The organism is Arthrobacter sp. N1 (assembly GCF_048288285.1).
In the GTDB taxonomy this organism is placed as follows: Bacteria; Actinomycetota; Actinomycetes; order Actinomycetales; family Micrococcaceae; genus Arthrobacter_D.
Window position 1 is genome coordinate 393,449 of sequence record NZ_CP102608.1, and the last position, 57,671, is coordinate 451,119.

The following is a 57,671-nucleotide window of genomic DNA, read 5'->3' on the forward strand; positions in this document are numbered from 1 at the left end:
CCAGCCCGTGCCGAGCACGGAGCCGTCGGGTCCGACGACGACGGCGCCGATCGGGACGTCCCCGCCGGCCCGCGTCTTCCCGGCCGCTTCGAGGGCCGTTCCCATCCAGGACCGATGCCGGGCGTCGGCGGGCGCAAGGGAGCAGGGCATGGCTCCAATGGTACTTTTGACCCATGCGCGTACTGGTAGTCGACCACCCCCTGGTAGCCCACAAACTCACGGTCCTCCGGGATAAGGAGACGTCGTCGCCGGTGTTCCGCCTCCTCACCGAGGAGCTCGTCACCCTCCTGGCCTACGAGGCCACGCGTGACGTCCGTGTCGAGACGGTGCACATCGAGACCCCCGTCACGAAGACCGAGGGAACCGGCCTGGTGAAGCCCACGCCGCTGGTGGTCCCCATCCTCCGCGCCGGACTCGGCATGCTCGAAGGCATGACGCGCCTCGTTCCGACCGCCGAGGTCGGGTTCCTGGGTATGGCTCGCAACGAGGAGACCCTCGAGGCCATCACCTACGCCGAACGCCTTCCCGACGATCTGACGGGCCGCCAGGTCTTCGTCCTCGATCCGATGCTGGCCACGGGCGGCACCCTGCGCGAGGCGATCAAGTTCCTGTTCGCACGCGGCGCCGCGGACATCACGTGCATCTGCCTGCTCGCTGCCCCCGAGGGGCTCGCGACGCTGCAGGAGGAGCTCGACGGCCGCAACGTCACCATCGTTCTGGCGTCCATCGACGAGAAGCTCAACGAGAAGTCCTACATCGTCCCCGGCCTCGGCGATGCCGGCGACCGCCTGTACGGCGTTGTCGGCTAGGTTCGGGCGCGTCGTTCCCCAGCGCCGCGATCGGCTGTCCGCATGGCGGACCTCCAGGCGCGGCCCTTTGCCTCCCACGTGTCTGCCGTGCGCAGCTGGACGGCGCAGGCCAGCATCGTTCGGGGGCTTCCTCCGGACAAATGAGAGTTCTGCGCCCGTCCTGATGGACGGAGCGGATCCTCAGGGCATGTTCCCCCTGACGCCCAGCCCTCCCGTCCATCAGGGACCGGTGACCGCATGCTGGACTTTCGGCCATTGTTACTTGCGCGTAGGCGATTGTTACGTGCAATAATTCGTCACGTGACCACCACCTCACACGCATCTGCAGCCGCTGTTCCCTCCCTGGACACCCTGTCCCGGACGGCTCTCCGCTGCTATCGAATGCACGCGTAACGATCACACCCGATCCACGCACGTCAAGCCCAACGGCGGGCATCATTCTTCATCCCGACCGGGCACATCCCGCATTCGAGCCGTGATGACGGCACACTTCACGAGGTTGCTTCCATGTCAGTGAATCCAGGCTACGTCCACATCTCCCTCCGCTCGCCGCAGGGCCGGCAGATCCGGCAGCAGTTCGCGCCGGCCTTCCAGCCGCACGCCCAGGGACCGCACCGGCTCCAGGCGGTGCCCGGCACGGACACGCAGCCGATGAGCGCTCCCGTCCCCGTCGTCGCACCCAACGGTGTCCCCGGCCCCCAGGCGGTGACGGGCGACACGACCGCTCGCGGCTTCGTGCTGTACGTCGCGCTCGACGAGGCCACTGCGGCGGAGGCCGGGACCACGTTCTCGAAGCTCGCGCAGGACGTCCGGGCCTACGTCCGCTCCCTGGTCCCGACGGCGGAGAGCCACGCGGCCGTGGCGCTGGCGCCCGCCGATGCTCCGGGCTCGGACATCGACGTCGTGCGTGCGGCGCTCGGCGATCCCACGGTCGCCCGGCGACCGCGGGCCGAGGTGACGGCGCCCCAGTCCCAGCCGCAGCCCGCCCGGCCCACCGGCGTGCTCATCGACCTCTCGCGCCGTGAGGTCCACCTCGACGGCGAGACGCTGAACCTCACCTTCAAGGAGTTCGAGCTCCTCAACTACCTCGTCGAGAACGCCACCCGGACCGTGGGGCGCGAGGAGCTCCTCAGCGGCCTGTGGCGGAATGCGGACGAGGTGCCCAACGAACGCACCATCGACGTGCACATCCGCCGCCTCCGCTCGAAGCTCGGCCGGCTCGCCAACACGGTCCGCACCGTCCGGGGCCAGGGCTACCGCTTCTACGACCACCCCGAGGTGGTCGTCTGGGCCGCTCCGGAGTACTCGATCTAGCCTGCTGCAGGGCCACGGGAAGCCATAGACTGCGGGAATGGCCTCCCACCACCTGAAGAAGCTCATGCTCCTGCGCCATGCGAAGGCAGAGTTCCAGGAGGGCGTGTCCGACCACGAGCGTTCCCTGAGCTCTCGCGGCCACGCTGATGCGCCACTGATCGGCCGGTGGATGGTCGAGCACGATTCCGTCCCGGACTCCATCCTCGTCTCCTCCGCGCTGCGGACACGGCAGACCTGCACCTGGATCTGCAAGGAGCTGAGGGACAAGGCTCCGACACCGAAGCTCGAGGACGAGCTGTACGCGGCCCGCCCGTCCGAGATGCTCGCGCTCATCAACCACGTGCCGCCGACCGTCACCAGTCTGCTCGTGATCGCCCACAACCCGGGCGTCCAGGAACTCGCCATGCGCCTGGCCTCCGTGAACTCGGACGAGCGTGCCGTGATGGACCTGGCCACGGACTACCCGACGGCGGGCCTCACCGTGCTGACGTACGACGGCGAGTGGGCCGAGCTCGACGGGCGCGACGCCGACGTGACGGACTTCGTGGTCCGGCGGGCCTCCAGCCTCCGGTAGCCCCGGCCGCTACATCCCGTACTTCTCGAGCAGCCGGAGCCAGACCTCGCTCACGGTCGGGTAGGCGGGGACGGCGTGCCACAGGCGGTGCAGGGGCACTTCACCCACGACGGCGATCGTCGCCGAGTGCAACAGCTCCGAGACCTCCGGGCCGGCGAAGGTCACCCCGACCAGGACCTTGCGGTCCTCGTCGACCACGATCTGCGCCCAGCCGGTGTAGTCGTCGCCGTGCAGCGAGGAGCCGGCGACGGCGATCGGCAGCGAGGTCTCCGACGCGTTGACCCCGTCCTTGCGGGCCTGCTCGAGCGTGCGGCCGACCATCGCGATCTCGGGATCGGTGAAGACCACCTGGGGGACGGCGACGTCGTCCGCAGTCGCGGCGTAGGGGCTCCAGTCCTCGGCGGTCGCGCCGAGCGTGCCCGCGGCCCGGGCCGCGATCGCATCCCCGGTCATCCGGGCCTCGTACTTGCCCTGGTGCGTCAGCTGCACCCTCCCGCCGGCGTCGCCGACGGCGTAGAGCCAGCCCCCGGCGTCGGGCACCAGGCCCGTGGCGTCGCCACGGATCTTCTTCGGGTCGAGTCCGAGTTCCTCGAGCCCCAGCCCGGTGGTGTGGGGGTGGCGTCCGGTGGAGACGAGAAGGCGCTCGGCGGTGACGGTGTCGCCGTCGCCGACGTCCAGCACGAACATCCCGTCCACCGTCCGCACGGCATTCGTCGCAGTGTCGGTATGAACGGTGATGCCCTCGCCGCGGAGGGCTGCGAGCACGAGCCCGGACGCCTCTGCGGGATAGGCGCCGAGGATGCCGCTCCGGGCGATCACGGTCACCTCGGCCCCGAGACGGGCATAGGCCTGGGCCAGTTCGACCCCCGCGACACCGCCGCCGAGGACCGCGAGGCTCGCCGGGACCGTCTCGGCCGACGTCGCCTCACGCGTGGTCCAGTAGTCGAGATCCGCGAGCCCGTCGATGGGAGGGATGGTCGGCGTCGATCCCGTGGCCAGCACGACGGCGTGCGCGGCGCGGTACCGGCTCTCCGACCCGTCCTTGTGGCTGATGCTCACCTCGCGTTCGCCGGTGACGGTGGCCCAGCCGCGCTCGAGCGTGATCCCGGCGGAGGCGACCCACTCCTCCTGCGACGCGTCGTCCCAGTGGGAGGTGAAGGACGTGCGGCGGGCGAGGACCTGCTGCGGGTCGATGGTGCCGGTGACGGCCTCGCGCGCACCGGCGACGGCGCGCGCCGCGCTCAGGACCGTACCGGGGCGGAGGAGGGCCTTGGAGGGCATGCAGGCCCAGTAGGAGCATTCGCCGCCCACGAGATCGGACTCGACCAGCACGGCGGTCAGGCCCTTCTGCACCACCCGCCCCGCGACGTTCTCGCCCACTGCGCCGGCGCCGATGATGATGACATCCGTGGTCTTCGATTCGCTCATAGGCAGAGCCTTCCACCGACCCGGCAGGTGGGCAACCACATGAAGAAGGCCCCGACCTGAGTCGGGGCCTTCCTATGGTCCGTCAGAACCGTGGTGCGCGCGAAGGGATTCGAACCCCCAACCTTCTGATCCGTAGTCAGATGCTCTATCCGTTGAGCTACGCACGCATCCGTAAGTCGTCGATCCGCACTGCGAATCCGTCCTACAAGCGGGCCGTTTGGCCGTAGACAACTTTAGCGTGGATCGTGCGTGACGCCTAATCAGCCCGCTCGTTGGTCTTCGACTATACCGGTCTACGTGACCTTCGTCACAGAAGCCTGGAACGTAAGCGCTCGACATCACTGCTGCTGCGCGGATCGAGCCCAGCGTACTCCCGATGTTTCGCGCATCCGCCCCGGAACGGAAACACGGCGCCCCTAGCATCGGTACACATCGAGCACCCGACGAAGGGAAGATCCATGGGCGATCCCGTACGGCAGTCCGCACCCGGCACCACGACCACCGAGGACGGCGCCCGGCGCGCGTCCGCGCCAGGAGCAGCACCGACCACGCACCCGGGCCTCCTTGCCTGGGTCGAGGAGGTCCGCGAGCTCACGCAGCCCGCCGACGTGGTCTGGGTCGACGGCTCCGAGGCGGAGAACACGCGGCTGACCGACGAGCTCGTCGACGCAGGGACCTTCGTCCGGCTGAACCCCGAGACCTTTCCCAACTCCTTCGCCGCGTTCTCGGACCCGAAGGATGTTGCGCGCGTGGAGGAGCAGACCTTCATCTGCTCCACGGACGAGCGGGAAGCCGGGTTCACGAACAACTGGATGGATCCCGGTGAGATGAAGGCCAAGCTCACCGGCCTGTTCACCGGGTCGATGCGCGGGCGCACCATGTACGTCATCCCGTTCGTCATGGGACACCTCGACGCCGAGGACCCGAAGTTCGGGGTCGAGATCACCGACAGCGCCTATGTGGTCACCTCGATGCGCATCATGGCCACCATCGGGAGCGCCGTCCTGGATCGCATGACGGAGCTGGACGCGCCCTTCGTGCCCGCGCTGCACTCGCTCGGGGCCCCGCTCGAACCCGGCCAGGCCGACGTGCCCTGGCCGTGCAACGAGGAGAAGTGGATCGTGCACTTCCCCGAGGAACGCTCCATCTGGTCCTACGGCTCCGGATACGGCGGCAACGCCCTGCTCGGCAAGAAGTGCTACGCCCTGCGGATAGCATCCGTCATGGCGCGGGACGAGGGCTGGCTCGCCGAGCACATGCTGATCCTCAAGCTCACCTCGCCGCAGGACAAGACCTACTACCTCTCGGCTGCCTTCCCGTCGGCCTGCGGCAAGACCAACCTCGCCCTGCTCGATCCCACGATCGACGGCTGGAAGGTCGAGACCCTCGGCGACGACATCACCTGGATGCGCTTCGGCAAGGAGGGCGAGCTGCGGGCGGTCAATCCCGAGGCCGGTCTCTTCGGCGTCGCACCCGGCACGGGCTGGCACACGAACCCGAACGCGATGCGTGCCATCGCCAAGGGCAACTCGGTGTTCACCAACGTGGCCCTCACCGACGACGGCGGTGTCTGGTGGGAGGGAATGACGGAGGAGGTGCCCGCGCACCTCACCGACTGGCAGGGCCGTGACTGGACCGCCGGGATGGACCATCCCGCCGCGCACCCGAACGCCCGGTTCTGCACGCCTATCGACCAGATCGACATGCTCGCCGAGGAGTTCAACAGGCCCGACGGCGTCGAGCTCTCCGCGATCCTCTTCGGCGGACGCCGGAAGACGACCGTCCCCCTCGTCACCCAGTCCCGCAGCTGGGCCAACGGGATCTTCATGGGCTCCACGCTCTCGTCCGAGACGACGGCCGCGGCCGCCGGCGAGATCGGGCGCGTGCGGCGTGACCCGATGGCGATGCTTCCCTTCATCGGGTACGACGCCGGCGACTACCTGCGCCACTGGCTCACCCTCAGCGCCGGCGCGGACCAGGCCCGCCTGCCGAAGATCTTCCTCGTGAACTGGTTCCGCCGGACGGCGTCCGGCGGTTTCGCCTGGCCGGGCTTCGGCGACAACTCCCGCGTCCTCAAGTGGGTCGTCGAGCGGCTCGAGGGCACGGCGGACGCCGTCGAGACGCCCATCGGGTACGTCCCCACGGGTGAGGCCCTGGACGTGAGCGGGCTCGACATGACGCCTGCCGAGGTCGAGGCGGCCGTGCACGTGGACGCCGTCGAATGGGCCGAGGAACTCGAGGGGATCGGGCAGTGGTTCGACCGCTTCGGGGAGTCCCTGCCCGCCGAGCTCAGGGGTCAGCTCGACGAGCTCAAGCAGCGTTTCAGCAACGCCTGACGGTTGCTCGCACGAAAGGCCCCTTCCGATGGAGGGGGCCTTTCGTCGTCGGTGGTGCCGGTGGTGCCGGTGGTGCCGGTGGTGCCGGTGGTGCCGGTAGTGCCGGTAGTGCCGGTTGTACGTCCGGTGGCGGCTCCGCTAGTCGCGGATCACGGCGAGGACGCGCTGCACCAGGTCCTCGAGGGTCTGCGGGTCGACGGCCTCGGCGTTCAGGCGGAGATACGGTTCGGTGTTCGAGGGCCGGAGGTTGAACCACCAGTCCCCGTGGTCGGGCGTAAAGGTGAGGCCGTCGAGGTCGTCCACCACCACGCCGTCCTGGTCGAACTCGGTGCGGGCGCGCCCGATGGACGCCTGGAGGTCGGCGACCTTCGAGTTGACCTCGCCGGAGGAGAAGTAGGGCTCGTACTCGCGGCCGAGCTCCGACAGCGGGCCGTCCTGCTCGCCGAGCGCGGCCAGGACGTGCATGGCCGCCAGCATGCCCGTGTCCGCGTTCCAGAAGTCGCGGAAGTAGTAGTGCGCCGAGTGCTCGCCTCCGAACACCGCGCCCTCCTTCGCCATGACCGCCTTGATGAACGAGTGGCCCACACGGGTGCGGACGGGGCGGCCGCCGTCGTTCCTGATCAGTTCCGGGACCGCGCGGGAGGTGATGAGGTTGTGGATGATCACCGGCTCGGCCTCGCCGGCCGCCTGCGCGCGGGCGATCTCGCGGCGGGCGACCATCGCGGTGATGGCGCTCGGCGAGACCGGTTGGCCCTGCTCGTCGATGATGAAGCAGCGGTCGGCGTCGCCGTCGAACGCGATCCCGATGTCCGCGCCGTGCTCCACGACGGCGGCCTGAAGGTCACGCAGGTTCTCCGGCTCCAGCGGGTTGGCGGGGTGGTTGGGGAACGAGCCGTCGAGCTCGAAGTACAGGGGCACGATCTCGAAGGGCAGGGCCGGCAGCAGGCGGTCGCCGAGCACCGCGGGAGTGGTCAGGCCGGCCATGCCGTTGCCGGCGTCGACCACGATCTTGAGCGGGCGCGACGACGAGAGGTCCACCTGGCCGCGCAGGAAGCGCGAGTACTCCTCGAGGACGTCACGGACGCTGGTTCCGCCCTGGACCTCCACCGTCGGGATGCTGCCATCGGCGAGGTAGCGCTCCGCGCGCTCCTGCACGTCGGCGAGGCCGGTCTCGGAAGACACCGGGACCGCGCCGGGGCGCGTCATCTTCATGCCGTTGTACTCGGCCGGGTTGTGGCTGGCCGTGAAGGTCACGCCGGCGGCGTCGAGCGTTCCGCTCGCGTAGTAGAGCTCGTCGGTGGAGATGAGGTCGAGGAAGAGGACGTTCGCGCCGCGGCGGGTGGCTCCCTCGGAGAAGGCCTTCGAGAATTCGGGCGACGACGGGCGCATGTCCCCTCCGACCAGGATGGTCTCGCCCGCGAGGTCCAGGGAATCCACGAAGGCTGCTCCGACGGCCCGGACGGAGTCGACGGTGATGGTCTCGCCGACGATCCCGCGCACGTCATAGGCCTTGAAGGATGCAGAGAGGTCGAGGAGTTTGATCACGCTTGGAAGTGTATCGGGTGGTGTCATGACGTCCGTTGCCCACAGGGCGGAGGAGCCCGGGGCGAGTGGGGGAGGTGGCTGGGATACTGGGGGCATGTCGCCCACCACCACCCTGAACGAGCAAGCCACCGCCATCCTGCACACCCTCGTGGGCTCACCCGAGGCACGGTTCCACGACGGACAGTTCGAGGCCATCGAGGCGCTCGTCGAGAGTGGCAGGCGCGCGCTCGTGGTGCAACGGACCGGATGGGGCAAGTCCGCGGTGTACTTCGTGGCGAGCCTGCTGCTGCGCTCGCGGGGGGCCGGCCCGACGCTCATCGTCTCGCCCCTGCTCGCACTGATGCGGGACCAGGTGGCCGCTGCAGCACGCGCCGGTGTGCGTGCCGTCGCCATCAACTCGGCGAACCAGACCGAGTGGCAGGACATCACGGCGAAGCTTCAGGCGGACGAGGTGGATGTCCTGCTGGTCTCGCCCGAGCGCCTGAACAACCCGTCGTTCCGGGAGCTGTACCTCCCCGAACTGATGCGGCGGACGGGTCTGCTCGTGATCGACGAGGCCCACTGCATCTCCGACTGGGGGCATGACTTCCGCCCCGACTACCGCAGGCTCCGCGACCTCATCATGGGACTACCGCAGGGCGTCCCCGTCCTCGCGACCACCGCCACGGCCAACTCCCGGGTCGTGGAGGACGTCGAGGAGCAGCTCGGTGCCGGCGGTACCGACGTCTTCACCCTGCGCGGCGAGCTCGCACGGAAGTCCCTCCGGCTCGGCGTACTCCGATTGCCGAGCCCGCGCTCGCGCCTCGCGTGGCTCCTCACCCACCTGTCCGACCTGCCGGGCAGCGGCATCATCTACGCGCTCACCGTGTCCGCCGCCGAGGACACCGCCCGGCTCCTGCGGGAGAACGGCCACGCGGTCCGGGCCTATACCGGACGCACCGACCCCGCCGACCGGGAGGCGGCCGAGGCTGCACTGAAGAACAACGAGGTCAAGGCTCTCGTCGCCACGAGCGCGCTCGGCATGGGATTCGACAAGCCGGATCTCGGCTTCGTGGTGCACCTCGGCGCGCCATCGTCGCCTGTCGCCTACTACCAGCAGGTGGGCCGCGCCGGCCGCGGGACACCCAACGCCGACGTCCTCCTGCTGCCGGGTGCCGAGGACCGCGACATCTGGGAGTACTTCGCCACCGCTTCCATGCCGTCCGAGGACGCGGCCGTCCGGGTGCTCGACGCGCTGGAGCCCGGCGTCGTCCTGTCCACGCCGGCGCTCGAGACCCGCGTGAACCTGAAGCGCTCGCCCCTCGAACTCCTGCTCAAGGTGCTCGACGTCGACGGCGCCGTCCGCAAGGTCACGGGCGGATGGGAGAGCACCGGCACGCCGTGGACGTACGATGCCGACCGGTACCGGCGCATCAGCGAGGCGCGCATCGTGGAGCAGCGGGCCATGTTCGACTACGAGAACACCAGCGGGTGCCGCATGGAGTTCCTGTCGAGGTCGCTGGACGATCCGGCGGCCACGGCCTGCGGTCGCTGTGACAACTGCGCCGGGCCCTGGTACTCGGACGAGGTGGCCCATGAGGCGTCGGACTCCGCGAACCAGGCCCTCAGCCGCGTGGGCGTCGAGCTGGAGCCCAGAGGGCAGTGGCCGAGCGGCATGGACAAGCTCGGTGTGACGCTCAAGGGGAAGCTCAAGCCCGGGGAGACGAGCCTCCCCGGGCGGGCCCTGGCGCGACTGACGGATCTCGGCTGGGGCAACAGGCTGCGGGAACTCATGGCGGACTCCACGCCGGACGCACCGCTGGATCCCGCCGTCGTCGAGGCCGTCGTGCGGGTGCTGGCGCAGTGGGGCTGGGCCGAGCGGCCCGTCGCCGTCGTGAGCGTCCCGTCGCGTCGGCGTCCCCAGCTCATCGGCTCCCTGGCGACGGCACTCGCCGGGGTGGGCCGCATCCCCTACCTCGGGCAGCTGAGCACGCCCCACGGTTTCCCGCAGGGACAGCCGGGTGGCAACAGCGCCTTCCGCCTCGCCCAGGTATGGGACCACTTCGCCGTTCCCGAGGAGGGTGCGGCGTGGTTCGCGGCGAATCCCGGCCCGGTGCTGCTCGTCGATGACTTCGCCGACAGCCGCTGGACCATCACCGAGGCCGGCCGGGCACTTCGCGCGGCCGGCGCCGACGGCGTGCTGCCGTTCGCCCTCGCCCTGAAGGCGTAGACAGCCGGACAGCGAAAAAGCCCCCGTTCACACGGGGGCTTTTCAGCGGAGACGGGGGGATTTGAACCCCCGGTAGGCTTTAGGCCCACACTTCATTAGCAGTGAAGCCCATTCGGCCGCTCTGGCACGTCTCCATCGGCTATCTCTAGCCTCCCAAGATTACCCAGAAGGGGTCGGCAAGAGCAAAACCGCCGGTCGGGCGTCGGCTGCGGCCCTCGAGGGCCGCTCGAAGCGATCCCGTCCTGGCGATCCCCTCAGAGGGAGCCCGTCAGCGCTCGCCACAGGAACTCGAAGCTCAGGGCGTGCATCCGGGCCGCCTGGCGGTTGTCGGCGGCGCCGGCGTGACCGCCCTCGAGGGCTTCGTGGAACCAGACGTCCCCGATTCCCATCTCCTTCATCCTCGCGGCCATCTTGCGCGCCTGCACCGGGCCGACGCGGTCATCGCTCGTCGCCGTCCAGATGAGCGTCTTCGGGTACTCGACGTCGTCACGCAGGAGGTGGTACGGCGAGAAGGTCCGCACGTACTCCCACTCCTCGGGCTTGTCCGGATCGCCGTACTCGGCGATCCACGAGTAGCCCGCGGAGAGCTTCGAGTAGCGCCGCATGTCCAGCAGCGGGACGCCGCAGGAGATGGCACCGAACAGCTCGGGATACGTGGTGAGCATGTTGCCGACCAGCAGCCCCCCGTTGCTCCGGCCGGTGCAGCCCAGGAGGGAGGGCCGGGTCACCCCGCGCTCCACGAGGTCGGCCGCGATGGCCGCGAAGTCCTCATAGGCCCGATGACGGTCGGCGTGGAGGGCGGCGTGGTGCCACTGCGGCCCGTATTCACCACCGCCGCGGATGTTCGCCAGCACGTAGACACCGTGTCGTCCCTCGGGCGTCGTCCGCTCGAGCCAGCCCCGCCCGATGACGCCGCTGTAGGCGGGGGTCAGGGAGTGCTCGAATCCCCCGTACCCGGACAGCAGCGTGGGATTGCCGCCGTCGAGCTGGAGTCCATGTGCGGCGATCTGGAAGTAGGGCACGCGCGTGCCGTCGCTCGAGATCGCGAAATGCTGCTCGACCGTGAAGAGGTCCTCGTCGAAGGAGGACGGCGACGCCTTCACCACCGAGTGCCCTCCTCCGATCGTGCCCCGGTACAGGGTCGACGGCGTCAGGAACCCGGTCGCGATGAGCCAGTAGTCGTCACCCGCGAGATCGTCCTCGTCGTCGACGGCATAGGCGTCCACGGAGTGGAGCGGCGGACAGGCATCGAGCAGCTCCGCCTTCCAGCCGTCCGACGGGTCGAGGATGCGGATCTCCGACGAGACGTCGTGCAGGAGGTTGAGCAGCAGGTGGTTGCGGGTCCAGCTCCAGGACTGGAGGGAGGTGGCGGAATCCGGTTCGAAGACCACCTCGAAGGAGCGGTCGCCGTCGAGGAAGGTTCGCAACCCGATGACGAGCAGGGCGCCCGCCCCGAACGTGGTGCCCTCGACCGCCCAGTCGGAGCGCGGGCGGACCACCAGCCACTCGCGGTGCAGCGAGATGGAGGCGTCCTCCGGCACCTCGATCAGCCGCCAGGCCCCGTCCTCCCGGAGGTAGCTGCGCCGGGTGTAGAAGTCGAGGGTGTCCACGGCGAGGTCCCGCTCGAAGCCCGGGGTCGGATCGTGCAGCACCATGGCCACCATGTGGTCCTCGTCCACCTCGAAGTACGGCTCGGCCCTCGCGAGGTCCTCCCCGCGGGTGAGGATCCGCACCGTGCGCGGGTAGGAACTGGAGGTCATGGAGCCGGGGCCGAAGTCCGTGCCGACGTAGAGGGCATCCGGTCCGGCCCAGCTGATGCGGCTCTTCGCCGTCGGGACGTCGAAGCCGCCGTCGACGAAGGAGCGGGTGCCGAGGTCGAATTCACGGTAGCGGGCCGCGTCCCCACCGTCGGGTGAGACGACCACGAGGACCCTCCGGTGTGGCCTGCCCTCCTCGGGACGGAGGAACAGGGCGCCCGACCACACCCATTCCGTCCCTTCAGCCGCGCTCAGGGCGTCGACGTCGAGGAGGACGTCCCAGTCCGGGTCCGCCGCGGTGTAGCTCTCCCAGGTGGTGCGGCGCCAGACGCCCTGGCGGTGTTCGGCGTCCCGCCAGAAGTTGTAGTAGAAGTCGCCGTGCTTCCCGGCCATCGGGATCCGGTCGGTGGAGTCGAGGACCTCGAGGATGCGCTGCTCGCTGTCCTCGAAGCCCGGCGTCACGAGGGCCTGCTCGGTCACTGCGTTCTCGCCGCGCACCCAGGCCAGCGGCCTCTCCCCGTAGATGTCCTCGAGCCAGAGGAACGGGTCATCGGTGGTCTCTGTGGTCGCGGACGACTCCGTGGGCTGCGTCATGCGCCCATCCTATGCAGGCCTCCGGAGGGGGTGCCGTCGCGGGCGGCGGGTACGGCGGGGTCGGCCGGACGCGTTGGATACTCTTGACGCGTGGACAACAGGGAGGCGCGGCAGGTAGCCGTCATCGGCGGCGGGCCCCGCGGCACGTCGGTGGTGGAGCGGCTCGTCGCGGGTCACCGGCATCGCGGTGATGCTGCTCCGGACCTCGTCATCCATGTCGTCGAGCCCCATGATCCGGGGCCCGGCCACATCTGGCGCACGGACCAGTCCCGGCTGTTCCTCATGAACACCCCCTGCCTGTACCCGACCGTGGTGCCCGTCGGCGACGCCGCGGACCGGATGGCGGCGCCACCCGTCGCACTGTCCTTCGATGCGTGGCGCAGGCGTGCCGTGGATGGACTGATCAGTGGCCTGACCGTCGACGATCGCACGGAGTGCACGACGCTCACCTCCAGTGGCTTCCCCAGCCGGGCCCTCTACGGCCGGTACCTCGCCTGGGTGTTCGGCGAGGTGGTGCGCCTCGCCCCTTCCGGGGTCTCGATCGTCCATCACCGCAAGGAGGCGGTCAGTCTCGACCGTGCAGACCGTGCAGCCGGGCAGGGGTGGGACATCGGGCTCGACGACGGCCAGGTCCTCCGGGTCGACGACGTAGTGCTCGCCGTCGGGCATCTCCCGGCGACCCTGACACCCGAGCAGGAGAAGCTCCAGGACGCGGCAGCCAGGCACGGTCTCCAGTACTGGCCGCCCGCCGTACCGGCCGACGTGGCGTGGAACCGGCTGCCCGCCGGCAAGACCGTCCTGATCCGGGGCCTGGGGCTCAACTTCTTCGACGCCATGATCCAGATGACGGAGGGGAGGGGCGGCCGCTTCTCGAGCGCCGGGGACGGCCGGCTCGAGTACACGCCGTCCGGGAAGGAGCCACGCCTCGTGGCCGCGTCCCGCCGGGGTGTGCCCTACCGGGCCAAGGCGTCCCTCGAGTCCTACATCCCTCGGAGCGTCAGGCTGAGGTTCTGCACCGTGGAACGCGTCCTGGCCTTCCGCCGATCCGGGATCCAGCCTGGCTTCGACCACGACCTCTGGCCCCTGCTGCATCGCGACACCCTCTGGGCGTACTACTCCACGCTCTGCCGGGTGGAACCGCACTGCCTGACGGGTACGCCCGAGGTGCTGCTCGGCGAGCTCGACGCGGCGCTGAATCTCGATGGCCCGGCGTGGGAGGCCGCGGCCGCGGCGGCGATCGGCGCGCTCGTTCCGGCGGACCGACGCATCGACGTCGAGAGCCTCGCGCATCCCTTCGCGGGACGTCGGTTCGACGACGGCGAGGAATTCTCCGCGGCGGTCCTGGTGTATCTCGACGAGGATGCTGCGGGCTCGGCCAGGGGCGAGGACGATCCCCTCAAGATGGCGATCGGCGCGATGAACGCGGGCCGGTCGGTGATCAAGGAGGCCGTGGCCGACGGCGGGATCTCCGGTGCGTCGTGGAACGCGGAGTTGCGCGGCTGGTTCGAGCCCCTCGTGGAGGGGCTGGCGAGCGGGCCGCCGCCGCTGCGGATCGCGCAGCTTGCGGCGCTGGTGCGTGCGGGGATCGTCCGCTTCGTCGGGCCGAACCCGGCTTTCGGCTTCGACCCGGACGAAGGACTGTTCCGTGCGGCCTCGCCCTGGGTGAGGGGGGAGGCGTTCACCGCCCGCTACCTCGTCGAGGCGATGATGCCGGCGAACCGCGTGTCCACGAGTCTCTCCCCGCTGATGCGGGACCTGCTGGCGAAAGGGACGGTGCGTCCACGCACCTTCATGGCGGAGGACGGCGTCCCGGTGACCTCCGCCGGACTCGACGTCACCGCACCGCCGTACCGCGCCGTGGACAACACGGGACGGGAGCAGGAATCCCTGTTCGTGATCGGGCTGCAGCTGGCATCGGTCCAGTGGGGCACGGCCATCGCGGCCGAGGCCGGAGCCCCGCTCGGAGCGGGAGCCAGGACGCTCCTGGACGCTGATGCGATCGCCGGTGCCATCACTGCTGCTGCCACTTCTGCTTCCACTGCTGCTTCCACTGGCGCGGCAGTCCATACCTCGAGCACGGCATCCACCTCCTCCTGAGCTGAGCCCAGCGCCTGGTCAGCGGGGCTGCGACGGGCCGGACCCTGGTTCAGTGCTTCCCGTGACACAGGAGAGGGACCCCCACCGTGGCGGTGGAGGTCCCTCTCGTCCTTCAGGACGACCGGAGTCGTGGTGGAGCGTGTCAGGCAGGCTTGCCCGGCTTCTCGGGCTTGATCGGCTTGCCCGGCTTGACGGGCTTTTCCGGCTTCTCGGGCTTACCGGGCTTGACCGGCTTCTCCGGCTTGACGGGCTTCTCGGGCTTGCCCGGCTTGACGGGGACCTCGGGCTCGGCGACAGCTTCCACCGTCACCGGCAGGGTGACGGTCGTTCCGCTCGGTGCTGCGGTCAGGATGATGCGGCCCTGGCCGCCGGCCGCCGCCGGGATGGTCAGCTCGACCGTGGCGCTCCCCCCGGTGACGGGGAAGGTGCCGAGCTCGGTGCTCGTCCCGTCCGCTGCAACGTAGCTCGCAGCGAGGGTGGTGTTGATCGGGCTGCCCAGCGAGGTGAGGTCCAGCTTCGAGACGGCGAAGGAGACGGCTGCGCCGGCCTTCACCGTGGTCGGAGCTCCCTGGACCTGGACGCTGCGGCGATCGAACGACGGCGACAGCGGACTGTTGGCACGGATGTAGTCGATCCAGGCATCGCGGTCCACCAGGCCCGACTCACGCGTGTCGGCTCCCTCGCGGAAGGCGGTGAAGTTGTCGCCGCCCTGTGCGAGGAAGCTGAAGGTACCGATGCGGTAGTCCTTCGCCGGGTCGAGCGGCTGTCCGTCGACGAGGACCGAGGTGATCCGCGAGCCGCGTGCAAGAGCCGGATCGTAGGTCACGCTCACGTTGTCCGAGAGGCCGAGCGCCAGGAAGGAGCGTGAACTACCTTCCGGCTGCCACTGCTGCTCGAGGACGGCCTTGAACTCCGCGCCCGTGAGCGTGGTGGTCCAGAGGTCGTTGACGAAGGGCAGGACCGCATTGGCCTCTGCGAAGGTCACGACCCCGTCCGGTGCGAAGTAGAGCTCATTGCGGAGTCCGCCGGGGTTGACGACGCCGATCTGCGCTCCGCCGCGTTCGGCGGGTGAGAGGCTCGCTCGGAGCGAGTCGGCCACCAGGTTGCCCAGCGTGGACTCGGAGGCGCGATCGTCACGCGTCGTGCCCGTGAACGCCGTCGTGATGTCCTGGGTGACCGAGCCGACCGGCTGGTTGCCGATGATCGCCGCCTGCGCGAGCGCCGCGTCGACGATGGTCTTGACCTCGGCGACCCTCGGGAAGGTACTGACGAGGGTGGCGTCGGTGTCCGTGGTGCGCGCGACGTTCCGGGCGGTGTAGGACTGCACGTCTCCCGTGGCGGTGTCCACCGTCAGGGTGATCTGGCCGATGAATTCGCCGTAGGAACCGGTCTGCAGGATGGGGCGGGTCGTGCCGGTTGCACCGGGGACCGGAGCGTCCCACGCGTACTGCTTGTGGGTGTGGCCGGTGAAGATCGCGTCCACGAGGGGCGTGGTCTCGTTCACGATGCGGGCGAAGGTGCCTCCCGCGGCGATCTCCTCCTCGATGGTCGCACCCTCGACGACACCGTCACCGGCGCCCTCGTGGTACTCGGCGACGATGACGTCCGCGAGATCCTGCTCCTCGATCTGCGCAGCGACGCGGTTCACGGCCGCCACGGGATCGCCGAAGTCGACGTTCTCGATGCCGCCCGGGCTGACCAGCGTCGCCGTCTCCTCGGTGACGACGCCGATCACGGCGACATCGATGCCGTCGACGTCGATGATCGTGTATTCGTCGAGCGCGGGATCGGTGGTGCCCTTGGTGTAGACGTTCGCGCCGAGGTAGGGGAAGCCCGCAGAGTCGCTGACGCGACCGGTGAGGTCGTCGAAGCCCTTGTCGAACTCGTGGTTGCCCACGGCCGAGGCCTCCAGGCCCAGGGCGTCCAGGACGTCGAGGGTGGGCTCGTCGTCCTGCAGGGACGAGGCGAAGAGGGAAGCGCCGATGTTGTCACCTGCGGACAGGAACGCGGTGCCGTCCTCGCCGAACTCGGCGCGGAGCTTCTCGACAGTGCCCGCGAACCGCACCGTGTTGGCATCGATGCGGCCGTGGAAGTCGTTGATGTTGAGGAGGTTGACGTCCGTGGTCGTGTCCGCGGCGGCGAGGTCGAATCCGACGATCACGGGATCGTGGTCGCTGGCGCGGTACGGATCCGCCACGTAGTAGTCGGTGACGTTGTTGTTGAACCGGCTGTACTCCAGCGCGACGGACTCCACCGAGTTGATGTTCCAGGTGTCCACGCCGGAGACCGTGGCATCGACCGCGGGAGAGGCCAGGATGTGGTCGAGGGAGCCGCTCAGGCCGGAGAAGACGTAGGAGTAGTTCCCGTCCTTCTCGCCCTGGTTGACGTAGCCCGCCTCGTAGAGGACCTGCATGGGGTCCTCCTGCGTGTACGAGTTGAAGTCGCCCGTGAGGAACACGCGGTCGGTCTTCGCCGTGGCCTTCACCGAGTCCGCGAAGGCCACGAGGGCGCGTGCCTGGGCGACGCGAGCCGCGTTCCAGGCGCCCTGGCCGTCGCCGCTGTCGGCGTCCGCGCCCGAACTGGGTCCGGAGCCCTTCGACTTGAAGTGGTTGACGATCGCGACGAACGTCTCGGCGTCGGAGCCGCCGACAGGCTTGAAGGCCTGGGCGAGCGGCTTCCGCGCATTCGAGAACGCGACGTCGTCGTCGAGGATGACGGATTCGCCGACCGGCTCCGCGACGGCCTTCTTGTAGATGAGGGCGGTGCGGATGACGTCCTCGTCCGCGAGGGCCGGGACGGCCGCAGGGGAGCGGACGTAGTCCCACGTGCCCGGCGCCTTCTCGTTCAGTGCCTCCACGAGGGTGGCCAGCGCGGCGTCGCGGTCCTTGCCGAACTTGGCGGAGTTCTCGATCTCCATGAGGGTCACGACGTCGGCGTCGAGGGCGGTGATCGCCGCGACGATCTTCGCCTCCTGGCGCTCGAAGTTCTCCTTGTCCGCCGCGCCACGGGCGTCACAGCCACCGTTGATGGTGATCGGGTTGCCGGCGCGGTCGGTGAAGAAGATGCAGCCGGCGAGGTCGTCACCGGTGGTCGGGAAGTAGTTGAGGACGTTGAAGGACGCGATTTTCACGTCTCCACCGACCTCGGCCGGTGCCGCCGGGCGCTCGCCCGTGAACTGCACGGGCTGGACGCCACCGGGGTTGGCGCCGTCGAGCTCGGCGAGAGGCTGGAACTTCCAGGCACTGTTGCGGTAGTCGAGGACCACCGGCGAGGTGAACTGCGCGGTGGAGCCCACGCGGACGGACTGCGCGGTGGTGAGGTACGGGAGCACCTTGCCGCGGTTCGCCTGCGCGAAGAAGTTCGTCGACGCGCCGTCGTCGAGCCGGATGCCGCGCGCCGCGTTGTCGGCGATGACCGCCGCGTTCTCGGGCGTACCGGGGCGGGCGACATCGGTCGGCTGGAGGAGGCGCTCCGTACCGGCGGCGAGGGTGACCTCGCCGTACTGGTTGAGCGTGTAGTTGTCGGCGACGGTGAAGGTGTCGGCGGGCTGGAGGAGCATGCCCTCGACTGCCTCACGCGCAGTCTCGGTGGCAGGCAGTGCGATGGCGGAGGCCTTGGGCTCCTCGGCCGCTTCGGTGAGCTCGGTGGTGCCGCCGGCCGCGACGGTGATCTGCGTCAGGCCCGCGAATTCACCGGCGGTCCCGGTGACCTCCACGTAGTCACCCACGGCGACGGAGGCGACCGTCGCGGGGGAGTAGACGAAGACGGCGTCCGAGGCGGTCTGGTCGGCTGTCGCCGAGCTTCCCGCGGTCTGGAGGTAGAACCCGGCGAATCCGCCCGTGGGGTACGCCGCGGTGACCTTGCCGCGTGTGGTGACGGTCCGGCCGGAGAGCGGCGTCGCGCTGCCCGTTCCCTGGATGTCGCGGATGGGCGTGACGACGCCCGGCGTCGGGGTCGGCGTCGGCGTGGGTGTCGGTGTGGGGGTCGGGCCGCCCGGGGTGGCGGCGCTGCTGGTGGGCGTGGCCTCCTGGAGGCTGAAGTCGGCGCCGTTGACATCCGTGTCGGAGAACGCGGTGCGGGCGGTGGACCTGGTGCTGCCGGAACCGGGCGTGGTGGCGACCGAACCCTCGAAGGCGTTCGCGCTGCCGTAGCCGAGCGCGTCGACGACGCCGGGCGTTCCGACGATGCTGCCGGACGGCAGGGCGCCGACGGTGGCGGCCTGGTTCGACAGGACGATCACGCCACCGGGCGCTCCGACGTTGAGGCCGGGGGCGGTGAGGTCGGGAGTCGGGAGTGCTGCTCCGGCCGTGCCGTTGCTGCCTCCCTGGACCAGGAAGTAGCCCTTCGCCGGGATGGTGCCCCGGAGTGCGGTGGCCGTAGGTGCGGCGGTGGACGTCGCTCCGCGGTACTGCAGCGACCAGCCGTCGAGGCTCACCGGCGCGTCGGTCGGGTTGTAGAGCTCCACGAACTTGTTGGTGAACGGCGTCCCGGCGGACCCGCCCGAGACATAGGCCTCGTTGATGATGACGCCGTCTCCTGTGACGGACGCGGTGGCCGGCGGTGTCTCCACCGCGCTCGCCGGCAGTGCGATCATCGGCGAGGCCATGAGCCCTACCGACAGCGCCGCACCGAGCGCTCCCTTCCATGACGAATTACCCATTCGTTCGTACTCTCCTTGACGATGGCCGTGACGGCCGCGAGTGAAGCCCGCCGACCCGCTGGAGGGGTGGGCGCGTTGGCATGTGCACCATATGTGACGCAGGTGACATTCCTATCCCCGGGAGTAGCCAACCAGAACATCGTTAACAATGGGTTACCAAAAAGCCAGTGGCACCGGAAGAACGGGTGCCGATGGCGGTGATCCGTGGACGAAAGGGGCCTATCGGCCGGCGTTCTCTAGCGAACCGGTCACAGGGGTCTCGCCGGCTTCGGCGACGAAGCAGAGGATCCGGCGGTCCGCCTCGGTATCCCAGCGTTCCTCCACCGGGTAGAAGACGAGCAGCTCGAGCACGGAGGCGTCGTGCTCCACACCCACGAACCCCGTGAACTCGCCGGCGCAGAACTCGCCCGCCGCGGTGTTCGCGGCGGCCTCGCCGGGGTAGTCGCCGTCGGGCATGGTGGTCGTCGCGAAGGCTTCGAACGTGTGCGGCTCCGCGCACGGCAGGACGGTGATGTCGGAGACGTCGGTCATGCCCGGGTCGTCGATGCAGTCACCCACGGCGATCGGGAGCGCGTCCGTCCCCGCCTCGGCGGTGACCGTGCCCTGGGCGTCCCGGTCCGGCTCCGGGGTCGGCAGGAGGCTGCACCCCGAGGACGCCATCAGGGCCAGGAGCGAGACGGCCACCGCACGGCGCCTGACCGACCCGGCGCTCCGGCGCTCGTTCGTTCCACTGATGTTCCCAGTACGCATCGAGACCCCGTCGTCAGCCGCGTCCACCGCGGCACGGCTGTTGCTCCTCGGGACAGTACCGGACGGCGACGGACCGCACCACGATCCGGGCGGACCACCGGACGTGGATCCGGCACGTCGACCACGAGAAGAGGAGGCCCCGCACTGCGGAGCCTCCTCGGGAGCGGAAGGTAAGGGATTCGAACCCTTGAGACGGGGTGACCGCCCACTGGTTTTCAAGACCAGCTCCTTCGGCCGCTCGGACAACCTTCCCGCCGATAGTGTTTCACGAAAGGGCGTGGGACGCCCAACCATCGAGGGACGGGAGAGCCGGGCATGCGCGCAGTGGTGATCGAGGGTGCCGGAGGGCCGGAGGTGCTGTCCGTGCAGGAGGTCCAGGACCCCGTGGCGGGCGATGGCGAGGTCCTGATCGACGTCGTCGCCGCCGGGCTCAACCGGGCCGACGTCCAGCAGCGGCGCGGGCTGTACCCGCCACCTCCCGGCGCGTCCACCGTGCCCGGCCTCGAGGTGTCCGGGCGGATCGCCGAGCCGGGGACCTCGGATCTCGCGCGGGGGGAGGCCGTCGTCGCGCTCCTCTCGGGTGGGGGCTACGCCGAACGGGTGGCGGTGCCCGCCGGTCAGGTGGTGCGCGCGCCGAAGGGGGTGGACCTCACCCACGCCGCCGGCCTGCCCGAGACCGCAGCGACCGTCTGGTCGAACCTCGTGCTGCAGGCCGGCCTGCGCAGGGGCGAGCACGTCCTCATCCACGGCGCATCCGGAGGGATCGGCGTCATGGCGATCCAGGTGGCCCTGGCCCTCGGGGCCGTGCCCCACGTGACCGCCGGGTCGCCGGCCAAGCTCGACGTCGCCCGGGGCCTCGGGGTGCGGACCCTCATCGACTACCGGAGGCAGGACTTCGTGGCGGAGGTCCTCGCCGCGACGGGCGGTCGGGGCGTGGACGTGATCCTCGACGTCGTCGGGGCGAAGTACCTGTCGCGCAACCTCGAGGCGCTGGCCACGGGCGGACGGCTGGTGGTCATCGGGCTGCAGGGTGGCTCGACGGCCGAGCTGGACCTCGGCATGCTCATGGGCAAGCGCGCGAGTGTCGCGGGGACCACCCTGCGGGCCCGGCCGGCGGAGGAGAAGGCGATGATCATGGCGGCCCTCGAGGAGAACGTCTGGCCGCTGGTCTCCTCGGGTGCGGTCAAGCCGTTCGTCGACCGGATCTTCCCGCTCGCCGAGGTGGCGCAGGCCCACGCCTACTTCGACTCGGGCGAGCACACGGGGAAGGTCCTGCTGGCGCTCGGGTAGGAGCTGCGCAGGCGCCGGTGGAGCGCACGAAGTGGGTCGGCGCAGCACGATCATCAGCATGCTTCCGATTCGGCCGGCGCTGTGCGAGGCTGGATCGACGACCGACGGAAGGAGCACAGCCATGGGTACGAGCGAAGACGGGCACGACGGGCACGAGGGCGGGCTGGAGCAGGCGGCCGACAGCTTCGCGGAGAACCTCGGCGACCAGGTGCCCGACGGCGTCGACAACGGTCCCACCGACGACGCGGACGAGCCGGCGGACGGGCGCACGAGGACGCACTCGAGCATCAGCGAGGGCCTCAACGCGAACGACGACGACGAACCCCCTGCGGTGCGGGACGACGCGCGCCGGTAGGACCTGAGCAGTGGCAGCCGCTCGCGTGGTCCCGCCCATGGGTGGAGGCACGGGAGCGGCCGGGCCGCCGCCGAGCCGTTCGGCGCACACCCACGCGCGTTCGGCGCTCGCCGCCCGACGGCAGGCTTGCCATGTGACGCACGCCTCACTACGTTGCTACCTTCGTGTGCACCACACTCTCGCACTCGAGGAGCATCATGAGTAACAAGCAGAGCGGATCCCACCGGCACGCCGACGTGCTGGTGACGGATCCGGACCTGCCGCCGGTCGCCGTCGACCCGGAGCAGGCCGAAGCAGAGGACCGCCGGTGGACACCGGCGAAGATCGCGCTGTGGGTGGGCATCGCCCTCCTCGGTGGTGTTTCCTGGACCATCCTCGCCATCGTGCGCGGCGAGACCGTGAACGCCATCTGGTTCGTGTTCGCGGCGGTCTGCACCTACCTGATCGCCTATCGGTTCTACTCGAAGTTCATCGAGCGCAACCTGCTGAAGCCGGACGACCGCCGGGCGACACCGGCGGAGTACAAGGCCGACGGCAAGGACTACGCCGCCACCGACCGCCGCGTCCTGTTCGGGCACCACTTCGCCGCCATCGCCGGTGCCGGGCCCCTGGTAGGACCCGTGCTGGCCGCGCAGATGGGCTACCTGCCCGGCACGCTCTGGATCATCATCGGCGTCATTTTCGCCGGCGCCGTCCAGGACTACCTCGTGATGTTCTTCTCCATGCGCCGCGGAGGCCGGTCGCTCGGCCAGATGGCCCGGGAGGAACTGGGCGTCATCGGCGGGACGGCGGCGCTCGTCGCCACCCTTACCATCATGATCATCATCGTCGCGATCCTCGCGCTCGTCGTCGTCAACGCCCTCGGCGAGAGCCCCTGGGGCGTCTTCTCCGTCTCGATGACCATCCCGATCGCCCTCTTCATGGGTGTCTACCTGCGCTACCTGAGGCCCGGCAAGGTCACCGAGGTGTCCCTGATCGGCTTCGTCCTGCTCCTGCTCGCGATCATCGGCGGCGGCTGGATCTCGGAGACTGCCTGGGGCGTCGAGCTCTTCACGCTGGACCGCATCACCATCGCCTGGGGCATCATCATCTACGGCTTCATCGCCGCGGTCCTGCCCGTCTGGCTCCTGCTCGCACCGCGCGACTACCTCTCGACCTTCATGAAGATCGGCACGATCGTCATGCTCGCCGTCGCGATCGTCGTCACCCGCCCCGAGATCAGCGTCCCTGCCGTCACGGAGTACGCCACCACCGGCGCGGGCCCCGTGGTCGCCGGAACGCTCTTCCCGTTCCTCTTCGTCACCATCGCCTGCGGCGCCCTCTCCGGGTTCCACGCGCTGATCGCTTCCGGCACCACGCCGAAGATGATCGAGAAGGAGCGCCAGACCCGCTTCATCGGGTACGGCGGCATGCTCATGGAGTCCTTCGTGGCCATCATGGCGCTCGTCGCAGCCCTGTCGATCGACCGCGGCATCTACTTCGCGATGAACTCCTCGGCCGCTGCGACGGGCGGCACCATCGAGGGTGCCGTCGCGTTCGTCAACGGGCTCGGACTCACCGGCGTCAACCTGACGCAGGAGGCGCTCAGCACCATGGCGACGAACGTCGGCGAGGAGTCGATCGTGTCCCGCACCGGCGGCGCTCCGACCCTCGCCGTCGGGATCGCCCAGATCATGCAGGGTGTCTTCGGCGGTGCGGGCATGATGGCGTTCTGGTACCACTTCGCCATCATGTTCGAGGCGCTGTTCATCCTCACGGCGGTCGACGCCGGGACCCGCGTGGCCCGTTTCATGCTGCAGGACAGCATCGGCAACTTCGTGCCCCGCTTCCGCGACACCTCGTGGCGGACCGGCGCGTGGATCTGCACCGCCATCATGGTGGCGGGCTGGGGGGCGATCCTCATCATGGGCGTCACCGATCCGCTCGGCGGCATCAACACGCTCTTCCCACTGTTCGGCATCGCGAACCAGCTCCTCGCGGCGATCGCGCTCGCGGTCTGCATGGCCATCTGCGCCAAGCGCGGGCTCTTCAAATTCCTGTGGATCCCCGCGCTCCCGCTGGCCTTCGCCGCCGTCGTCACCATCACCGCATCGTTCCTGAAGATCTTCTCGCCCACCCCGGCCATCGGGTACTGGGCGCAGCACACGGCCTTCAGGAACGCCCTCGACGCGGGCGAGGAGAGCTTCGGGACCGCGAAGACCGTCGCCGCCATGGAGGCGGTGGTCCGCAACACCTTCATCCAGGGCACGCTGTCCATCGTGTTCGTGGTGCTCTCGATCATCGTGATCGCCACGGCGATCCTCGCGACGATCAAGGCCTACCGCCAGGGCGGTGGCCCGGGGGCGGAGGACGCCCCGACGGCGTCGCGCATCTTCGCTCCGGCGGGCCTCGTGGCCACGCCGGCCGAGAAGGACCTCGAGGCGCAGTGGTCCGCCCTCGAACCCGGCAAGCGGCCCGCCCGGTCGGGCCACTGATGACCGTCCCCGATGTCCTGCAGCGGGCACGTGACACCGCCCGTGAACTGGCCTGGCTGTTCAAGGGCGTGATGGGCGAGAACGCGTACCAGACGTACCTCGACCACCACGAGCGCTCCCACGCGGGCGGCGACCCGATGACGGAGCGCGAGTTCTGGCGCGACCGGACCGACCGGCAGGATGCCAACCCCGAAGGGCGCTGCTGCTAGCGACGCCCGTTCCACCGGTGAAGCCCGGTCCTCCGCGAGGACCGGGCTTCACCGTGTCCGGGCTCAGCGCTTCTCCCAGCGGAAGCGCCGGGCGGCCACCTGGTAGGGCAGCACGGTCCAGGCGAGGAGCACGACGGCGGCACCTGCCGTGGACGCACCGAGGGGCTCGACGCCCCAGCCGGTCATGAGCAGGTTCTGCAGGGCCCCGCCCGGGGTGAGGCGTGAGGCGAACTCGAAGCCGTCGTCGAAGGCGGTCCAGAAGAACGAGCCGACCACGGCGGCGATGAACGGCAGGGTGGTGATCTGCGCGGCCGCCGCCGACGGCGTGTAGATGCTCGTGAGCATGCCGGCCGTGGCGCACAGGGCCAGGAAGCCGAGGACAGCGCCGAGGACGACGAGCGGCTGGGCCGGCGCATCGACACCGGCGATCCCGAAGCCCGCCGTGATCACCGCGAGCTGCGCCGCGACGAGCACGACGATGGGCGTGAGCATACCCAGCCAGATGACCGTGTCCGAGGACTCCCCGCTCCGCAGGCGCTTGAGGAAGAGCTCCTGCCTCCGGGTGGCGAGCGTGGTGGTCGCTGTCAGGTAGACACCGAGCAGGGCCACGAGCATGAGGGTCAGACCTCCCAGGACGGCCGCGCCGGACGGCTCGGCGAGCTGGTCGGCGCCGATGAAGTACAGGTAGGCGGCCATGCCGACGGGCATGATCACCGCGCCGGTCAGCACGGTCTTGTTGCGGACGATGATCCGCAGTTCCATGAGGGCGATCGCGAGTACGCGCTGTGCGGCGGACGGGCCCCGGGTCGAGGCAGGGGTGAGGGTGGTCATGAAGGTCTCCAGGTGTCGGGGATCGGAGGGGATGGATCAGGCGGAGGCGCCGAGGCTGACCCGGCGGAAGACAGCGGCGAGGGAGGCCTCCGACGCGGAGAGACGGTCCAGGTGCAGCCGGTGCGAGTCGGCCCAGGACAGCACTTTCCAGAGATCGCCCTGCAGGTCCCCCGTGGGCAGGGTCACCCGGGTGGTGGACAGTGTCGGGGAGAAGTCCGGCTCCAGGCCGAGGGCCGACAGCGGCAGGACGTCGACCGCGGCGTCGACCTCGAAGGCGATGACCGCGGGTTCGCGGGTCAGCACGTCGGCGAGCGTTCCCTCGACGGCGATCGCGCCGTCGTGCATGATCGCCAGGCGGTCCGCGTACATCTCCGCCTCCTCGAGGTAGTGGGTGGTGAGCACCACGGTGGTCCCGTCGTCGTTGAGCGCGCTGACCAGGTCCCACGTGCGCTCGCGGGACTCGGGGTCCAGGCCCGTGGTGGGCTCGTCGAGGAACAGGACGTCCGGTTCGGCGGCCGTGGCGAGCAGCAGGTCGAGGCGACGGTGCTGGCCGCCGGAGAGCATCTTCACCCGGGTGGAGGCCTTGCCGGCCAGGTCCAGCACGTCGAGGCCGTGGGTGATCACCTCGGCGGCGGCGCGGCCCCGCGGATCGGCGGAGGAGAGGCGGAGCCAGAGCCGGCACGTCTCCTCGACCGTGAGGTCGTCCGCGAAGCCGGCCTCCTGCAGCATGATGCCGATGCGTGGCCGGATCGACGCCTTGTCGCGGTACGGGTCACCACCGAGGACGGAGACGGTCCCCGAGCTCGCCGGGCGGTGCCCCTCGAGGGTCTCCATCGTCGTCGTCTTCCCGGCACCGTTGGTCCCGAGGAGGGCGAAGAACTCGCCGTTGCGGATACTGAGGTCGATCCCGTGGACGGCCTCGTACGAACCGTAGGAGCAGCGCAGGCCCGAGGCGGCGACCGCGATGGTGTCGGGTTCGACGGGCCGGGTGGACGTGGACTGGGAGCTGGGAGTCGTGGTCATGCCTCCATCCTTCCGAGCCCGGGGCGGCAGGGTCAGTGCCCGGGCGTCACGCGTGCCCGTGCAGGTCCGCACGCCCGGACCATGACAGATGTCATGGTCCTACGATGGACGGCATGGCGCTCTTCACGGATCGATCACGTCCCCCGGACGAGGGGACGGAGGCGGTCGACGCGGTGGTGACGGCCCTCGAAGCGGGCCGCGGGGTTCGCGCCACCTGGCGGTACACGATCGCCTCGATCGTGTTCTACGTCGTCGTCGTCGGCCTCGTGAACACCCTCCTGCTCCTCAGCGGCGGTTCCTACGGCCTGCAGTTCCTCGATGTCGCGCTGGTCCTGCTCGCCGTCACCTCCCTCGCTGCTCTCGTGCGCTACTGCTGGTTCTTCCGCAACGGGTTGGGTGGGGGGCTTCCCGCCCGGAGGTACACGCTGTGGCTCCTCCTCCCCGCGGGGGCGCTGTACGTGCTCGGGCTGCTGCAGTCCCACACGCTGTGGGTGGCAGCCCTGCCGCTTTGGTTCGCCGCGAACGCGGTGGCCGTCGTCGTCACCCGGCGTGAGCGCACACGGGTGCTCGCCCTCACGGTGCCCGTCCTGGTGCTGCACGGGATGCTCGGCATGCTCCTCGGGAACAGCGGGCAGAGCGCGGTCGCGGACACCGGGGGGTTCGCGTCGGTCGCGCTGTGGGCACTCATGACCCCCCTGCTGTTCGTCGGGAGCATCTGGTGGTGGGAGATCGTGGTGCGGCTCGACGACAGCCGCCGGACCTCCGGTGAGCTGGCGGTCGTGCAGGAGCGGTTGCGCTTCGCCGCGGACCTCCACGACATCCAGGGCCACCACCTCCAGGTGATCGCCCTCAAGACCGAGCTCGCCGGGCGCCTGCTCGACACCGACCCGGAAGCCGCGCGGGTCCAGATCACCGAGGCCCAGCAGCTCGCGCGGACGGCGCTCGAGGACACCCGGGCCCTCGTCCACGGCTACCGGGCGGTCTCGCTGGCCGCCGAGGCGGCGAACGCGGCGGAGGTGCTCGGCGCGGCGGGAATCTCCTGCTCAGTGGACGTCGACGGCGAGGGGTTGCCGGCCGAGCTCCGCACCCTCTTCGGCCTGGTCATCCGGGAGGCGACGACGAACATCCTCCGGCACAGCGAAGCAGGCGCGGTGCAGCTGAGGCTGGAGTGCTCCGACGCCCGGCGCGTCCTGGTGGTGCGGAACGACGGCGTCCTCGGTACCGGCGGTGGTCGCGCGGGCGGGTCGGGGATCGACGGGTTGCGGCGCCGGTTCGAGGTGATCGGCGGGCGCGTCACGGCCGGGGGCGACGGCGGATCGTTCGTCCTGACGGCCGAAGCACCTGCCGGTACTGCTCCCGCTCCGGCGATGACGGCGGCCGGAGCACCCGCCGGCACGGCGGTCCCGGCGCCCTCGTCGACGGCTGGCGACCGGGGCCGGCCATGATCAGGATCGTCCTCGCCGATGACGAGCACCTGATCCGCGGGGCGCTGGAGGCGTTGCTCGGGCTGGAGGAGGACCTCGAGGTCGTGGCGAGCGCCGACAACGGGACGGATGCCGTGCGGCTCGCGCAGCTGCACGTCCCGGACGTCTGCGTGCTCGACCTCGAGATGCCGCCCACGGACGGGATCTACGCCGCGGAGGAGATCCTCCGGAGTGTCGCGACGCGCGTCGTCATCGTCACGCGCCACGCGCGGCCGGGTGTCCTGCGGCGGGCGCTGACGAGCAGGGTGTCAGGCTTCGTCCCGAAGTCCACGCCGGCGGACCAGCTGGCCGAGGTCATCCGCGATGTCGCCGCCGGACGTCGCTACGTGGACCCGGACATCGCCGCGAGCGCGCTCACGGGGGAGTCCTGCCCCCTGACGGCGCGCGAGCTCGACGTGCTCCGGCACGGGCACCAGGGAGCGAGCCTCCAGACCATCGCCCGAGAGCTGCATCTGGCCCCCGGGACGGTGCGCAACTACGTCTCCTCCGCGATGGCCAAGCTGGACGCACCGTCGCGCCACGCGGCCGCGGCCAGGGCATGGGAGCAAGGCTGGATCTGACGTGCCCGGCTCCCGACGGTTGTGGGAGCATAGCGTCATGACGGAACAGCAGCCCGCAGGCCCTTTCCGGACCGCCCCCGCGACCGGTTCGGGCACTCCGGACGAGCCGCAGACGGGCACCATCGGCACACCGGAGCAGCTCGATGCTGCACAGGGTGCCCAGGGGTCGCAGGACGGACGTCCCGCGACCCTCGCCGAGCTCGTCGACGAGCCGGCGAAGGTCATGCGCATCGGCACGATGCTCAAGCAGCTCCTCGAGGAGGTCCGCAGCGCGCCCCTCGACGACGCCGGCCGCACGCGGCTGGCGTCCATCCACGAGCGTTCGGTCACGGAGCTCGAGGACGGTCTCGCACCCGAGCTCGTCGAGGAACTCCACCGCATCAACCTGCCGTTCGACGAGGATTCGGTGCCCACCGACGCTGAGCTGCGGGTCGCGCAGGCGCAGCTCGTGGGCTGGCTGGAGGGCCTGTTCCACGGGATCCAGACGGCCCTCGCGGCGCAGCAGATGGCGAACCAGCAGCTCGCCGCCCGCCTCCAGCTGCGACAGCTCCCCGCCGGCACGGTGATCGCGCCCGGCGTCGTCGTCGGGGAGGACGGCGAGCCGCGCCGCACCCCGCCCGCCCGCCCGGCCCAGGCGTCCGCGGACACCCACGGCCCCGGCCAGTACCTGTAGCGCCTGGGTGGCATTCTTCGCGGCGGCGCGGCAGGGACGGAAGGACGACGCCGAACTCGGTACGGGCGTGTGGCGTCGCGCCCACGATCGCTTCCGGCGTGGCCTCGACCGTTACCACCAGATCCTCGAGGGCATCGAGGACGACGACGTCTACAACGAACTGGTCACCGTCGCCAACGAGCTCGGCGCCATGCTGCCGCGGGTGCGGTCCGTGTGCGTCCGTGCGCAGTCGTCCTCCCCGAGCACGGGCCTGGACATCCCGGGCGCCCTGCTCCAGGTGCACCGGGCGCTCTCGAGGGCGGGCAACACGCTCGCGACCACGGCGGAGGCCGCCGCGATGACACGGCTCGACGGCGAACGGTGGGGCGTCGCGTCCGCCGGCCTCGACAACGTCCGCCGGCGGGCCCAATTGGTGGCCGATGATGTCGAGGAGGCCGAGCGGTCGATGCCGGACGGTTGCTAGGCGGTCCGTCCCCCCGCACTGCGCATGGTCCCGCCGCTCAGTAGAAGAGCAGCGTGCTGCCCGGTCCGGCCGCTATGTCCCACACATCGAGCTCCTTGCCGCCGCACGTGGCCCGTTCACCGGTGGCCACACCGCGGATGTACGGGGTCGGCCTGTTCTCGTCCACGTACGGGTAGCCGCGCTCGTTGAGGACGGTCAGGACGCGCCGCCCGACCCGCGGATCGCCGTCGGGGTAGGACAGAACCTCCTCGCGCTCGTACGCGGAGAAGCCCTCGGGCCAGCGGAGCACCACTGAGCGACCGTTGAACTCGAACCACACGCAGGCCCTGCCGCCGTTGGCAGCCATCCGGAACGTCCCCAGCTGGTTCGCGGGCAGATTCTGCGCAGAGCGCCCCTCCGCGGGAAGGATGCCGACGATGTCCGCGGGATCGAGCCCACCCGGCTCCACGCCGCTCGTCGCCAGGGCAAGCTCCGGCGCGGGGAGCGTGTCGATGGCATCGCGCAGTTCCGGCGGCAGCGGTGCAGGGTCCCCGGAGACCGTCGTGGCCTCGGGCGACCGCCGATCGACGAGGGTCAGCACCGAGCCCTCCCCCTCGATCGGGGAGAGCACCCCGTCGCCGTCGCGCACCAGGAAGAGGAGCTGGTGCGGAGGGAAGAAGTTCCTGCTGTAGGGGCGCTCGAGGGTGCTCCGTCCGGTCACGTCGACGGTCAGGACGTCGCCGTCGGCCTCGCCCTTGACGATCTGCACCACCACGGAGGCCTGGAGGATCCGCACGTCGCCGTCCACCGTGGTCGGTTCGACCGCCGCGTCGGAGACGATCGCGACGACGTCCGCCAGGCCGTACAGGCGCTCGACGCCTTCCGACGGACCGGAGGGAGGGCGCGGAACGATCACGCTGGCGAGGACCGCGACGAGCGCGAGCAGGCACGCCGCACCGACGGCGGTCGGCACCCGGCCGGCCCGGGCGCCGTGCACTCCGGGCCTCGGGACACCGACGCGGGTGTCCCGGGCGGTGAACAGCCCGTCCTCGTCGTCGACGTCGTGGCGGCGAGGTTCGCTGCCGGACTGCTCCGGCCGCTCGCGGAGGTCGTGTCCGGCAGGTGGGACGCCCCGGCCTGCTGACGGGCCGGGCGGGGGCGTCCGTGGTGCGGGCAGGGGCCGGCTCGCGTCGAGCTGCGCCTCGGTGACGGTCGTTGCAGGATCAGCCCGCCGTAACCGCTCGGTGAGCGGATCAGGGCCGGGCCGGGCCGTGTGCAGCGGAGTATCCGGCGCAGCGCCCGGTCCGTCGGTCCCACCCGTACCCCGTCGCGGTCCCGGACGGTCGTTCCCCACAGCCGGGAGCCCTTCCGCAGGGTGGGGCTCCTCCGTGCCGGCCAACCGCCGCGCGACGGCGTCCTCGACGATCCGCAGCTGGTCGACGGCCTGACCGGTGGCACGCGCAGCCTCGGCGGGTTCGAGGCCGTCCCAGTGCCGGAGCAGGAGGAACTCCCGCTCGTCCGGCCGGAGCGCCGACAGGGCGGACCTCAGGTCCGGATCGTCCGGGACGCGGGGCGGCAGGTCAGGCGGAAGGAAGCGTTCCAGTGCCGACCTCGCCGCGACCAGGACGTCGCCCAGCACGTCGCCCCGTCGGTCGTCCCGTCCGTCGTCCACGTCCGGCAGCACGCGAGGCGCCGGGAGCGCAGGCCACCCGGGCGACGGCGGCGGGAGGTGACCGGTGGCCTCGTGGGCGGCCGCCGAGGCAAGGCGCACCGAGAGCGAGCGACGGAAGGCGTAGCGGTAGGCGGCGTCGTGCAGGGACGTCTCGTCCAGCAGATCCACCCCCGTCGTCCGGCCGCCTGCGCCCCGGCCGCGAGCGACGACATGCCACGCAGACTGATAGTTGTCAGGTGAAACAGAAATAATCCGGCGCAGCGGGTGGTTCCCGCCTGTATGACTACATCACCACACCTTACGTTCAACGACGGCCACACCATCCCGCAGCTCGGCTACGGCGTATGGCAGGTCGAGGACAACGTCGCCGAGGACGTCGTGGGCAAGGCCTTCAAGGCCGGCTACCGCCACATCGACACGGCGAAGATCTACGGGAACGAAGCCGGCGTGGGCCGTGCGATCGCGGCATCGGGGCTCAGCCACGACGACATGTTCATCACCACCAAGCTGTGGAACGCGGATCAGGGCTACGACAGCACGCTCAAGGCGTTCGACGCGTCCATGGAGCGCCTCGGCCTCGAGACGCTGGACCTCTACCTCATCCACTGGCTTCAGCCCCAGCAGGGCAAGTACCTCGACACCTGGAAGGCCTTCATCGAACTGCAGAAGCAGGGTCGTGTGAAGAGCATCGGTGTCTCGAACTTCACGGTCGAGGCCCTCACCGAGATCATCGACGCCACCGGCGTGGTGCCCGTCATCAACCAGGTGGAGACGCACCCCTACCTCAACCAGGCGGAGCTGCGCGCGTTCGAGGCCGAGAAGGGCATCCTCCACGAGTCGTGGTCGCCCATCGGTTCCGGTAAGGGACTGCTCGACGACGCCGTCCTGCAGGACATCGCGCAGAAGCGCAACGCCTCCCCCGCCCAGGTGGTCCTCGCCTGGCACCTCGCGCTCGGGAACGTGGTCATCCCCAAGTCGGTGACCGAGTCGCGCATCATCGAGAACTGGGAGTCCCTCGACGTGACGCTCGAGGACGAGGACGTCGAGGCCATCAACGCCCTCGACAAGGGTGCGGAAGGCCGCATCGGAGCCGACCCCGCGACGTCCGACTTCGCCTGATCCCCACTCGGGATCCTGGCAGGATCTTCAGAGCCGCCCGGCAGCGCCGGGCGGCTCTCGTCGTTCCGGGCCGCGGGTGTGACGCCGCGGCGCCCTTAGCAGACCGCTCCCGCGCAGGCGAGACCCGTGGGCCCGCGAATCGTCGTTGCCGCCCCCACGGAGCGCGACCTAGCGTTTCCTGCACCTGTTCATCCCCTACATGGAGGTGCCCGATGGCTACCGGAGAAACCGGATTCGACGACGTCTCGTTCGACCTGATCTCGCTGCAGTACCACTCGTTGAAGGCGGGGCATGACTACGGCCAGTACGTCCGTGACGCCCGCAACGCCGGCCGCGACGACATCGCCGAGTTCTTCGAGCAGGTCATGGCCCAGGACTCCGAGCGCGCCGCGACGTGCCATCGGTTCCTCGGGGAGCTCACCACGTCCTCCGAGTCGGGCCCCGCCATGAGCTGATCGACCTCGGGGAGGCCCTTGATGCCGACCCCTTACGGGACGAGGACGACAGCGGCTGCTTCGGTGTCCGCCGTCGTCGTCATCGGACCCCGGGCTCCGAACGGCCACGGGACACGGAAAAGCCCCGGCGGCGAACCGTCCGGGGCTTCTGCTGGAGCCTCCTGCCAGAGTCGAACTGGCGACCTTCTCATTACGAGTGAGACGCTCTACCGACTGAGCTAAGGAGGCAATGCTTCCCGGTCCGGGGCTGAGCCCGACGCCGATCCACAAGCCACAACTTTATAGGCAGGTCCCGCTCGTGGTCAAAATGGCCGGACCTGACGCGAATTCGTCTCCCGTTCACGCCTGCGCCGCTTCCCGTTTCCTGGCGGGCCAGCCCTGTCGCGAAGCGTGGCTCCTACCCGTCACCGAGACCGGAACGGGCTCGGCCGGCAAAGGGGACGCCGCATGACGCAGGACCGCCCATTCACCCTCGCAGTGATCGACATGGCGGGGACCACCGTCGACGAGGGCGCCCTGCAGGAGGAGGCGTTCACCCGGGCCCTGACCTCCCACGGTGTCGCCCAGGGCACGGAAGCCTTCACCTCGATGACGGCGTATGCCCGCCGCACCATGGGCACCTCGAAGGAACTCGTCTTCCGCCACCTCTTCGCCGACACGCCCACGGCACTCGACGTCAACCGGACCTTCGAGCAGGTGTACGACACCCTGCTGGCCCGGCACGGGGTGCAGCCCATCCCGGGCGCCGAGGAGGCGATCCTCGCCCTGCGTGACGCGGGCCTGAAGATCTGCCTGGCCACCGGTTTCGGACGCCATACGCAGAACATGATCCTGGCGTCGCTGGGCTGGATGGGACTCGCCGATCTCAGCCTCTGCCCCTCCGACGCCGGCCGCGGACGGCCCTATCCCGACATCATCCTCACGGCGGTGCTCGCCCTCGACATCGAGGACGTCCGGTCGGTCCTGGTGGCGGGGGACACGACGTCGGACCTGATCGCCGGCAGGCGCGCCGGCGCCGGTGCGGTCATCGGTGTCCTCACGGGCGCGCACAGCGAGCCGGAGCTGCGCCGGGCGGGCGCCGACGCCGTCCTGCCCTCCATGTGCGGGCTGCCGCAGTGGCTGCAGTCAGGTGGTGCGGCAGCCTCCGATCAGCACCGCGCACCGTCCGCCGGCACCGTCCCGTCGATGAAGTAGTCGTCCACGAGATCGAGGATGCAGTCGTTCGACCTGCCGTAGGCGGTGTGGCCCTCACCCTCCCAGGTGACGTGAACGCCGGATTCGAGCTGGTCCGCGAGGGCCGTGGACCACGCGTAGGGCGTCGCCGGATCGCCGGTGGTGCCGATGACGAGGATCGGATCGGCGCCGGGAGCCCTGAGAGGGGCGGGTTCGGCGACGGGCGGGTACGTCCAGGGCGCACAGGTGACGCCACCGTAGGCCAGGAAGCGGCCGAAGGTCGGGGACGCCTCGATGAGCCGCTGCTCGTCGGCCTTCATCTCCGCGGGGTCGCTCGTCATGGGGTAGTCGAGGCAGTTCACGGCGAGGAACGCCGCGGTGGAGTTCGAGGCGTAGGTGCCGTCCGGGCGTCGCTCCGCGGACAGATCCGCCAGATACAGCATGGCGGAGGGGTCGCCGTCGAGGGCGTCGGTCACGGCCTGCGTGAGCGTCGGCCAGTTCCCGTTGTCGTACAGCGGCAGGATGAAGCCCTGGACGAACGTCGAGACCGGTACCAGCCGTCCGTCGTCCGCCGTCATGGGCTCCCGCTCCACGGCGGCGAACAACTCCTGGATCTGCCGGACGCCGTCGTCCACCGACCCGCTGTAGGGGCACTCCGCGCCCTGCTGGCAGTCCGCCACGTAGGCGCGGACCGTCTTCTCGAAGCCGTCGGCCTGACCGAGCGTGATCTCCTCGTTGCTGAGCGAGGGGTCGATGGCCCCGTCGAGCACCAGCCGCCCTGCGCGCCCGGGGAAGAGCTCGGCGTAGGTGGCACCGAGCTGGGTCCCGTAGGAGAAGCCGAGGTAGGTCAGTGTCGGATCGCTGACGAGGGCGCGCAGGATGTCCATGTCGCGTGCGGCCGACCCGGTGTCGACGTGGCCGAGCACCTCGCCCGTCCGCTCGGCGCAGAGGTCGGCGAACTCCTTCGCCTCGGCGGTGAGCAGTGCGAGTAGTTCGTCGTCCGAGGCGTCGGCCGGGTAGGACTCCTGGCGGGCTGCGTCCTGCTCGGCGGCGTCGTAGCAGCGCACGGGGGTCGAGCGGCCCACGCCGCGGGGATCGAAGCCGAGGATGTCGTAGTCCTCCCGCAGCCGCTCGCTCGCCACGTAGTCCAGGGAATCCCGGACGATGGCCACGCCTGATCCCCCGGGTCCACCCGGGTTGACGAGGAGCGTGCCCTGGGCGTCACCCGTCGCGTCCGCGCGGATGGCCGAGATGTCGATGCTCGCGCGTCCCGGGTCCGCGTAGTCGAGCGGGACCTCGATGGTCGCGCAGGAGAACTCCTCCTCGCAGTCCTCCCAGCGCACCTCCTGCTCGTAGAAGCTGAGCAGGTCCTCGGGGACGTCCCCGATGGCGGCGGGATCGGCGGTCTCGACACTGACCGAGCCGTCCGCGGACGTCTCGGAGGGGGAGGACAGCGTGCAGCCGGCCAGCCCTAGGACGACGGCGGCTCCGGCGAGGAGGGCGAACGGCGGGCGGCGCCGGGCGGGAGGGCTCACGGGCGCGATTCCGCGCGGGGTCACGGGCGAGGTCACGGGCCGGGTCAGGGATGGATCCTGGGTCATCGGTCGAGGTCCTTCCGGGACAGGAGGCTCACCGTCATGGCCTCGATGGCGAGGAGGGGTGAGACGTTCGTGCTGACCAGTCGCGTCCGCACCTCGTTGATCGCCTCGAGTCGCTGGAGGGTGTCCTCGGGGCCTTCACGCCGGGCGAAGTCCTCCAGTTCCGGGCGCAGGGGCTCGTTGACGAGCATCTGCCCGCTGGAGACCTGCAGCATCAGGACGTCGCGGTAGAACGAGATGAGGTCGGTGAGGGCCCGGTCGAAGTAGTCGTTCTTCGACCGCTTCGCCCGCCGCGTCTGGTCCTCCTCGAGGCGCCGGATCTGTGCGCGCATCGAGGGTGGCAGCGTTCCTGATTCGGGAGCGCCCAGGGTCGCGAGGAGCGAGGCCCGCTCCTCGGCGTCGCGCTGTTCGAAGGAGCTCTGCGCCTCCGCCTCGGCGAGGCGCACGAGGTCCGCGGCCGCCCGCATGGCGCCGGAGACCGAGCGCAGCGTCAGCGGAAGGCGGACGATCTGGTTGCGGCGCTCGCGCGCCCCGTCGTCCGTCGCCAGCCGCTTGGCGACCCCGATGTGGCTCTGCGCGGCCCGCGCGGCTGCTTCGGCGATCACGGGATCGATCCCGTCCCGGGCCACGAGCAACTCCGCGACGTCCTGCACGGGTGGCAGCCGGAGACCCACGGAACGGCAGCGTGAGCGGATGGTGACGAGCACGTCGCCCGGACTCGGCGCGCACAGCAGCCAGATGGTGCGCGGCGGCGGCTCTTCGATGGCCTTGAGGAGCACGTTGGTGCTGCGCTCCTGCATGCGGTCGGCGTCCTCGACGATGATGATCCGCCACCGGCCGGTGGAGGGCTTGTCCTGCGCCTTCCGGACGAGTTCGCGGGCCTCGTCGATGCTGATGGTGACCTTCTCCGTCGTGACGTTGGTGAGGTCGGCGTGCGCCCCGGACAGGACCGTGCGGCACGCCTTGCAGGTACCGCACCCGCGCTCGGCCAACAGGTCACGCTCGCACAGCAGAGCGGCGGCGAAGGCCCGTGCGGCGTTCGACCGGCCGGAGCCGGGGGGCCCCGTGAAGAGCCATGCGTGGGTGGGCGCTCCGGACTGCGCGGCCCGGCGGAGCTGCTCCACCACCTGTTCCTGGCCGCGCAGCTCCGCCCAGACGCCGGTCGAGGGCAGGGCGTGTGCCACGGCGGTCATGCCGCCGCCCGGGGGAGGGCAGCGAGGACTGCCGCGTGCAGGTCCGCCGGTCGAGCAGCGGCGGCCAGCACCAGGTAGCGTCCGGGATCCTGGCGGGCGAGGTCGAGGAACGCGTCGCGAATGGCGGCGTGGAAGCCGTCGGGCTCCGATTCGAGCCGGTCCTCGGCGACGGTGCCGGCGGTGCGCCGGCTGCGTCCCTCCGCGGGATCCACGTCGAGGAGGACCGTGAGGTCGGGGCGGAGGCCGTCGGTGGCCCAGAGATTCAGGTCCAGGACGGAATCGGCGCCGAGGCCCCGGCCCACGCCCTGGTACGCGACGGAGGAATCGATGTAGCGGTCGCAGACGACGACGTCGCCGCGGCCCAGGGCGGGCACGATCACCTGCTGCACGTGGGCGGCGCGGGATGCGGCGAACATGAGTGCCTCGGTCCGCGCGTCGATGTCCCCGTGGCCGTGCTCGAGCACCAGCGACCGCAGTTCCTCCCCGATCGGGGTGCCGCCGGGTTCGCGGGTCCGGACCACGGTCCGGCCGCCCTCCTCGAGCGCCGTGCAGAGGAGCGAGGCCTGCGTCGACTTGCCGGCGCCGTCGCCGCCCTCGAACGCGACGAAGAGGCCGGGCAGGCCGTGCGGGAGGGGATAGGTCACGCGCCAAGCCTACCGAGTGGCAGCGACCCTTCGGGCGGGGTCACGCGTGCCGGGGTGAACCGGAGCGGCGCTAGGCTCGGGTCCATGGCCACCGACCACCCCGACCTCGCCCCGGACACCCTGACCGTCGCGGCGGGACGACCGCCGCGGGAGCACGACGCACCCGTCAACGTGCCGATCGTCCTCTCCACGACCTACCACGAGACCCGGGCGCCGCAACCCGGCGACCGCATCTACGCGCGGGGCTCCAACCCCACCTGGGATCCGTTCGAGGAGGCCCTGGGGGCGCTCGAGGGAGCCGACCTGCCGGCCCTCGTCTTCGGCTCCGGACTGGGCGCAGCTGCCGCAGCCCTCTCCCTCGTGCCGACCGGAGGAGCTGTGGTCATGCCGCGGCACGCCTACGCCGGCTCCATCAGCCTCGCCGGCGACCTCGCGGCACAGGGCCGCTTCGAGTTGCTGGCCGTGGACATCGCGGACACGGACGCGGTGCTCGGTACGCTCGACGCGCTCGCGCACCGCTTCGAAGCAGGCCAGGTGATGCTCTGGCTCGAGAGTCCCACCAACCCCATGCTCGAGGTCGCGGAGCTGGCCGTCCTGACGGACGCGGCACACGCCCACGGCGCCCTCGTCGTCGCGGACAACACCTTCAACACGCCCATGGTGCACCGGCCGCTGGAAGCGGGGGTCGACGTCGTCCTGCACTCGGTGACCAAGTGGCTGGCGGGCCACTCCGACGTCGTCCTCGGGGCGCTCGCCACGTCCGACGCGGCGCTGCGCGGGAGGTTGCTGGCGCACCGCACCCTCCACGGGGCGATCGCCGGGCCGTTCGAGGTCTGGCTGGCCCTCCGCGGACTCCGGACGCTCGCCCTGCGCATGGAGCGGAGCCAGTCGACGGCGGCCTTCCTCGCGCTGCACCTCGCCGACCACCCGGCCGTCCGCCGGGTGCGCTATCCCGGTCTCGCCTCGGATCCCGGACACGAGCGCGCCGCCGCCCAGTTCAACGGCTTCGGCGGGATCGTCAGCATCGAGCTCGACGACGTCGCCACCGCGGACGCCGTGGTGGAGGCGGTGCGGCTCTGGCTCCCGGCGACCTCCCTCGGTGGCGTGGAGTCCCTCGTGGAGCGCCGCCGTCGCCAGCCCGCCGAGCCGGCGACCGTGCCCGAGGCCCTCGTCCGGCTGTCCGTCGGCATCGAGAACCCCGAGGACCTGTGGGTCGACCTCGAGCAGGCACTCCGCCGGGCCACGGGCGGGCGTGACGGCGGCCTCTGACCGGACCAGCCGTCGTCGGGTCCGCAGCACGCGCCGGTGTCTGTCGGTGTCTGCCGGTGTCTGCCGGTGTCCGCCGGTGTCCGCCGGTGTCCGCCGGTGTCCGCCGGTGTCCGCCGGTGTCCGCCGTCGTCTGATCCGCAGCACGCGCCGGTGTCGGTCGGTGCCTGTCGGTGTCTGTCGGTGTCGCCGGTGCGCCACGGACGGGGCGGCCCGCTAAGCTGAGGGCGTGGACCTCGTACTCCAGACCCAGTACTTCCTGTACCTCGCGCTCGGCTTCGTCGCCCTGGGCATCGAGGTGTGGGCCCTCTCCGACTGCGTGCGTCGTCCCGGCACGGCCTTCGAGGCCGCCTTCAAGCGCACCAAGGGCTTCTGGCTCGCGCTCACCGGTGGCGCCGTCGTGGTCGGCCTCCTCTCCGCCCTGGGCGGCCGTGGGGGCTTCAACCTCTTCCAGCTGGTCGCGATCATCGCGGCGTGCGTGTACCTGGCGGACGTGAAGCCCGCTGTCAGCCAGACCTCCGGACGCGGCGGCAACTCCGGCCCCTACGGCCCCTGGTAGGGAACAGCTTCCCCTGATCGATCGCGTCTCCCGGCCGAAAGGCCGAACGCGGAGGGCGGGCCCGGTCCACCGTCCGTCTCAGCCGGGCTTGACGGCGTCCCACGCCACGGTGACCTCGCCCAGGCGCCAGCGCGCCGGACCGTCCACCAGCGGCCAGCCCGCGCTCCTCAGGGACGCGCACATGGACCGCCATCGCTGCGCCTGGCCGAAGGACGCGAGCGCCGCCGCGTCGAGCCACGCCTTGTCGAGCGCCCGCAGGTAGGCGTGCACCCGCTCGCCCTCGACGTTCCGGTGGATCAGTGCCTTCGGGAGGCGCTCGGCGACGTCCGAGGGCAGGGTGAAGGCGCCGAACCTGAGCGAGATGCTCAGCGTGCTCGGCCCGTCGGCCTCGACCGCAGCCCAGGTGGCGCGCCGGCCGATCTCGTCGCACGTCCCGTCGACGAGAAGTCCTCCCGGCGCGAGCCGGCCCCGCACCTCGTCCCAGTAGGCGGCGTACTCGTCCTCCCCGTACTGGCGCAGCACGTTGAAGGCCCGCACAACCACGGGTCGGCGTCCGTCGAGGGGAAGCTCGAAGCCGCCCTGCCGGAAGCTGAGTCCCGGCCGCGCGAGCGGTTCCGCCGCCGCCACCCGCGCCGGGTCGATCTCGACGCCCATCACCTCGACGTCGTCGCGCACCGCCCGCAGGCGTGCGAAGAGCTCGACGGCCGTCACGGGAGCAGCCCCGTAGCCGAGGTCGACGACGAGCGGATCAGCGGCCCGGCGCAGGCGGGAGGACTGCGGGCCGGCGAGCCAGCGGTCCACCCGGCGCAGGCGGTTCGGGTTGGTGGTGCCGCGCGTGATGGTCCCGAGGGGTCTGGTCGGCGGTCGTCTCGGTGGCACCCGTCAAGGCTAGGCCACGGCCTCAACACTCGCGGAACAGGCCGCTCCCGGCATGACCCGGCTGACGTGGATACGGCAGACTAGGAGACATGACCTACACACTGATCCTGCTGCGCCACGGGCAGAGCGAATGGAACGAGAAGAACCTCTTCACCGGGTGGGTGGACGTCGCCCTCACGGAGAAGGGACGCGAGGAGGCCACCCGCGGTGGCCACCTGCTGACCGAGGCCGGTATCCTCCCGGACGTCGTCTACACGTCCCGGCAGAAGCGCGCCATCATCACCGCCAACCTCGCGCTCGAGGCCGCGGACCGCAGCTGGATCGACGTCAAGCGGAACTGGCGCCTGAACGAGCGCCACTACGGTGCACTGCAGGGCAAGGACAAGGCCCAGACGCTCGCCGAATTCGGTGAGGAGCAGTTCATGGAGTGGCGTCGGTCCTACGACACCCCGCCGCCCGCGCTCGAGGACTCCAGCGAGTACTCGCAGGTCGGCGATCCCCGCTACGCGGACCTCGGCGACGACGTCCCCCGCACCGAATGCCTGAAGGACGTCCTCGACCGCTTCCTGCCGTACTGGGAGTCCGACATCACCGTCGACATCCGGGCCGGGAAGACCGTCCTCATCGCGGCGCACGGCAACTCGCTGCGCGCCCTCGTGAAGCACCTCGACGGCATCAGTGACAAGGACATCGCAGCACTCAACATCCCTACGGGGATCCCGCTGGTGTACGAGCTGGACGAGGACCTCACGCCCGTCAAGGCCGGTGGCACCTACCTCGACGCCGATGCGGCTGCTGCCGCCATCGAGGCCGTCGCGAACCAGGGCAAGCACTAGCCGCGGGGAGCGCGACTCCCACCGGTCGTCGCAGAACCAGAACGACGGCGGTCCCTGCGGGGGCCGCCGTCGTCCTGTCCTGCCGGATGCGGATCAGGTCAGCGGAGCGCTCGGCTGCCATTCGCCGGTGACCAGGTAGGTGACCTTCCGCGCCACGGAGACACCGTGGTCGGCGAAGCGCTCGTAGTAGCGGCTGGCGAGGGTGACGTCCACGGTGGTGGGTGCGGTCTCGGCCCAGTCCTCGGCAGCCACGGCGCGGAAGACGCTCGCGTGCAGCTCGTTGACGCGCGCGTTGGCCGCGTTGATCTCGTTGCTCAGCTCCAGGTTCCGCGTCTCGAGCAGCTCGGTCACCTTGTCCGCGATCTGCACGTCGAGGTCGGCGAGCTCGTCGAAGGTGGCGCGGATGCTCTCGGGGATGACGTTCGCGGGGAAGCGCAGGCGGGCGAGCTGCGCCACATGGCGGGCGAGGTCACCCATGCGCTCAAGGGAGGCGCTCATGCGCAGGGCTCCCACGATCATGCGGAGATCGGAGGCCACGGGGCCCTGCAGGGCCAGGATGTCGATCGCGCGCTCGTCGAGATCGTTCTGCAGGAAGTCGATCCGCGCGTCCGCCGCGATGACCTCCTGAGCCAGTTCGGTGTCCGCTCCCTGGAAAGCGCTGTTGGCCTTCCGGATGGCCTCGGACACCAGTTGCGAGATCTCGATCAGCTCCTCGCCGATCTGGTGGAGCTCGGCCTGAAAAACCTTACGCACGTAGGGGTCCCTCCCTGGAAGTTTGCACTGCAACCGTATCCACAGTTCTGCCGCCGAGCCTTCCAGCCGTCGGTGAACTGTTTCCCCGCATTGTGTGAACGTTAGTTGAACCCCTCAGCCATTGCCACCGGATGAGGCCGGCCCGGAAAGTGAACGGCATAAGCTGTGTCCGTGGACCCCCTTCTCCTGACGCTCGTGGCCGGGCTGGTCGGCCTAGCCCTCGGTGTGAGCGGCATGGCGGCCTTCCGTGCGAGCGAGGCCCAGCGGCTCAGGCTGCTCTACGAGGACGAGCCCTCGCTGCCCGACGGCGCCGCCGAGGTCCTCTCCATCATCGGCCGCGCCTATGTCATCGTGGACGCGATCGACGGCGTCGTCCGGGCCAGCCCCGCAGCCTACGCCTTCGGCCTGGTCCGCGGGCACACCGTGGTGCACTCGGAGCTGCTGGACCTCACCTCCAGGGTGCGGCGCGACGGCGTGATCGAGCAGGAGCAGCTCGAGCTCCCGCGGGGTCCGCTGGGGCAGGGGACCATCGTGGTCCAGGTGCGCGTCGCGGCCCTCGGCGCGGAGTACATCCTGATCCTCGCCGATGACCGGACGGAGATCACCCGCAGCGAGGAGATCCGCAACGACTTCGTCGCGAACGTCTCCCACGAACTGAAGACCCCCGTCGGTGCCATCTCGCTGCTCGCCGAGGCGATCGACGACGCCGCCGAGGACGAGGTCGCCGTGCGCCGGTTCGCGCAGCGCATGCACAAGGAGTCCGGCCGGCTCTCGGCGCTCGTCCAGGACATCATCGAACTCTCCCGTCTGCAGGGCGCCGACGTCGTCCGCCGCGGCAAGCCCGTGGACGTCAACGCGGTGATCGCCGAGGCGGTGGACCGCAACAAGCTGCCCGCGGAGAGCAAGCAGATCGACATCGTCGTCGGCGGGACCGTCCAGGCGCCCGTGTACGGCGACCGCGACCTGCTGATGACGGCGTTCCGCAACCTGATCGACAACGCCATCCGCTACTCGCCCGAGGGCACGCGGGTCGGCGTGGGCGTGCGGTCGCGCGACGGACTGGTGCAGGTCTCGGTCACGGACCAGGGCACGGGCATCACGCCCGAGGAGCAGGAGCGCATCTTCGAGCGTTTCTACCGCATCGACGCCGCGCGGTCCCGCCAGACCGGAGGGACCGGCCTCGGCCTCAGCATCGTGAAGCACGTGGTCGCGAATCATGGCGGAGAGGTCACCGTGTGGTCCCAGGCCGGTCAGGGCAGCACGTTCACGGTCCGGCTGCCCGAGATGGAGGTCAACCCGGAGGACGGCGGTGCACCCGGCCACGGGACGACGTCGGGCACCGATGCCCCGGGCGTCCAGATTTCCGACACGACGTCGGGCAAGAGGGGCAGCGCTGCTGCCCATGAGCAGGGAGTCAAGGCTTGAGCCGCATTCTGATCGTCGAGGACGAGGAGTCCTTCAGCGACCCGCTGTCCTACCTCCTGGGCAAGGAGGGCTTCGAGGTGTCGGTCGTGGACAACGGCCTCGACGCCATCACGGAGTTCGACCGCTCCGGTGCCGACCTCGTGCTGCTGGACCTCCAGCTGCCGGGGCTGTCCGGGACGGAGGTCTGCCGCCAGCTGCGCCAGCGTTCGAGCGTCCCGGTCATCATGCTGACCGCCAAGGACGCCGAGATCGACAAGGTGGTGGGCCTGGAGCTCGGTGCCGATGACTACGTCACCAAGCCCTACTCGTCCCGCGAGCTGGTCGCCCGCATCCGTGCGGTCCTGCGGCGGCAGGGTGAGCCCGAGGAACTGATCTCGAACACCATCCAGGCGGGCCCCGTCCGGATGGACATCGAACGGCACGTGGTGAGCGTCGACGGCGAGCAGGTGGCGCTGCCGCTCAAGGAGTTCGAGCTCCTCGAGATGCTGCTGCGCAACTCCGGCCGGGTGCTCACCCGTGGCCAGCTGATCGATCGCGTGTGGGGTTCCGACTACGTCGGGGACACGAAGACGCTCGACGTGCACGTGAAGCGCCTGCGCGGGAAGGTGGAGCCCGACCCCTCGAATCCGCGCTACCTGATCACCGTCAGGGGACTCGGGTACAAGTACGAGCCCTGAGGGGGCACGACGCAGAACTGCCCGCCTCCGATGGTCCGGAGGCGGGCAGCAGTGTCGTCGGCAGGATCCGCCTACTCGCCTTCGGACGCTTCCTCGGTGGCCGCAGGCTCGCTCGGGCGCGGCGTGTAGCCGCCGGGGACGAACTCGCGGTACTCCTCGAGCGTCCCGTCGAGCACGGGCACCTCGAACGTCGCCTGGTCGCCGTTCACCTCGAAGTCGACGTCGACGAGGGAGCCCGGGATGTCGTCGACACCCTCGAGCGAGGCGTCGTCCGAGGTCTCGTCCTCGAGCTTGATCTGGCCCTGGCCCTCGATCGTGAAGCTCGTGGAGGCACCGCCGGCGCTGATCGAGAGGTTCACGGGGTCGTCGCCCGAATTGAAGATCGTGCCCACGAGGCGGCCCGCCGTCTCGTCATCGCGGCCGACGATCAGGATGTTGCGCATGAGCACGGGCCCGAGATCCTTCACGATGCCGTCCGATGCGGCGTACTGCGTCGTCGTCGACTGCTCAGCGGTGAAGCTGCAGCCGGAGACCCCCAGCATCAGCAACACGGCGCCGGCAGCGACTGACCGCTGCACTCGGTTCTTCGGTGCACTCTTCACGGCACAAACTCCTGGGGGCTCAACAGGTGGGACAGGGACGGAATCCGATGCGGACCTACAGGACAGACTATCGGCTACGAGCATCAACCGTGGTGTCCGTTGCGGCCGCCCGAATGCTGCAGCAGCACCAAAAGCCCCTTCCGTCAAGAGGCGAATGATAGTCAATTCGCCCTGTTCAAGCCGTCTGACCTGCGAAAACGCGCCATCGGCGTGTCGTTGCCGTGATAAACTGACTGGCGGGAAAGGGGAAAGTCCACATGGTTTTTGAGGTTGGCGAAACAGTTGTTTACCCTCACCACGGCGCAGCGAAGATCGAGGAGATCAAGATGCGCGTCATCAAGGGCGAAGAGAAGATGTATCTCAAGCTCAAGGTGGCACAGGGTGATCTGACCATAGAAGTACCAGCAGAGAACGTCGACCTCGTAGGGGTCCGCGACGTGGTGGGCAAGGAAGGCCTCGAGCATGTGTTCGATGTCCTGCGGGCCGAATTCACGGAAGAGCCGACCAACTGGTCGCGCCGGTACAAGGCGAACCTCGAGAAGCTCGCCTCCGGCGACGTCATCAAGGTCGCCGAAGTAGTCCGGGACCTCTGGCGTCGCGACCACGACCGCGGACTGTCGGCCGGTGAGAAGAGGATGCTCGCGAAAGCGCGGCAGATCCTCATCTCCGAGCTCGCACTCGCGGAGAAGACCGATGAAGAGAAGGCCGCCAGCGTCCTCGACGAGGTCCTCGCCTCCTAGGAGCGGGACTGATCGTCGAAGAGGGACCCCCGGGTCCCTCTTTTTCTTTGCCCTGTCATAGGGTGACGGAGTGCCACCGAACCTGCAGCAGCCCGCCCCGCCCGTCGTCGGCCTGATCGTCGTCGCAGCTGGGACCGGCCAGCGCCTCGGGCACGGCATCCCCAAGGCCCGCGTGCTGTGCGGTGGGCGCACGCTGCTCGAGCACGCGCTGGACGCCGTGTCCGCCTCGGGCGTGGCCGCCGCCGTGGTGGTGGTCCTGCCGCCCGGGGACACCGTTCTGGCCGCCGTCGTGGAGGCAGCAGCCGGCGCCGCACCACGGGGCTGCTGGATCACCTCGGTCCCCGGTGGCGCGTCGCGGGTCGCCTCCGTCCGCGCGGGACTGGCTGCACTCCCGCCGGCGGCGGAGATCGTGCTGGTGCACGACGCCGCCCGCGCCCTCACTCCTCCTGCGGTCTTCCAGCGCGTCGCGGCCGCGGTCCGCGCGGGCGCCCCCGCAGTGATCCCCGTGGTGCCGGTGGCGGACACCATCAAGGTCGTCCGCGCGGACGTCGTCGAGTCCACCCCCGACCGCGCCGGCCTGCGCGCGGTGCAGACACCGCAGGGTTTCGCCGCAGCCTCCCTGCGCTCGGCGCACAACGGATCCGCCGCCGCGGATCCGGGCATCACGGACGACGCCATGCTCATGGAGGCACTCGGCGTGCCGGTCCGCGTGGTCGACGGCGACCCCCTCGCGTTCAAGGTGACCACCCCCCTGGACCTCACTGTGGCCGAGGCCGTCCTGGCGCTCAGGCGTGACGGCCGCGGTGCAGCAGACCCTTCCCCATCCGGCAGGAGTACCGATGTACCTGAGTGAGCACCTCCACCTTCCCCGCACCGGGATCGGCGTGGATGTCCACGCGTTCGCCCCCGAGGACGCGCCGGCGCCGCTGTGGGTCGCCGGCCTCCTCTGGGAGGGCGAACGGGGGCTGAGCGGCCACTCCGACGGGGACGTCGTGGCGCACGCGGCTGCGGACGCCCTGTTCTCGGCTGCCGGCGTCGGTGACCTCGGAAGCCACTTCGGCACGGACCGGCCCGAGTACGCCGACGCTTCCGGGCACGCGCTGCTTTCCGAGGCTGCGCGGATCGTCCGGGCGGCGGGCTTCGACATCGGCAACATCGCCGTCCAGCTCGTCGGCAACCGGCCGAAGTTCGCGCCGCGCCGCGCCGAGGCGGAAGCGGCCATGTCCGACGCCGCGCAGGCGTCGGTCAGCATCTCGGCGACCACCACCGACGGGCTCGGCCTCACCGGACGGAGCGAGGGGATCGCCGCGATCGCGACCGCCGTCGTCGTGCGGTCCGGTGGCCGGGTGCCCGGCGACACCGCGGGGGCCTGAGGGGTCCGGCGGGTAATCTGGACCGGTGAGCCTGCGATTCCATGACACCGCCCGCGCCGAGGTGCGTCCCTTCGAACCCCTCGAACCGGGCAGGGCGAGCCTCTACTACTGCGGCGCCACCGTGCAGGGCATGCCCCACGTGGGGCACGTGCGGTCCGCGATCGCCTTCGACCAGCTCACCCGGTGGCTCGAGGCCCGCGGCCTGCGCGTCACCGTGGTCCGGAACGTGACGGACATCGACGACAAGATCCTCGCCAAGTCCCGGGACTCCTTCCGCGAGGGCGCCGCCGATGCCGATCCGGCCGTCGTCCAGGACGAGCCGTGGTGGGCCCTGGCCTACCGTTTCGAGCAGGAGTTCCAGCGTGCCTACGCCGCACTCGGTGTCCGGCCGCCGACCTACGAGCCGCGCGCCACGGGCCACATCCCCGAGATGCATGCGCTGATCCAGCTCCTGATCGACCGCGGCCATGCCTACCCGGCGCCGGACGGATCGGGGGACGTCTACTTCGACGTCCGCTCCTGGCCGGCCTACGGCAGCCTCACGCGCCAGGACATCGACGAGATGCAGGCCGCGCCCGACGCCGATCCGCGCGGCAAGCGGGATCCTCGCGACTTCGCGCTGTGGAAGGGCGCCAAGGAGTCGGATCCGGTGACGGCGTCCTGGGCCAGTCCGTGGGGGGTGGGGCGGCCCGGCTGGCACCTCGAGTGCTCCAGCATGGTCACGAAGTACCTCGGCACGGAGTTCGACATCCACGGCGGCGGACTGGATCTCCGCTTCCCCCACCACGAGAACGAGATGGCTCAGTCGCAGGCCGCGGGGCACGCCTTCGCCCGGTTCTGGATGCACAACGGGATGGTCACCTTCGAGGGGGAGAAGATGTCCAAGTCCCTCGGCAACACCGTGAGTCCGCAGGAGATGATCGACGCAGCTGGCCCCCGCGTGGTGCGCTACTACCTCGGGCAGGCGCACTACCGCTCCGTGCTGGACTACCGCGAGACGTCGCTGCAGGAGGCTGCCGCGGCGGTCGCCAGGATCGACGGATTCATCGGCAAGGCCTCTGCCCGGGTCGGCGCGCCCGCCGTGCAGCAGGTCCGGGCGGCGGACCTGCCCGCGGCCTTCGCCGACGCCATGGATGACGACCTCAACGTGCCGCAGGCCCTCGCCGTCCTCCACACGACCGTGCGCGGCGGTAACACCGCGCTGGCCTCGGGTGATGACGCCGCGGTGGAGGCGGCCCTCTCCGCCGTCGTCGCCATGACCGGGGTGCTCGGGCTCGACGACGCCGGGGATGCCCGCGCGGGCGGGGCGGACGCCGCGCTCACGAAGGCCCTCGATGCGCTTGTCGGGGACCGCATCGCCGAACGCCTCGACGCCCGGTCGGCGCGGGACTGGGCGCGCGCGGACGCCATCCGCGAGGCGCTCTCGGGCGCCGGGATCGTCCTGGAGGACACGGCGGACGGGGCGCGCTGGTCCCTGGCGGAGGACCGGCCGGAGGACTGACCGGAGGACGTCGGCGGAGCCGGGGCCGCCGTTCCGGGGCGCCTCGCGCCGGAGTCGTGTCCACCGCCCGGCCGCGCGCAGAGGGAAGGCGCCGCCGCCCGGTAAACTGGAGGCGATTCTTCCTCTATTTAAAGGTGTTGTTCCATGGTCAGTCACGGACGTCCAGGCGCGGTGCGCAAGTCGAAAAAGGGCCCTTCCGTCGGCACCGGCGGACACGGGCGCAAGTCCCTCGAGGGCAAGGGCCCCACGCCGAAGGCGGAGGACCGCCCGTACCACAAGGCCTACAAGAGCAAGGAGCTCGCCGAGCGGTCCGCCGCCAAGCGCGCGGGCGGCAAGGGCGCCGGGACCGGGCGGACCAAGGGCAAGGCGGCCGAAGAAGCCGTCACCGGCCGCAACTCGGTGGTCGAGGCGCTGCGTGCCGGCATCCCCGCGAAGGCCCTCCACGTCGCCATCCGGATCGAGATGGACGACCGCGTCCGGGACTCGCTGAAGATGGCCGCCGAGCGGGGCATCCCCGTGATGGAGACCGGCAAGCCGGAGCTCGACCGCATGACCGACGGCGCGGTGCACCAGGGCCTCATGCTGCAGATCCCGCCCTACGAGTACGCCGACGCCCTCGACCTGGTGGACGAGACCATCGAGAAGTACCGCCGCGGACACATCGGCAACGCGCCGCTGTTCGTGGCCCTCGACGGCATCACCGATCCCCGCAACCTCGGCGCGATCATCCGTTCCGCCTCCGCCTTCAGCAGCCACGGGGTCATCGTCCCCGAACGCCGCTCGGTCGGCGTGACCGCATCGGCGTGGAAGACGAGTGCGGGGGCCGCGGTACGGGTGCCGGTCGCGCGCGTCGGCAACCTGAATGCCGCCCTGAAGAGCATGAAGGGCAAGGGCATCTTCGTCCTGGGTCTCGACGGCGACGGCGACGTGTCCCTGCCCCAGCTGTCCCTCGGCCGCGACCCGATCTGCATCGTCGTCGGATCAGAGGGCAAGGGCCTCTCGCGCCTCGTGCGCGAGAACTGCGACCAGATCGTCTCCATCCCCATCGATTCCGCCATGGAGTCGCTCAACGCGTCGATGGCGGTGGGCATCACGCTGTACGAGGTGTCACGCCAGCGTTCGTCCTGATCGCCCGACGATGATCCAGCCGGCACAGCAGCTTCCGCGCGCCTCCCGCGAGTTCCCCCTCGGGCTCCACGCCATCAGGCGGGGGGAGCAGCGTGATGCCCACGCCAACGCGGCCGTCTGGGCCCCCGGTATCCCGTCCATGGACGTGCACTGGCGCCGTGGCGACGGGTCGTGGACGTCCGAGACGCTGGTGGGGCTCGACGGCGGCGTGCACCACGGCGTGGTGGGGCCGGTGGATCCGGGTGCCCTGTACGCGTTCTGGCCCACGGGCGAGGACCTGCCCGGCGCCATCGGCGAGGCGCAGCTGCTCCTCGATCCCTACGGGCGGGCCATCGAGACGATCGACACCGTCGGGGCGCCCGGCACCGACGCGGCCGGGGAAGCCGACTCGCGTGCCTACTACTCGGTGTTCCTCGAGCACGCGTTCGACTGGGGTACGAGCGAGCGCCCGAACACGGCCTGGCGGGACACCGTCGTCTACGAGGCGCACGTCAAGGGCCTCACGAAGCTGCACCCCGACGTCCCCGAGGAACTCCGCGGCACCTACGCCGGGCTGGCCCATCCGGCGATGGTCACCTACCTGCGCGAGCTCGGGGTCACCGCCGTCGAACTCCTGCCGGTGCACTTCCACATCGACGAGCCGCACCTCGAGCCGCTCGGCCTCAGCAACTACTGGGGCTACAACACCCTGGGTTTCTTCGCCGCGCACACCGACTACGCGACGGCGGCGGCCCGGACCGCCGGCCCCGCTGCCGTGCTCGACGAGTTCAAGGGCATGGTGAAGGCGCTCCACGAGGGCGGCCTCGAGGTCATCCTCGACGTCGTCTACAACCACACCGCGGAGGGTGAGCAGCACCGGCCCGCCCTGTGCTGGCGCGGCCTCGGGGACCGCGACTACTACCGGCACGACGACGCCGGACGCTACCTGGACACCACCGGCTGCGGGAACACCCTCGACTTCTCCCAGCCGCGCGTCGTCGAGTTCGCCCTCGACTCCCTGCGGTACTGGGCGGAGGAGTGCCGCATCGACGGCTTCCGGTTCGACCTCGCGGTCACCCTCGCACGGGACGAGCGCAACGCCTTCACCCCGCGGCATCCCTTCCTCGTCGCCGCCGGGGCGTCGACGGTGCTGCGCGGGACGAAACTGATCACCGAACCCTGGGACATCGGTCCCGACGGGTGGCAGACCGGGCGCTTCCCGGTCGGCTGGGCGGACTGGAACGACGGCTTCCGCGACACGGTCCGCGACTTCTGGTTGCGGGACATCGCATCCCTGACGGGTGGCGGGGCGGCCTCCTCACCCGGACGGCTCGCAGGGTGCCTCGCCGGATCGGCCGACACCTTCGGTGCGTCCGGCAGGAGTCCCCTCGCCTCCGTGAACTTCGTTACCGCGCACGACGGCTTCACGCTCGCCGACCTGACGGCCTACGAGCGCAAGCACAACGGAGCCAACGGCGAGGGCAACCGGGACGGCCACAACGACAACCGCAGCTACAACCACGGTGCGGAGGGGCGCACGGAGGACGAGGGCATCCTCGCAGCCCGTGAGCGCAGCGCCCGCAACATCATGGCGTCGCTGCTCATCTCCCTCGGGGTGCCGATGCTCACCGCCGGCGACGAGTTCGGACGGACACAGGGCGGCAACAACAATGCCTACTGCCAGGACACGGAGCTCGCATGGGTGCACTGGCCCGATGACGCCGCCTCCCGCCGCATGCTGGACGCCACCCGGACCCTGCTCGCCATCCGGCGGGACTTCCTGGCCTGCCAGCCCCCGACGTTCCCGTCCCGGGGCGACCAGTCGACGCTGCTGTGGTTCAACGCCGCCGGACTGCCGATGACGCCGCACGAGTGGAACGACCCCTCCACCCGGACCGTGCAGCTCCTCCTCGGATCGACGGGCGGCACGATCAACGGCCTGGTGGTCATCAACGGGTCGCTCGAGCCGGCGCGCATCCACCTGCCGTCGGCCTGGATCCTGCAGGGCCAGGGTGTGGAGGGGGAGCAGCCGCGCTGGTTCAGCCGTACCTTCGACTCCGCCGGTGGCGATGACCCGCGGGTGCACGGTGCCGGGGCCGGCGGTGGCACCGGTGGCGGTGTCGGTGGCGGTGTCGACGGCCGTCTCCGCTCGGGCGAGGCCGATGTCGTCGCCGCCGATTCGGTCCGCATCTACCGCTGCTGACCGGCCCGGACGCGTCGGTACGCGACGGGACACCTGACGACGCTGCCGGAAACGACGAAGCCCGGGACCAGAGGTCCCGGGCTTCGTCGTTCCTGGCCGCCGGCAGGACGCCGGTCAGGCGTTGACGACGAGCCCCAGTTCCGCCTTCGTGGCCAGGGTCGTGTGCTTGGGCAGCACCCGCACGGTGTAGCCGAAGGACCCGGAGTGGTCGATCCGGATCCCACCCGTGAACAGGTAGCGTCCGCTGCCGAGGTTCTCGGCGACGTCGAGGTCCTCGACCGTGACATCGCTCAGCTCGTCGCTGTCCAGTGCGCGGCCGTAGGCCACCTCGACCGCGACGTCGTCGGGGTCGAGTCCACCGAGCGAGACGTACGCGTTGACGGTGAGCGAATCGCCGATCTGCGGGTCTTCGGACACGCCCGTCGAATCGACGTGCTCCACCTGCACAGCGGGCCAGCTGCCCTGGACGCGGGAGCGCCAGGCGGCGGTCCGCTTGGCGAGCGAGAACTGGTCGGCGGCGGCTTCCTGGCCCGCCCGCCAGGCCGGCCGGTACAGCTTCTCCACGTAGTCCTGCAGCATGCGTTCCGCGGACACGGCCGGCCCGAGAGTGGCCATGGTGTGCTTGATCATGGCGATCCACGCGTGCGGGACGCCGTCGCGGGAGGGCTCGGACGGGCCTGCCGCTCCTGCTCCCTCGGCCGGGACGAGCGAGTAGAAGCGCGGTCCCACCTGGGTCTCGAGGAGGTCGTACAGGGCGGCGGCCTCGATGTCGTCGCGCTCGTCCGCGGAGGCGCCGTTGTTGGCGGTCGGGATGGCCCAGCCGTTGTCGCCGTCGTACATCTCGTCCCACCAGCCGTCGAGGACGGACAGGTTCAGCCCACCGTTGATGGCGGCCTTCATGCCGGAGGTGCCGCATGCCTCGAGCGGACGCAGCGGGTTGTTCAGCCAGACGTCGCAGCCGGGGAAGAGGGTCCGGGCCATCGCGATGTCGTAGTTGGGCAGGAAGACGATGCGGTGGCGCACCTCGGGATCGTCGGTGAACCGGACGAGGTCCTGGATCATGCGCTTGCCCTGCTCGTCGGCGGGATGCGACTTGCCGGCGATCACGAGCTGGATGGGGTGCTCGGGGTGCAGGAGCAGGGCCTTCAGCCGGGCCGGGTTCCGCAGCATGAGCGTGAGGCGCTTGTAGGTCGGCACGCGCCGGGCGAAGCCGATGGTCAGCACGTCGGGGTCCAGGACGGAGTCGGTCCAGGTGAGCTCCGCATCGGCGGCCCCGCGCTTCTTCCAGGAGGACCGCAGGCGCTGGCGGACGTCGTCCACCAGGTTGGAGCGCAAACTGCGGCGCAACGCCCAGATGTCGGTGTCCGGGACGTCGTACACCTTGTTCCACTGCGGATCGAGGATCGACTCGGCACCGAAGGTGGAGCGGGCGAAGTCGGCGATCTCGGGGTCGACCCAGCTCGGCACGTGCACGCCATTGGTGACGGAGGAGATGGGCACCTCGCGGGTGTCGAAGCCCGGCCACAGGCCCGAGAACATGCCGCGCGAGACCTCCCCGTGCAGCTTCGCCACACCGTTGGCCCGCTGGGCCAGGCGCAGCCCCATGACGGCCATGTTGAACTTGGCGGGATCGCCGTCGGCGTAGTTCTCCGCACCGAGCGCGAGCACCCGGTCCGTCGGGACGGCAGGAGCCAGGCCGGCGTGGAAGAAGTGCTCGATCTGCGAGCGGTCGAAGCGGTCGATCCCGGCGGGGACCGGGGTGTGCGTCGTGAACACGGTCGAGGCACGGCCCGCGGTGAGGGCCTCCTCCCAGCTCATCGGGGACTCGTTGGCCGGGTCCATCAGTTCGCGGATGCGCTCGATGCCGAGGAAGCCGGCATGGCCCTCGTTGGTGTGGAAGACCTCGGGAGCGGGCATGCCGGTCAGGCGCTGGAAGATGCGCAGGGCCTTCACCCCGCCCATGCCGAGCAGCAGCTCCTGCTGCAGGCGCTGGTCCCCGCCGCCGCCGTAGAGGCGGTCGGTGACGTTCCGGGCGGCCTCGTCGTTCCCGGCGACGTTCGAGTCGAGCAGGAGGAGGGGGACGCGGCCGACGTCGGCGCGCCAGATGTGCGCGGAGAGCTGGCGTCCGTTGGGCAGGGGCAGGACGACGGTCGCCGCGGAACCGTCCTCCTCTCGGAGCAGGGTCAGCGGGAGCCCGTCCGGGTCGAGCACGGGGTAGGTCTCCTGCTGCCATGCGTCACGCGAGAGCGACTGCTTGAAGTAGCCGGCCTGGTAGAGCAGCCCCACCCCGACCAGGGGGACGCCGAGATCGGACGCGGACTTCAGATGGTCACCGGCGAGGATGCCGAGGCCGCCGGAGTACTGGGGGAGGACGGCACTGATCCCGTACTCCGGGGAGAAATAGGCGATGCTGCGGGGCGCGTCGTCGCCGAGGGACTGGTACCAGCGCGGCTCGGTCAGGTAGTTCTCGAGGTCGGCGCCGACCGCCTGGATCCGCTGCACCAGGGCGTCGTCGCCGGCGAGCTGCTCGAGCTTCTCGCGGGTGACCGAACCGAGGAAGGAAACGGGATCGTGGCCGCTCTCCGCCCAGGCTGCAGGGTCGATCTCCTCGAAGAGCCGCGAGGTCGGCAGGTGCCACGACCACCGCAGATTTCCGGCGAGTTTGCCGAGCGGCGCGATCTTCTCGGGGAGGACGGTACGGACGGTAAATCTGCGGATTGCCTTCACCCCGGTTACGCTAGCGCACTTGCCAAGCGGTGGGGAGGGTTGGGCGTAAACGCTTGCGTCATACTCGATGGCGCGCATGTTACGCCAAGCTCCCTTAGCAATTCGGGCCATTACTCGCTAACGTCGTACCCGTGACGACCACTAGCGAGCAGAACCGAAATGCCCAGTATCCGGAGGGACTGCGGTTTGGCCGTATCCCCATCACGGCGGTCAGCCCGGTCGTCGAGGACGGCCGTTTCCCGGCGAAGGCCATCCCCGGGTCGGACGTCTCCGTGGGTGCCACGGTCTTCAGGGAGGGACACGACCAGCTGGGCGTGTCCGCCGTCCTCCACGACCCCCGGGGCAAGGAGGTGCAGCGCGTCCGCATGACGCCCGTCGGGGCGGGGCTCGACCGCTGGGCCGGAACCCTGACCCCGCGCACCAAGGGGCTACACACCTTCACGATCGAGGGCTGGTCCGACCTCTTCGGTACCTGGGAGCACGACGCGACGATCAAGATCGCGGCCGGTGTCGACGTCCAACTCATGCTGGCGGAGGGTGCTGCCCTCTTCACCCGCGCGGCGGCCGACCGCCCGGCGAAGGACGCCGCACTGTTCCGTCGGACCGCCGACGCACTGTCCGACACCACGCAGGGAGTCGAGGCGCGCCTGGCCGCCGGACTCTCGCCACAGATCCACGAGGCGATCGCCCGCCAGCCCATCCGCGACCTGGTGACCGCCTCCACCCCCTACCCCCTGAACGTGGAGCGGGAACTCGCCGGCCGCGCCGCCTGGTACGAGTTCTTCCCCCGGTCCGAGGGTGCCACCTACGACCCCGAGACCGCCGAGTGGACGTCCGGGACGTTCCGCGACGCGACCAGGCGCCTCGACGCCGTGGCCGCGATGAACTTCGACGTCGTCTACCTGCCCCCGATCCACCCGATCGGCCGCGCGCACCGCAAGGGGCCGAACAACACCCTCACCGCCGGTCCCGCCGATCCCGGTTCGCCCTGGGCCATCGGGTCCCCCGAGGGCGGCCACGACGCCATCCACCCGGATCTCGGCACCTTCGAGGACTTCGACGCCTTCGTGGCACGCGCCAGGGAACTGGACCTCGAGATCGCCCTCGACCTGGCACTGCAGGCCTCACCCGACCACCCCTGGGTGCAGAGCCACCCCGAGTGGTTCACCACGCGGGTGGACGGATCCATCGCCTACGCCGAGAACCCCCCGAAGAAGTACCAGGACATCTATCCCATCAACTTCGACAACGACCCGAAGGGCCTGTCGAAGGAGGTGCTGCGGATCGTGCTCATGTGGATCGAGCACGGCGTGAAGATCTTCCGGGTGGACAACCCCCACACCAAGCCTGTCCAGTTCTGGGAGTGGCTGATCGCGAAGGTGAACAGGAAGCACCCGGACGTCATCTTCCTCGCCGAGGCCTTCACACGCCCCGCGATGATGCATGCCCTGGGACGGGCAGGCTTCCAGCAGTCCTACTCCTACTTCACCTGGCGCAACACCAAGGAGGAGCTCGAGGAGTACTTCACCGAGATCAGCCACGTCTCGCCCGCCTACTTCCGGCCCAACTTCTTCGTCAACACCCCGGACATCCTCACGGAGTACCTCCAGTACGGCGGACCGGCCGGATTCAAGATCCGCGCCGTGCTCGCATCGATGGCCAGCCCCCTCTGGGGGGTGTACTCGGGGTACGAGCTGTTCGAGCACGTGGCCCGCCCGGGCGCCGAGGAGTACATCGACAACGAGAAGTTCCAGTTCCGCCCCCGTGACTACGCTGCCGCCGAGGCGGAGGGCCGCTCGCTCGCACCGTTCATCACGCGCCTGAACGCCATCCGGCGCTCGCACCCCGCGCTCGGTGACCTCGAGAACCTCACCATCCACCGCAGCACCGACCCGGCCACCCTCGTGTTCGTCAAGCACAAGCGCACGGCGGAGGGCAAGGACACGATCGTCGTCGTCGTGAACGTGGACCCCCACAGCACGCGGGAGAGTACCGTGTCGCTCGATCTCGCGAAGCTCGAGCTCGACGCCGCGGACCTCGACGTGAACGGCACGTTCCTGGTGGACGACCTCATCACGGGACAGACCTTCGCCTGGGGCGAGCACAACTACGTCCGCCTCGATGCGCACGTGGAGCCCGCACACATTCTCTCGATCAGGAGGCAGCGCTAGTGCCCAACCCCTTCCAGCTCAACGCACCGGGACTGGCCCACGACCCCCACTGGTACCGCAAGGCGGTCTTCTACGAGGTCCTGGTCCGCGGGTTCGCCGACGCGAACGGGGACGGCTCCGGTGACCTCTCCGGCCTGATCGAGAAGCTGGACTACCTCCAGTGGCTCGGCGTCGACTGCCTCTGGCTGCCCCCGTTCTTCAAGTCCCCGCTGCGGGACGGCGGGTACGACATCTCGGACTACTACGACGTCCTCGACGAGTTCGGCTCGCTCAGCGACTTCAAGCGACTCGTCGCCGAGGCGCACGCGCGCGGCGTCCGCGTCATCATCGACCTGCCCGTCAACCACACCTCGGACCAGCACCACTGGTTCCAGGAATCGCGCAGCGACCCCGAGGGACCGTACGGCGACTTCTACGTCTGGAGCGACACGGACGAGAAGTACGAGGACGCCCGCATCATCTTCGTGGACACCGAGGAGTCGAACTGGACGTTCGACCCCGTGCGCCGCCAGTTCTTCTGGCACCGCTTCTTCAGCCACCAGCCGGACCTCAACTTCGAGAACCCCAAGGTGCAGGAAGCCATCTTCGACGTCGTCAAGTTCTGGCTGGACCAGGGCATCGACGGCTTCCGTGCGGATGCCATCCCCTACCTCTTCGAGGAGGAGGGCACCAACTGCGAGAACCTCCCGAAGACGCACGAGTTCCTGAAGCGCCTCCGCGCCATGGTCGACGAGAACTACCCCGGCCGGGTCATCATCGCGGAGGCGAACCAGATGCCGGACGAGGTCGTGGAGTACTTCGGTGACGAGGACGGCCCCGAGTGCCACATGTCCTTCCACTTCCCGATCATGCCGAGGCTCTTCTACGCCCTGCGCGACCAGAAGGCAGCGCCCATCATCGAGACGATGCGGGACACCCCGGACATCCCGGCGGGTGCCCAGTGGGGTACCTTCCTCAGGAACCACGACGAGCTGACGCTCGAGATGGTGACCAACGAGGAGCGCGAGGCGATGCTCGGCTGGTACGCGCCGGACCCCCGCATGCGGGCGAATGTGGGCATCCGTCGTCGGCTGTCCCCGCTGCTGGACAACTCGCGGGCGGAGGTCGAGCTCATCCACTCGCTGCTCCTCTCGCTGCCGGGAAGTCCGTTCCTGTACTACGGGGACGAGATCGGCATGGGGGACAACATCTGGCTCGAGGACCGGGACGCCTCCCGCACACCGATGCAGTGGAACCCGGACCGCAACGCCGGTTTCTCCCCGGTGGACCCCGGAAAGCTCTACCTTCCCGTGGTGCAGTCCCTCGTCTACCACTACAACCACGTGAACGTCGAAGCGCAGATGGCCACATCCAGTTCGCTGCTCCATTGGGTCCGGCAGATGCTCGCCGTCAGGAAGGCCCACCCCGCCTTCGGCCTCGGCGGGTACCGCAACGTGCCCGTTGAGTCGGAGAACGTGCTCGCCTTCCTCCGCGAGGTCGAGGAGCCGAACGCGGAGGGCGAGCCCGCAGAAGCCGTGCTCTGCATCTTCAACCTGTCGCAGCACCCGGTCGCTGCCCGGATGCGCCTGCCCGAGTTCGCCGGCC

46 protein-coding genes and 4 tRNA genes (2 of these 50 running past the window's edge) are annotated in these 57,671 nt (G+C 70.1%); 30 read left to right on the plus strand and 20 right to left on the minus strand.

The window, feature by feature from the left end; all coding sequences use genetic code 11:
- Window positions 1-150, minus strand: partial view of a tRNA adenosine(34) deaminase TadA gene (gene tadA, locus NVV32_RS01930; RefSeq protein ID WP_422391179.1) — the beginning only. 348 nt of this gene lie to the left of the window's left edge; only the first 150 of its 498 coding nucleotides appear in the window; it begins with the start codon at window positions 148-150; its stop codon lies beyond the left edge, outside the window.
- Window positions 151-173: 23 nt separating this feature from the next.
- On the opposite strand from tadA, the gene upp reads away from it, so the two are divergent.
- The 3 genes from upp (at window position 174) to NVV32_RS01945 (ending at window position 2,697) form a co-directional block, all read left to right on the plus strand.
- Complete coding sequence (gene upp / locus NVV32_RS01935) at window positions 174-809, plus strand: uracil phosphoribosyltransferase (RefSeq protein ID WP_422391180.1); 636 nt, start codon at window positions 174-176, stop codon at window positions 807-809.
- Window positions 810-1,316: 507 nt separating this feature from the next.
- Window positions 1,317-2,123 (plus strand): winged helix-turn-helix domain-containing protein, encoded by an 807-nt coding sequence (locus NVV32_RS01940; RefSeq protein ID WP_422391181.1) that lies wholly within the window; start codon window positions 1,317-1,319, stop codon window positions 2,121-2,123.
- 37 nt (window positions 2,124-2,160) lie between these two features.
- Window positions 2,161-2,697: a SixA phosphatase family protein gene (locus tag NVV32_RS01945; RefSeq protein WP_422391182.1), complete on the plus strand. Its 537-nt coding sequence runs from the start codon at window positions 2,161-2,163 to the stop codon at window positions 2,695-2,697.
- Between the two features lie 9 nt (window positions 2,698-2,706).
- On the opposite strand, the gene NVV32_RS01950 is transcribed toward NVV32_RS01945, so the two are convergent.
- Both NVV32_RS01950 and NVV32_RS01955 read right to left on the minus strand, forming a co-directional pair.
- Entirely contained in the window at window positions 2,707-4,125 is a 1,419-nt protein-coding gene (locus NVV32_RS01950) for a dihydrolipoyl dehydrogenase family protein (RefSeq protein WP_422391183.1), read from the minus strand.
- A 91-nt stretch (window positions 4,126-4,216) separates the two neighbouring features.
- A tRNA-Arg gene (locus NVV32_RS01955) sits at window positions 4,217-4,292 on the minus strand.
- Between the two features lie 291 nt (window positions 4,293-4,583).
- Between NVV32_RS01955 and NVV32_RS01960 the strand changes: the two genes are divergently transcribed.
- Window positions 4,584-6,461: a phosphoenolpyruvate carboxykinase (GTP) gene (locus tag NVV32_RS01960; RefSeq protein ID WP_422391184.1), complete on the plus strand. Its 1,878-nt coding sequence runs from the start codon at window positions 4,584-4,586 to the stop codon at window positions 6,459-6,461.
- A 138-nt stretch (window positions 6,462-6,599) separates the two neighbouring features.
- Here the strand turns inward: NVV32_RS01960 and NVV32_RS01965 are convergent, their stop codons facing one another.
- Complete coding sequence (locus NVV32_RS01965; RefSeq protein ID WP_422391185.1) at window positions 6,600-8,006, minus strand: phosphomannomutase/phosphoglucomutase; 1,407 nt, start codon at window positions 8,004-8,006, stop codon at window positions 6,600-6,602.
- A 94-nt stretch (window positions 8,007-8,100) separates the two neighbouring features.
- On the opposite strand from NVV32_RS01965, the gene NVV32_RS01970 reads away from it, so the two are divergent.
- Complete coding sequence (locus tag NVV32_RS01970; RefSeq protein ID WP_422391186.1) at window positions 8,101-10,215, plus strand: RecQ family ATP-dependent DNA helicase; 2,115 nt, start codon at window positions 8,101-8,103, stop codon at window positions 10,213-10,215.
- 46 nt (window positions 10,216-10,261) lie between these two features.
- On the opposite strand, the gene NVV32_RS01975 is transcribed toward NVV32_RS01970, so the two are convergent.
- Window positions 10,262-10,349, minus strand: a tRNA-Ser gene (locus NVV32_RS01975).
- 120 nt (window positions 10,350-10,469) lie between these two features.
- Window positions 10,470-12,566, minus strand: coding sequence for a prolyl oligopeptidase family serine peptidase (locus NVV32_RS01980; protein WP_422391187.1), 2,097 nt, complete (start codon window positions 12,564-12,566; stop codon window positions 10,470-10,472).
- A 90-nt stretch (window positions 12,567-12,656) separates the two neighbouring features.
- Here NVV32_RS01980 and NVV32_RS01985 point away from each other — a divergent pair, with 90 nt between their 5' ends.
- Window positions 12,657-14,663: an FAD/NAD(P)-binding protein gene (locus NVV32_RS01985; RefSeq protein WP_422391188.1), complete on the plus strand. Its 2,007-nt coding sequence runs from the start codon at window positions 12,657-12,659 to the stop codon at window positions 14,661-14,663.
- 142 nt (window positions 14,664-14,805) lie between these two features.
- Here NVV32_RS01985 and NVV32_RS01990 read toward each other — a convergent pair whose 3' ends face one another.
- The 3 genes from NVV32_RS01990 to NVV32_RS02000 form a co-directional block, all read right to left on the minus strand.
- Window positions 14,806-19,323, minus strand: a complete 4,518-nt coding sequence (locus tag NVV32_RS01990; RefSeq protein ID WP_422391189.1) for an ExeM/NucH family extracellular endonuclease — start codon at window positions 19,321-19,323, stop codon at window positions 14,806-14,808.
- A 219-nt stretch (window positions 19,324-19,542) separates the two neighbouring features.
- The gene (locus tag NVV32_RS01995; RefSeq protein WP_422391190.1) at window positions 19,543-20,073 is read right to left on the minus strand and encodes a septum formation family protein; all 531 of its coding nucleotides are present in this window, start codon (window positions 20,071-20,073) and stop codon (window positions 19,543-19,545) included.
- A gap of 164 nt (window positions 20,074-20,237) precedes the next feature.
- Window positions 20,238-20,325 (minus strand) — tRNA-Ser (locus NVV32_RS02000).
- A gap of 63 nt (window positions 20,326-20,388) precedes the next feature.
- Here NVV32_RS02000 and NVV32_RS02005 point away from each other — a divergent pair.
- The 4 genes from NVV32_RS02005 to NVV32_RS02020 all read left to right on the plus strand — a co-directional run bounded on the left by NVV32_RS02005 (window position 20,389) and on the right by NVV32_RS02020 (window position 24,401).
- Complete coding sequence (locus NVV32_RS02005; protein ID WP_422391191.1) at window positions 20,389-21,363, plus strand: NAD(P)H-quinone oxidoreductase; 975 nt, start codon at window positions 20,389-20,391, stop codon at window positions 21,361-21,363.
- A 121-nt stretch (window positions 21,364-21,484) separates the two neighbouring features.
- Window positions 21,485-21,718: a hypothetical protein gene (locus NVV32_RS02010; RefSeq protein ID WP_422391192.1), complete on the plus strand. Its 234-nt coding sequence runs from the start codon at window positions 21,485-21,487 to the stop codon at window positions 21,716-21,718.
- Between the two features lie 197 nt (window positions 21,719-21,915).
- Window positions 21,916-24,192 carry a carbon starvation CstA family protein gene (locus NVV32_RS02015; RefSeq protein WP_422391193.1) on the plus strand — a complete coding sequence of 759 codons (2,277 nt, stop codon included), beginning with the start codon at window positions 21,916-21,918 and terminating at the stop codon, window positions 24,190-24,192.
- The gene (locus tag NVV32_RS02020) at window positions 24,192-24,401 is read left to right on the plus strand and encodes a YbdD/YjiX family protein (RefSeq protein ID WP_422391194.1); all 210 of its coding nucleotides are present in this window, start codon (window positions 24,192-24,194) and stop codon (window positions 24,399-24,401) included. Before NVV32_RS02015 ends, NVV32_RS02020 begins: the two co-directional genes overlap by 1 nt.
- Window positions 24,402-24,464: 63 nt before the next feature.
- Here the strand turns inward: NVV32_RS02020 and NVV32_RS02025 are convergent, their stop codons facing one another.
- Window positions 24,465-25,232, minus strand: a complete 768-nt coding sequence (locus NVV32_RS02025; protein WP_422391195.1) for a hypothetical protein — start codon at window positions 25,230-25,232, stop codon at window positions 24,465-24,467.
- A 36-nt stretch (window positions 25,233-25,268) separates the two neighbouring features.
- On the minus strand, window positions 25,269-26,255 hold the full coding sequence (locus tag NVV32_RS02030; RefSeq protein WP_422391196.1) for an ABC transporter ATP-binding protein: 987 nt from the start codon (window positions 26,253-26,255) through the stop codon (window positions 25,269-25,271).
- Between the two features lie 113 nt (window positions 26,256-26,368).
- Between NVV32_RS02030 and NVV32_RS02035 the strand changes: the two genes are divergently transcribed.
- The 4 genes from NVV32_RS02035 to NVV32_RS02050 are packed head-to-tail and all read left to right on the plus strand — an operon-like array spanning window position 26,369 to window position 29,435.
- Entirely contained in the window at window positions 26,369-27,700 is a 1,332-nt protein-coding gene (locus NVV32_RS02035; protein WP_422391197.1) for a sensor histidine kinase, read from the plus strand.
- Window positions 27,697-28,299, plus strand: coding sequence for a response regulator transcription factor (locus NVV32_RS02040; RefSeq protein WP_055765173.1), 603 nt, complete (start codon window positions 27,697-27,699; stop codon window positions 28,297-28,299). The genes NVV32_RS02035 and NVV32_RS02040 overlap by 4 nt, the downstream gene beginning before the upstream one ends.
- A 37-nt stretch (window positions 28,300-28,336) precedes the next feature.
- Window positions 28,337-28,972 carry a bacterial proteasome activator family protein gene (locus NVV32_RS02045; RefSeq protein WP_422391198.1) on the plus strand — a complete coding sequence of 212 codons (636 nt, stop codon included), beginning with the start codon at window positions 28,337-28,339 and terminating at the stop codon, window positions 28,970-28,972.
- A gap of 7 nt (window positions 28,973-28,979) precedes the next feature.
- On the plus strand, window positions 28,980-29,435 hold the full coding sequence (locus NVV32_RS02050; RefSeq protein ID WP_055765171.1) for a hypothetical protein: 456 nt from the start codon (window positions 28,980-28,982) through the stop codon (window positions 29,433-29,435).
- A 37-nt stretch (window positions 29,436-29,472) separates the two neighbouring features.
- Here the strand turns inward: NVV32_RS02050 and NVV32_RS02055 are convergent, their stop codons facing one another.
- Window positions 29,473-31,254 carry a hypothetical protein gene (locus NVV32_RS02055; protein WP_422391199.1) on the minus strand — a complete coding sequence of 594 codons (1,782 nt, stop codon included), beginning with the start codon at window positions 31,252-31,254 and terminating at the stop codon, window positions 29,473-29,475.
- 111 nt (window positions 31,255-31,365) lie between these two features.
- Between NVV32_RS02055 and NVV32_RS02060 the strand changes: the two genes are divergently transcribed.
- Complete coding sequence (locus NVV32_RS02060; RefSeq protein WP_055765165.1) at window positions 31,366-32,205, plus strand: aldo/keto reductase; 840 nt, start codon at window positions 31,366-31,368, stop codon at window positions 32,203-32,205.
- 212 nt (window positions 32,206-32,417) lie between these two features.
- A complete protein-coding gene (locus tag NVV32_RS02065) occupies window positions 32,418-32,660 on the plus strand; it encodes an acyl carrier protein (protein ID WP_152816396.1) in 243 nt (80 codons plus the stop codon).
- 152 nt (window positions 32,661-32,812) lie between these two features.
- On the opposite strand, the gene NVV32_RS02070 is transcribed toward NVV32_RS02065, so the two are convergent.
- Window positions 32,813-32,888, minus strand: a tRNA-Thr gene (locus NVV32_RS02070).
- A 219-nt stretch (window positions 32,889-33,107) separates the two neighbouring features.
- Between NVV32_RS02070 and NVV32_RS02075 the strand changes: the two genes are divergently transcribed.
- Entirely contained in the window at window positions 33,108-33,854 is a 747-nt protein-coding gene (locus tag NVV32_RS02075) for an HAD family hydrolase (RefSeq protein ID WP_422391200.1), read from the plus strand.
- Here NVV32_RS02075 and NVV32_RS02080 read toward each other — a convergent pair.
- Genes NVV32_RS02080 through tmk form a run of 3 tightly spaced genes read right to left on the minus strand, consistent with a single transcriptional unit; the run spans window position 33,809 to window position 37,268 of the window.
- Complete coding sequence (locus NVV32_RS02080) at window positions 33,809-35,434, minus strand: alpha/beta hydrolase (protein ID WP_422391201.1); 1,626 nt, start codon at window positions 35,432-35,434, stop codon at window positions 33,809-33,811. The genes NVV32_RS02075 and NVV32_RS02080 overlap by 46 nt on opposite strands.
- The gene (locus tag NVV32_RS02085; RefSeq protein ID WP_055765159.1) at window positions 35,431-36,624 is read right to left on the minus strand and encodes a DNA polymerase III subunit delta'; all 1,194 of its coding nucleotides are present in this window, start codon (window positions 36,622-36,624) and stop codon (window positions 35,431-35,433) included. The genes NVV32_RS02080 and NVV32_RS02085 overlap by 4 nt, the downstream gene beginning before the upstream one ends.
- Window positions 36,621-37,268: a dTMP kinase gene (tmk, locus tag NVV32_RS02090; protein ID WP_235498535.1), complete on the minus strand. Its 648-nt coding sequence runs from the start codon at window positions 37,266-37,268 to the stop codon at window positions 36,621-36,623. Before tmk ends, NVV32_RS02085 begins: the two co-directional genes overlap by 4 nt.
- An 84-nt stretch (window positions 37,269-37,352) precedes the next feature.
- On the opposite strand from tmk, the gene NVV32_RS02095 reads away from it, so the two are divergent.
- Window positions 37,353-38,537: a trans-sulfuration enzyme family protein gene (locus NVV32_RS02095; RefSeq protein ID WP_422391202.1), complete on the plus strand. Its 1,185-nt coding sequence runs from the start codon at window positions 37,353-37,355 to the stop codon at window positions 38,535-38,537.
- A 226-nt stretch (window positions 38,538-38,763) separates the two neighbouring features.
- Window positions 38,764-39,093 (plus strand): DUF2516 family protein, encoded by a 330-nt coding sequence (locus NVV32_RS02100; protein ID WP_055765154.1) that lies wholly within the window; start codon window positions 38,764-38,766, stop codon window positions 39,091-39,093.
- A 78-nt stretch (window positions 39,094-39,171) separates the two neighbouring features.
- Here NVV32_RS02100 and NVV32_RS02105 read toward each other — a convergent pair whose 3' ends face one another.
- Window positions 39,172-39,972, minus strand: coding sequence for a class I SAM-dependent methyltransferase (locus tag NVV32_RS02105; protein ID WP_055765151.1), 801 nt, complete (start codon window positions 39,970-39,972; stop codon window positions 39,172-39,174).
- 89 nt (window positions 39,973-40,061) lie between these two features.
- Between NVV32_RS02105 and NVV32_RS02110 the strand changes: the two genes are divergently transcribed.
- A complete protein-coding gene (locus NVV32_RS02110; RefSeq protein WP_055765147.1) occupies window positions 40,062-40,808 on the plus strand; it encodes a phosphoglyceromutase in 747 nt (248 codons plus the stop codon).
- A gap of 93 nt (window positions 40,809-40,901) precedes the next feature.
- On the opposite strand, the gene phoU is transcribed toward NVV32_RS02110, so the two are convergent.
- On the minus strand, window positions 40,902-41,561 hold the full coding sequence (gene phoU, locus NVV32_RS02115; RefSeq protein WP_422391203.1) for a phosphate signaling complex protein PhoU: 660 nt from the start codon (window positions 41,559-41,561) through the stop codon (window positions 40,902-40,904).
- A gap of 171 nt (window positions 41,562-41,732) precedes the next feature.
- On the opposite strand from phoU, the gene NVV32_RS02120 reads away from it, so the two are divergent.
- A complete protein-coding gene (locus NVV32_RS02120) occupies window positions 41,733-42,986 on the plus strand; it encodes a sensor histidine kinase (protein WP_422391204.1) in 1,254 nt (417 codons plus the stop codon).
- Window positions 42,983-43,663, plus strand: a complete 681-nt coding sequence (locus NVV32_RS02125; protein WP_055765141.1) for a response regulator transcription factor — start codon at window positions 42,983-42,985, stop codon at window positions 43,661-43,663. Before NVV32_RS02120 ends, NVV32_RS02125 begins: the two co-directional genes overlap by 4 nt.
- Window positions 43,664-43,734: 71 nt before the next feature.
- Here the strand turns inward: NVV32_RS02125 and NVV32_RS02130 are convergent, their stop codons facing one another.
- On the minus strand, window positions 43,735-44,241 hold the full coding sequence (locus tag NVV32_RS02130; protein ID WP_422391205.1) for a hypothetical protein: 507 nt from the start codon (window positions 44,239-44,241) through the stop codon (window positions 43,735-43,737).
- A gap of 281 nt (window positions 44,242-44,522) precedes the next feature.
- Between NVV32_RS02130 and NVV32_RS02135 the strand changes: the two genes are divergently transcribed.
- From NVV32_RS02135 to glgX, 6 genes are all read left to right on the plus strand, one after another.
- Entirely contained in the window at window positions 44,523-45,005 is a 483-nt protein-coding gene (locus tag NVV32_RS02135) for a CarD family transcriptional regulator (RefSeq protein ID WP_028280415.1), read from the plus strand.
- Between the two features lie 70 nt (window positions 45,006-45,075).
- The gene (ispD, locus tag NVV32_RS02140) at window positions 45,076-45,858 is read left to right on the plus strand and encodes a 2-C-methyl-D-erythritol 4-phosphate cytidylyltransferase (RefSeq protein WP_422391206.1); all 783 of its coding nucleotides are present in this window, start codon (window positions 45,076-45,078) and stop codon (window positions 45,856-45,858) included.
- Window positions 45,845-46,378 (plus strand): 2-C-methyl-D-erythritol 2,4-cyclodiphosphate synthase, encoded by a 534-nt coding sequence (gene ispF / locus NVV32_RS02145; protein ID WP_422391207.1) that lies wholly within the window; start codon window positions 45,845-45,847, stop codon window positions 46,376-46,378. The genes ispD and ispF overlap by 14 nt, the downstream gene beginning before the upstream one ends.
- Before the next feature lie 25 nt (window positions 46,379-46,403).
- Complete coding sequence (cysS, locus tag NVV32_RS02150; RefSeq protein WP_422391208.1) at window positions 46,404-47,879, plus strand: cysteine--tRNA ligase; 1,476 nt, start codon at window positions 46,404-46,406, stop codon at window positions 47,877-47,879.
- A 144-nt stretch (window positions 47,880-48,023) separates the two neighbouring features.
- Entirely contained in the window at window positions 48,024-49,007 is a 984-nt protein-coding gene (gene rlmB / locus NVV32_RS02155) for a 23S rRNA (guanosine(2251)-2'-O)-methyltransferase RlmB (protein WP_055765130.1), read from the plus strand.
- Between the two features lie 10 nt (window positions 49,008-49,017).
- Window positions 49,018-51,189 (plus strand): glycogen debranching protein GlgX, encoded by a 2,172-nt coding sequence (glgX, locus tag NVV32_RS02160; RefSeq protein WP_422391209.1) that lies wholly within the window; start codon window positions 49,018-49,020, stop codon window positions 51,187-51,189.
- A gap of 114 nt (window positions 51,190-51,303) precedes the next feature.
- On the opposite strand, the gene glgP is transcribed toward glgX, so the two are convergent.
- Window positions 51,304-53,916, minus strand: coding sequence for an alpha-glucan family phosphorylase (gene glgP / locus NVV32_RS02165; protein WP_422391210.1), 2,613 nt, complete (start codon window positions 53,914-53,916; stop codon window positions 51,304-51,306).
- 131 nt (window positions 53,917-54,047) lie between these two features.
- Between glgP and NVV32_RS02170 the strand changes: the two genes are divergently transcribed.
- Together NVV32_RS02170 and treS are read left to right on the plus strand one after the other, a co-directional pair.
- A complete protein-coding gene (locus tag NVV32_RS02170; RefSeq protein ID WP_422391211.1) occupies window positions 54,048-56,087 on the plus strand; it encodes an alpha-1,4-glucan--maltose-1-phosphate maltosyltransferase in 2,040 nt (679 codons plus the stop codon).
- Window positions 56,087-57,671, plus strand: the 5' portion of a protein-coding gene (treS, locus tag NVV32_RS02175; protein ID WP_055765119.1) for a maltose alpha-D-glucosyltransferase. Its footprint extends 185 nt past the window's final position; only the first 1,585 of its 1,770 coding nucleotides appear in the window; its start codon is at window positions 56,087-56,089; its stop codon lies off the right edge, out of view. The genes NVV32_RS02170 and treS overlap by 1 nt, the downstream gene beginning before the upstream one ends.

Bases quoted from the DNA above. Each gene is read 5' to 3' on its own strand.
- NVV32_RS02015 (WP_422391193.1), top strand. From the start codon at position 21,916: ATGAGTAACAAGCAGAGCGGATCCCACCGGCACGCCGACGTGCTGGTG.
- NVV32_RS02005 (WP_422391191.1), top strand. From the start codon at position 20,389: ATGCGCGCAGTGGTGATCGAGGGTGCCGGAGGGCCGGAGGTGCTGTCC.
- NVV32_RS02010 (WP_422391192.1), top strand. From the start codon at position 21,485: ATGGGTACGAGCGAAGACGGGCACGACGGGCACGAGGGCGGGCTGGAG.
- NVV32_RS01950 (WP_422391183.1), bottom strand. From the start codon at position 4,125: ATGAGCGAATCGAAGACCACGGATGTCATCATCATCGGCGCCGGCGCA.
- NVV32_RS01990 (WP_422391189.1), bottom strand. From the start codon at position 19,323: ATGGGTAATTCGTCATGGAAGGGAGCGCTCGGTGCGGCGCTGTCGGTA.
- NVV32_RS01980 (WP_422391187.1), bottom strand. From the start codon at position 12,566: ATGACGCAGCCCACGGAGTCGTCCGCGACCACAGAGACCACCGATGAC.
- NVV32_RS02075 (WP_422391200.1), top strand. From the start codon at position 33,108: ATGACGCAGGACCGCCCATTCACCCTCGCAGTGATCGACATGGCGGGG.
- NVV32_RS02080 (WP_422391201.1), bottom strand. From the start codon at position 35,434: ATGACCCAGGATCCATCCCTGACCCGGCCCGTGACCTCGCCCGTGACC.
- NVV32_RS02030 (WP_422391196.1), bottom strand. From the start codon at position 26,255: ATGACCACGACTCCCAGCTCCCAGTCCACGTCCACCCGGCCCGTCGAA.
- NVV32_RS02110 (WP_055765147.1), top strand. From the start codon at position 40,062: ATGACCTACACACTGATCCTGCTGCGCCACGGGCAGAGCGAATGGAAC.
- NVV32_RS02040 (WP_055765173.1), top strand. From the start codon at position 27,697: ATGATCAGGATCGTCCTCGCCGATGACGAGCACCTGATCCGCGGGGCG.
- NVV32_RS02045 (WP_422391198.1), top strand. From the start codon at position 28,337: ATGACGGAACAGCAGCCCGCAGGCCCTTTCCGGACCGCCCCCGCGACC.
- glgX (WP_422391209.1), top strand. From the start codon at position 49,018: ATGATCCAGCCGGCACAGCAGCTTCCGCGCGCCTCCCGCGAGTTCCCC.
- NVV32_RS01940 (WP_422391181.1), top strand. From the start codon at position 1,317: ATGTCAGTGAATCCAGGCTACGTCCACATCTCCCTCCGCTCGCCGCAG.
- NVV32_RS02135 (WP_028280415.1), top strand. From the start codon at position 44,523: ATGGTTTTTGAGGTTGGCGAAACAGTTGTTTACCCTCACCACGGCGCA.
- NVV32_RS02025 (WP_422391195.1), bottom strand. From the start codon at position 25,232: ATGACCACCCTCACCCCTGCCTCGACCCGGGGCCCGTCCGCCGCACAG.
- NVV32_RS02085 (WP_055765159.1), bottom strand. From the start codon at position 36,624: ATGACCGCCGTGGCACACGCCCTGCCCTCGACCGGCGTCTGGGCGGAG.
- ispF (WP_422391207.1), top strand. From the start codon at position 45,845: ATGTACCTGAGTGAGCACCTCCACCTTCCCCGCACCGGGATCGGCGTG.
- NVV32_RS01960 (WP_422391184.1), top strand. From the start codon at position 4,584: ATGGGCGATCCCGTACGGCAGTCCGCACCCGGCACCACGACCACCGAG.
- NVV32_RS01945 (WP_422391182.1), top strand. From the start codon at position 2,161: ATGGCCTCCCACCACCTGAAGAAGCTCATGCTCCTGCGCCATGCGAAG.
- NVV32_RS02065 (WP_152816396.1), top strand. From the start codon at position 32,418: ATGGCTACCGGAGAAACCGGATTCGACGACGTCTCGTTCGACCTGATC.
- NVV32_RS01995 (WP_422391190.1), bottom strand. From the start codon at position 20,073: ATGCGTACTGGGAACATCAGTGGAACGAACGAGCGCCGGAGCGCCGGG.
- NVV32_RS02060 (WP_055765165.1), top strand. From the start codon at position 31,366: ATGACTACATCACCACACCTTACGTTCAACGACGGCCACACCATCCCG.
- NVV32_RS02020 (WP_422391194.1), top strand. From the start codon at position 24,192: ATGACCGTCCCCGATGTCCTGCAGCGGGCACGTGACACCGCCCGTGAA.
- NVV32_RS02095 (WP_422391202.1), top strand. From the start codon at position 37,353: ATGGCCACCGACCACCCCGACCTCGCCCCGGACACCCTGACCGTCGCG.
- NVV32_RS01970 (WP_422391186.1), top strand. From the start codon at position 8,101: ATGTCGCCCACCACCACCCTGAACGAGCAAGCCACCGCCATCCTGCAC.
- upp (WP_422391180.1), top strand. From the start codon at position 174: ATGCGCGTACTGGTAGTCGACCACCCCCTGGTAGCCCACAAACTCACG.
- rlmB (WP_055765130.1), top strand. From the start codon at position 48,024: ATGGTCAGTCACGGACGTCCAGGCGCGGTGCGCAAGTCGAAAAAGGGC.
- NVV32_RS02035 (WP_422391197.1), top strand. From the start codon at position 26,369: ATGGCGCTCTTCACGGATCGATCACGTCCCCCGGACGAGGGGACGGAG.